At 76.3% G+C, this 56540-nt stretch carries 51 protein-coding genes and 1 pseudogene (2 of these 52 running past the window's edge); 18 read left to right on the forward strand and 34 right to left on the reverse strand.

The genetic code is table 11. The features are described 5' to 3' along the window. Nucleotides 1-104, forward strand: partial view of an NUDIX hydrolase gene (locus tag AC2TDM_RS07860; RefSeq protein ID WP_090030770.1) — the 3' portion only. The gene continues 361 nt to the left of window position 1, outside the view; only the last 104 of its 465 coding nucleotides appear in the window; the start codon falls outside the window, past its left edge; the stop codon is at nt 102-104. A 51-nt stretch (nt 105-155) separates the two neighbouring features. Here AC2TDM_RS07860 and AC2TDM_RS07865 read toward each other — a convergent pair whose 3' ends face one another. Genes AC2TDM_RS07865 through AC2TDM_RS07880 form a run of 4 tightly spaced genes read right to left on the reverse strand, consistent with a single transcriptional unit; the run spans nt 156 to nt 3962 of the window. Beyond that, nucleotides 156-1082 carry an aminoglycoside phosphotransferase family protein gene (locus AC2TDM_RS07865; protein WP_484636289.1) on the reverse strand — a complete coding sequence of 309 codons (927 nt, stop codon included), beginning with the start codon at nt 1080-1082 and terminating at the stop codon, nt 156-158. Then, nucleotides 1079-1789, reverse strand: coding sequence for an NUDIX hydrolase (locus AC2TDM_RS07870; protein ID WP_373308456.1), 711 nt, complete (start codon nt 1787-1789; stop codon nt 1079-1081). The genes AC2TDM_RS07865 and AC2TDM_RS07870 overlap by 4 nt, the downstream gene beginning before the upstream one ends. Before the next feature lie 2 nt (nt 1790-1791). Beyond that, nucleotides 1792-2502, reverse strand: a complete 711-nt coding sequence (locus AC2TDM_RS07875; RefSeq protein WP_484636290.1) for a type 1 glutamine amidotransferase — start codon at nt 2500-2502, stop codon at nt 1792-1794. Nucleotides 2503-2507: 5 nt separating this feature from the next. Then, nucleotides 2508-3962 carry a GuaB1 family IMP dehydrogenase-related protein gene (locus tag AC2TDM_RS07880; RefSeq protein WP_484636291.1) on the reverse strand — a complete coding sequence of 485 codons (1455 nt, stop codon included), beginning with the start codon at nt 3960-3962 and terminating at the stop codon, nt 2508-2510. Nucleotides 3963-4058: 96 nt separating this feature from the next. Here AC2TDM_RS07880 and AC2TDM_RS07885 point away from each other — a divergent pair, with 96 nt between their 5' ends. Continuing rightward, a complete protein-coding gene (locus AC2TDM_RS07885) occupies nt 4059-4673 on the forward strand; it encodes a DUF4126 domain-containing protein (RefSeq protein ID WP_484636292.1) in 615 nt (204 codons plus the stop codon). Here the strand turns inward: AC2TDM_RS07885 and AC2TDM_RS07890 are convergent. From AC2TDM_RS07890 to AC2TDM_RS07905, 4 genes are all read right to left on the reverse strand, one after another. Continuing rightward, the gene (locus tag AC2TDM_RS07890; RefSeq protein WP_090030778.1) at nt 4639-5547 is read right to left on the reverse strand and encodes a carbohydrate ABC transporter permease; all 909 of its coding nucleotides are present in this window, start codon (nt 5545-5547) and stop codon (nt 4639-4641) included. The genes AC2TDM_RS07885 and AC2TDM_RS07890 overlap by 35 nt on opposite strands. After that, nucleotides 5544-6791: a carbohydrate ABC transporter permease gene (locus tag AC2TDM_RS07895; protein ID WP_484636293.1), complete on the reverse strand. Its 1248-nt coding sequence runs from the start codon at nt 6789-6791 to the stop codon at nt 5544-5546. The genes AC2TDM_RS07890 and AC2TDM_RS07895 overlap by 4 nt, the downstream gene beginning before the upstream one ends. Nucleotides 6792-6893: 102 nt before the next feature. Next, nucleotides 6894-8195: an extracellular solute-binding protein gene (locus AC2TDM_RS07900; protein ID WP_484636294.1), complete on the reverse strand. Its 1302-nt coding sequence runs from the start codon at nt 8193-8195 to the stop codon at nt 6894-6896. 72 nt (nt 8196-8267) lie between these two features. Then, nucleotides 8268-9308: a LacI family DNA-binding transcriptional regulator gene (locus tag AC2TDM_RS07905; RefSeq protein WP_484636295.1), complete on the reverse strand. Its 1041-nt coding sequence runs from the start codon at nt 9306-9308 to the stop codon at nt 8268-8270. Between the two features lie 121 nt (nt 9309-9429). Between AC2TDM_RS07905 and AC2TDM_RS07910 the strand changes: the two genes are divergently transcribed. Both AC2TDM_RS07910 and dxs read left to right on the forward strand, forming a co-directional pair. Next, complete coding sequence (locus AC2TDM_RS07910) at nt 9430-11565, forward strand: glycogen debranching N-terminal domain-containing protein (protein WP_484636296.1); 2136 nt, start codon at nt 9430-9432, stop codon at nt 11563-11565. 108 nt (nt 11566-11673) lie between these two features. Next, complete coding sequence (gene dxs / locus AC2TDM_RS07915; protein WP_090030962.1) at nt 11674-13557, forward strand: 1-deoxy-D-xylulose-5-phosphate synthase; 1884 nt, start codon at nt 11674-11676, stop codon at nt 13555-13557. Between the two features lie 14 nt (nt 13558-13571). Here dxs and AC2TDM_RS07920 read toward each other — a convergent pair whose 3' ends face one another. After that, nucleotides 13572-14036: a hypothetical protein gene (locus AC2TDM_RS07920; RefSeq protein WP_090030785.1), complete on the reverse strand. Its 465-nt coding sequence runs from the start codon at nt 14034-14036 to the stop codon at nt 13572-13574. A 163-nt stretch (nt 14037-14199) separates the two neighbouring features. Between AC2TDM_RS07920 and pflB the strand changes: the two genes are divergently transcribed. Together pflB and pflA are read left to right on the forward strand one after the other, a co-directional pair. After that, entirely contained in the window at nt 14200-16482 is a 2283-nt protein-coding gene (gene pflB / locus AC2TDM_RS07925) for a formate C-acetyltransferase (protein WP_484636297.1), read from the forward strand. A 1-nt stretch (nt 16483) separates the two neighbouring features. Beyond that, nucleotides 16484-17386 carry a pyruvate formate-lyase-activating protein gene (gene pflA / locus AC2TDM_RS07930; RefSeq protein ID WP_090030788.1) on the forward strand — a complete coding sequence of 301 codons (903 nt, stop codon included), beginning with the start codon at nt 16484-16486 and terminating at the stop codon, nt 17384-17386. A 78-nt stretch (nt 17387-17464) separates the two neighbouring features. Here the strand turns inward: pflA and AC2TDM_RS07935 are convergent, their stop codons facing one another. Next, nucleotides 17465-19591, reverse strand: coding sequence for a 3-hydroxyacyl-CoA dehydrogenase NAD-binding domain-containing protein (locus AC2TDM_RS07935; RefSeq protein WP_484636298.1), 2127 nt, complete (start codon nt 19589-19591; stop codon nt 17465-17467). Between the two features lie 249 nt (nt 19592-19840). Between AC2TDM_RS07935 and AC2TDM_RS07940 the strand changes: the two genes are divergently transcribed. Beyond that, nucleotides 19841-22186: a bifunctional metallophosphatase/5'-nucleotidase gene (locus AC2TDM_RS07940; RefSeq protein WP_484636299.1), complete on the forward strand. Its 2346-nt coding sequence runs from the start codon at nt 19841-19843 to the stop codon at nt 22184-22186. Between the two features lie 119 nt (nt 22187-22305). On the opposite strand, the gene AC2TDM_RS07945 is transcribed toward AC2TDM_RS07940, so the two are convergent. The 3 genes from AC2TDM_RS07945 to AC2TDM_RS07955 form a co-directional block, all read right to left on the reverse strand. Then, nucleotides 22306-23577: an HRDC domain-containing protein gene (locus AC2TDM_RS07945; protein ID WP_484636413.1), complete on the reverse strand. Its 1272-nt coding sequence runs from the start codon at nt 23575-23577 to the stop codon at nt 22306-22308. Nucleotides 23578-23705: 128 nt separating this feature from the next. Further along, complete coding sequence (locus AC2TDM_RS07950; RefSeq protein ID WP_484636300.1) at nt 23706-24191, reverse strand: helix-turn-helix transcriptional regulator; 486 nt, start codon at nt 24189-24191, stop codon at nt 23706-23708. A 185-nt stretch (nt 24192-24376) separates the two neighbouring features. After that, nucleotides 24377-24958 carry a DUF3000 domain-containing protein gene (locus AC2TDM_RS07955; protein ID WP_484636301.1) on the reverse strand — a complete coding sequence of 194 codons (582 nt, stop codon included), beginning with the start codon at nt 24956-24958 and terminating at the stop codon, nt 24377-24379. A 186-nt stretch (nt 24959-25144) separates the two neighbouring features. On the opposite strand from AC2TDM_RS07955, the gene AC2TDM_RS07960 reads away from it, so the two are divergent. The 3 genes from AC2TDM_RS07960 to AC2TDM_RS07970 are packed head-to-tail and all read left to right on the forward strand — an operon-like array spanning nt 25145 to nt 28164. After that, nucleotides 25145-26446 (forward strand): carboxylate--amine ligase, encoded by a 1302-nt coding sequence (locus AC2TDM_RS07960; protein WP_484636302.1) that lies wholly within the window; start codon nt 25145-25147, stop codon nt 26444-26446. Between the two features lie 53 nt (nt 26447-26499). Next, the gene (locus AC2TDM_RS07965; protein ID WP_484636303.1) at nt 26500-27117 is read left to right on the forward strand and encodes a hypothetical protein; all 618 of its coding nucleotides are present in this window, start codon (nt 26500-26502) and stop codon (nt 27115-27117) included. Between the two features lie 9 nt (nt 27118-27126). Then, nucleotides 27127-28164 carry an AAA family ATPase gene (locus AC2TDM_RS07970; protein WP_484636304.1) on the forward strand — a complete coding sequence of 346 codons (1038 nt, stop codon included), beginning with the start codon at nt 27127-27129 and terminating at the stop codon, nt 28162-28164. Nucleotides 28165-28305: 141 nt separating this feature from the next. On the opposite strand, the gene AC2TDM_RS07975 is transcribed toward AC2TDM_RS07970, so the two are convergent. Beyond that, entirely contained in the window at nt 28306-28872 is a 567-nt protein-coding gene (locus AC2TDM_RS07975; RefSeq protein ID WP_484636305.1) for a dihydrofolate reductase family protein, read from the reverse strand. A gap of 137 nt (nt 28873-29009) precedes the next feature. Here AC2TDM_RS07975 and AC2TDM_RS07980 point away from each other — a divergent pair, with 137 nt between their 5' ends. Further along, entirely contained in the window at nt 29010-29510 is a 501-nt protein-coding gene (locus AC2TDM_RS07980) for a GNAT family N-acetyltransferase (protein ID WP_484636306.1), read from the forward strand. 28 nt (nt 29511-29538) lie between these two features. On the opposite strand, the gene AC2TDM_RS07985 is transcribed toward AC2TDM_RS07980, so the two are convergent. Together AC2TDM_RS07985 and AC2TDM_RS07990 are read right to left on the reverse strand one after the other, a co-directional pair. Next, nucleotides 29539-30081: a hypothetical protein gene (locus tag AC2TDM_RS07985; protein WP_308439535.1), complete on the reverse strand. Its 543-nt coding sequence runs from the start codon at nt 30079-30081 to the stop codon at nt 29539-29541. Next, the gene (locus tag AC2TDM_RS07990) at nt 30078-30887 is read right to left on the reverse strand and encodes a dihydrofolate reductase family protein (RefSeq protein ID WP_484636307.1); all 810 of its coding nucleotides are present in this window, start codon (nt 30885-30887) and stop codon (nt 30078-30080) included. Before AC2TDM_RS07990 ends, AC2TDM_RS07985 begins: the two co-directional genes overlap by 4 nt. Nucleotides 30888-30930: 43 nt before the next feature. Here AC2TDM_RS07990 and zapE point away from each other — a divergent pair, with 43 nt between their 5' ends. Further along, on the forward strand, nt 30931-31968 hold the full coding sequence (gene zapE, locus AC2TDM_RS07995) for a cell division protein ZapE (RefSeq protein ID WP_484636308.1): 1038 nt from the start codon (nt 30931-30933) through the stop codon (nt 31966-31968). A gap of 4 nt (nt 31969-31972) precedes the next feature. On the opposite strand, the gene AC2TDM_RS08000 is transcribed toward zapE, so the two are convergent. The 9 genes and pseudogenes from AC2TDM_RS08000 to AC2TDM_RS08040 all read right to left on the reverse strand — a co-directional run bounded on the left by AC2TDM_RS08000 (nt 31973) and on the right by AC2TDM_RS08040 (nt 43807). Beyond that, nucleotides 31973-32146: a hypothetical protein gene (locus AC2TDM_RS08000; RefSeq protein ID WP_484636309.1), complete on the reverse strand. Its 174-nt coding sequence runs from the start codon at nt 32144-32146 to the stop codon at nt 31973-31975. Between the two features lie 136 nt (nt 32147-32282). After that, on the reverse strand, nt 32283-34103 hold the full coding sequence (treZ, locus tag AC2TDM_RS08005) for a malto-oligosyltrehalose trehalohydrolase (protein WP_484636310.1): 1821 nt from the start codon (nt 34101-34103) through the stop codon (nt 32283-32285). Beyond that, complete coding sequence (treY, locus tag AC2TDM_RS08010) at nt 34100-36610, reverse strand: malto-oligosyltrehalose synthase (protein WP_484636311.1); 2511 nt, start codon at nt 36608-36610, stop codon at nt 34100-34102. The genes treZ and treY overlap by 4 nt, the downstream gene beginning before the upstream one ends. Further along, nucleotides 36607-38826 (reverse strand): glycogen debranching protein GlgX, encoded by a 2220-nt coding sequence (glgX, locus tag AC2TDM_RS08015; protein WP_484636312.1) that lies wholly within the window; start codon nt 38824-38826, stop codon nt 36607-36609. The genes treY and glgX overlap by 4 nt, the downstream gene beginning before the upstream one ends. A gap of 153 nt (nt 38827-38979) precedes the next feature. After that, nucleotides 38980-40083 (reverse strand): carboxylate-amine ligase, encoded by a 1104-nt coding sequence (locus AC2TDM_RS08020; protein ID WP_484636414.1) that lies wholly within the window; start codon nt 40081-40083, stop codon nt 38980-38982. A gap of 80 nt (nt 40084-40163) precedes the next feature. Continuing rightward, the gene (locus AC2TDM_RS08025; protein ID WP_090030805.1) at nt 40164-40961 is read right to left on the reverse strand and encodes a transglutaminase-like domain-containing protein; all 798 of its coding nucleotides are present in this window, start codon (nt 40959-40961) and stop codon (nt 40164-40166) included. A gap of 56 nt (nt 40962-41017) precedes the next feature. Further along, nucleotides 41018-41782 carry an amino acid ABC transporter ATP-binding protein gene (locus tag AC2TDM_RS08030; protein WP_484636415.1) on the reverse strand — a complete coding sequence of 255 codons (765 nt, stop codon included), beginning with the start codon at nt 41780-41782 and terminating at the stop codon, nt 41018-41020. Nucleotides 41783-42029: 247 nt separating this feature from the next. After that, nucleotides 42030-42863: pseudogene (locus AC2TDM_RS08035) on the reverse strand (amino acid ABC transporter permease); the annotation flags it as partial. Between the two features lie 2 nt (nt 42864-42865). Beyond that, a complete protein-coding gene (locus tag AC2TDM_RS08040) occupies nt 42866-43807 on the reverse strand; it encodes an ABC transporter substrate-binding protein (protein WP_484636313.1) in 942 nt (313 codons plus the stop codon). A gap of 231 nt (nt 43808-44038) precedes the next feature. Here AC2TDM_RS08040 and AC2TDM_RS08045 point away from each other — a divergent pair, with 231 nt between their 5' ends. The 4 genes from AC2TDM_RS08045 to AC2TDM_RS08060 all read left to right on the forward strand — a co-directional run bounded on the left by AC2TDM_RS08045 (nt 44039) and on the right by AC2TDM_RS08060 (nt 48693). Then, entirely contained in the window at nt 44039-45190 is a 1152-nt protein-coding gene (locus AC2TDM_RS08045; RefSeq protein WP_484636314.1) for an SDR family oxidoreductase, read from the forward strand. A gap of 178 nt (nt 45191-45368) precedes the next feature. After that, nucleotides 45369-46619: a uroporphyrinogen-III C-methyltransferase gene (cobA, locus tag AC2TDM_RS08050; RefSeq protein ID WP_484636315.1), complete on the forward strand. Its 1251-nt coding sequence runs from the start codon at nt 45369-45371 to the stop codon at nt 46617-46619. 119 nt (nt 46620-46738) lie between these two features. Further along, nucleotides 46739-47833, forward strand: coding sequence for a uroporphyrinogen-III synthase (locus AC2TDM_RS08055; protein ID WP_484636416.1), 1095 nt, complete (start codon nt 46739-46741; stop codon nt 47831-47833). Then, entirely contained in the window at nt 47830-48693 is an 864-nt protein-coding gene (locus AC2TDM_RS08060; protein WP_484636316.1) for a sirohydrochlorin chelatase, read from the forward strand. The genes AC2TDM_RS08055 and AC2TDM_RS08060 overlap by 4 nt, the downstream gene beginning before the upstream one ends. 250 nt (nt 48694-48943) lie before the next feature. Here AC2TDM_RS08060 and yidD read toward each other — a convergent pair whose 3' ends face one another. Next, nucleotides 48944-49222, reverse strand: coding sequence for a membrane protein insertion efficiency factor YidD (yidD, locus tag AC2TDM_RS08065; protein ID WP_090030816.1), 279 nt, complete (start codon nt 49220-49222; stop codon nt 48944-48946). 139 nt (nt 49223-49361) lie between these two features. Here yidD and AC2TDM_RS08070 point away from each other — a divergent pair, with 139 nt between their 5' ends. Beyond that, nucleotides 49362-50357 (forward strand): glycosyltransferase family 9 protein, encoded by a 996-nt coding sequence (locus AC2TDM_RS08070; protein WP_373308458.1) that lies wholly within the window; start codon nt 49362-49364, stop codon nt 50355-50357. Then, nucleotides 50354-50887: a metallophosphoesterase family protein gene (locus AC2TDM_RS08075; RefSeq protein ID WP_239078953.1), complete on the forward strand. Its 534-nt coding sequence runs from the start codon at nt 50354-50356 to the stop codon at nt 50885-50887. The genes AC2TDM_RS08070 and AC2TDM_RS08075 overlap by 4 nt, the downstream gene beginning before the upstream one ends. Nucleotides 50888-50914: 27 nt before the next feature. On the opposite strand, the gene AC2TDM_RS08080 is transcribed toward AC2TDM_RS08075, so the two are convergent. The 8 genes in view from AC2TDM_RS08080 to AC2TDM_RS08115 are tightly spaced (at most 20 nt apart) and all read right to left on the reverse strand, a layout consistent with a single transcriptional unit that may run on beyond the window. Beyond that, nucleotides 50915-51469: a hypothetical protein gene (locus tag AC2TDM_RS08080; protein ID WP_484636317.1), complete on the reverse strand. Its 555-nt coding sequence runs from the start codon at nt 51467-51469 to the stop codon at nt 50915-50917. Continuing rightward, nucleotides 51466-52863 (reverse strand): DUF58 domain-containing protein, encoded by a 1398-nt coding sequence (locus AC2TDM_RS08085; RefSeq protein ID WP_484636318.1) that lies wholly within the window; start codon nt 52861-52863, stop codon nt 51466-51468. Before AC2TDM_RS08085 ends, AC2TDM_RS08080 begins: the two co-directional genes overlap by 4 nt. A 10-nt stretch (nt 52864-52873) precedes the next feature. Continuing rightward, a complete protein-coding gene (locus AC2TDM_RS08090; RefSeq protein WP_239078954.1) occupies nt 52874-53875 on the reverse strand; it encodes an AAA family ATPase in 1002 nt (333 codons plus the stop codon). Then, nucleotides 53872-54414, reverse strand: a complete 543-nt coding sequence (locus AC2TDM_RS08095; protein ID WP_484636319.1) for a hypothetical protein — start codon at nt 54412-54414, stop codon at nt 53872-53874. The genes AC2TDM_RS08090 and AC2TDM_RS08095 overlap by 4 nt, the downstream gene beginning before the upstream one ends. Next, nucleotides 54411-55148, reverse strand: coding sequence for a DUF4129 domain-containing protein (locus AC2TDM_RS08100; protein WP_484636320.1), 738 nt, complete (start codon nt 55146-55148; stop codon nt 54411-54413). Before AC2TDM_RS08100 ends, AC2TDM_RS08095 begins: the two co-directional genes overlap by 4 nt. Before the next feature lie 20 nt (nt 55149-55168). Beyond that, nucleotides 55169-55897 (reverse strand): FAD-binding oxidoreductase, encoded by a 729-nt coding sequence (locus AC2TDM_RS08105; protein ID WP_484636321.1) that lies wholly within the window; start codon nt 55895-55897, stop codon nt 55169-55171. Continuing rightward, nucleotides 55890-56492: a sulfite oxidase-like oxidoreductase gene (locus tag AC2TDM_RS08110; RefSeq protein WP_175499238.1), complete on the reverse strand. Its 603-nt coding sequence runs from the start codon at nt 56490-56492 to the stop codon at nt 55890-55892. The genes AC2TDM_RS08105 and AC2TDM_RS08110 overlap by 8 nt, the downstream gene beginning before the upstream one ends. Nucleotides 56493-56502: 10 nt before the next feature. Beyond that, on the reverse strand, nt 56503-56540 hold the 3' portion of the coding sequence (locus AC2TDM_RS08115; RefSeq protein WP_484636322.1) for a hypothetical protein. 202 nt of this gene lie beyond the right edge of the window; the window shows 38 of its 240 coding nt (coding positions 203-240); its start codon lies off the right edge, out of view; it ends in the stop codon at nt 56503-56505.

Here is a 56540-nt window from a genome sequence, read left to right on the forward strand (position 1 = left end):
AGGTCGACGAGGCGCGGTGGGTGGACGCGGGCACCGCGCGGCGGCTGCTCGTCGCCGGGCAGGCGCCCGCCGTCGACGCGCTGGAGGCGGCCGTCGGGGCCTGACTCCGCCCCGTGCCGGGCCCTGTGCGGGCTCGGCGTCGCCCGGCCCCCGCGTCAGTCCTCGCGCGCCAGCTCCCCGACGGCCGCGTCGCCGTCCCGCGCGAGGTCGGGGTGCTGGTCCGGATGGGCGGCGAGCACGGGGGCCAGCGCCGCCGCCCACGCCCGCGCGCGTCGCCACGTGGCGGCCGCGTCGGCCGGCGGGACCCCCGCCGTCGCGCCCACCGCGTCCGTGCGGGCGCGGAACGCCACCCGGCCGGGGGCGTCGAAGGTCAACCAGGCGGTGGCGAGGTCGGAGGCCGGGTCCCCGGCGGTGACGTCGCCGAAGTCGAGCAGCCCCGCCAGCCGCCCGCCGTCGACCAGCAGGTTCGCCGGGTGCAGGTCGCCGTGGAGCCACACCGGAGGACCGGTCCACGGGTCGGCGGCCAGGCCGTCGTCCCAGGCGGCGACGAGGACGCGGCGCCGGCGGGCCGGCAGCGCGTCGAGGCGCGCGCGCACGGCCTCGTCCCGGTCGGCCAGAGGGACCCCGCGGTAGGGGTTGGGCGGCGCGTCGGCCGGGGCGGGGACGTGCAGCGCCGCCAGCGCGTCCGCCAGCGCGTCCGCCCAGGACGCGCGCCCGGCCCGCGGGGTCGCCGCCGCGGCGGTGCCGGGCAGCCACGGCACGACGCTCCAGGGCCAGGGGAAGCCGGCGCCCGGCGCGCCGACGCGGACGGGCACGGGAGCGGGGACGGGCAGCCGCGTCGCGAGCCGCGGCAGCCACCGCTGCTCGTGCACGACGAGGGGGGCGGACGCGGCCCGGACGGGCAGCCGGACGACGAGGTCGTCGCCCAGACGCCACAGCGCGTTGTCCCAGCCCGTGCCGAGGGGGCGCAGCGGGAGACCGGCGAGGTCGGGGTGCTGCTGCTCGAGCAGCCGCCGCACGAGCGGCGCGTCGACGACGACCTCGTGCAGCGGGTGCGGTGGAGGCGGGTAGGGCGCGGTCACGGGTGCACGACCCGGTCGGGCGACCAGGGCAGGGTCCAGCCCAGGGCGTCGAACATGCCGTCGAGGACCAGGGCGGTGAAGCCCCAGACGAGCACGTCGCCGACCGTGAAGGCGGGACCGGTCCACACGCCGCCCGGCGTCCGGTGGCGCGTCACCGCGCGGTGCGCCGGGTCGAGGAGGTCCGCCACGGGCACGCGGAAGACGTCGACGGTCTCCGCGTGGTCGACCGCGGCGACGTCCGAGGGCCGGGTCCACCAGGCGGGCACCGGCGTCACCACGTGCCGGCTGATCGGCACCGGCAGCGGCGCGAGCTCGCCGAGGACGTCCACCCCCGAAGGGTCCAGGCCCACCTCCTCGGCGGCCTCGCGCAGGGCGGCGGCGCCGGCGGAGGCGTCCCCGGGCTCGAGGCGGCCGCCGGGGAAGGCGACCTGGCCGGCGTGGTGGCCGAGGGTCGCGGCGCGGCGCTGCAGGAGCACGTCGAGGTCGCCTGCGACGGGCGCCGGGGCGTCGCGGTCCGCGGGCACGCCGTCCAGCACGCCGAACAGGACGAGGACGGCGGCCGGCCGCGCGTCGGGCCCGGCCCCGCCCCGGGCGGCGGCGGGCCGCCACTCCAGACCGTCGCGGCACAGCGCCTCGAGGTCGGCCCGTGCCCCGGCGGGGGTGCCGCCGCCGGACCCGGGGGACAGGCCCGCCGCACCCCCCGGCACGTTCAGCCCTGCGCCCGTGCGCGCGTCCGGACCTCGTCAGCCCAGGCGCCCAGCCCGGCGACGGCGGCCGGGACGAGGTCCGGCAGGTGCCGAGCGCCGTCACCCCGCACGCCGTCGCGGACCTCGTCGTCGAGCAGGCCACCCATGTCGGGGACGCCCAGCCAGAGGTCGAGCATCGACGGCTCGACCTCGAGGTGGAACTGCAGCCCCACGGCGCTGCCGGCGCGGAACGCCTGGACCGGGGTGGCCGGGGTGGACGCCAGCAGGGTCGCGCCCGGCGGCAGGTCGACCGCGTCGTCGTGCCAGTGCAGGACGGTCGGGCGCGGGCCGAGCGGCGCGAGCACCGGGTCGTCGGCGACCACGTCCACGGGGGCGAAGCCGATCTCCGTCCCGTGCCGGCGGTGCAGGCGCGCGCCGAGGGCCAGCGCGAGGACCTGCATGCCGAGGCACACGCCGAGCACGGGCACGTCCGCCTCGACCGCCGCCGCGACGAGGCGCCGCTCGGCGGCCAGCCCCGGGTGGTTGCGCTCGTCGTCGGCGTCCACCGCCCCGCCCATCACGACGAGACCGCCGAGGTCCGCCACGGACGGCAGGCGCGGCTCGGCGACGTCGAGCACGGTCCGCACGCCGTAGGGGATGCCGTCCAGGGCCCGGCTGATCATGCCCGGGCCCTCGTGCGGGGCGTGGGTGAGGACGAGGACGGGTCGCACCACGGCCGTCACCACCCGTCGGGGAGGGGCCGGCCCTCGTCGTACCCGGCGGCGGACTGCACGCCCACGACCGCCCGCGCGTGGAGCTCCTCGAGCGAGCTCGCGCCGACGTAGGTGGCCGCCGAGCGCACCCCGGACGTGATGTGGTCGACGAGGTCCTCGACCCCGGGGCGCCGCGGGTCCAGGTACATGCGCGAGGAGGAGATGCCCTCCTCGTACAGCGCCTTGCGCGCCCGCTCGAACGCCGAGCCGCCGCGCGTGCGCGCCGCGACGGCCCGCGCGGAGGCCATCCCGAACGACTCCTTGTAGAGGCGGCCGGTGCCGTCCTCGTGCAGGTCGCCGGGGGACTCGTAGGTCCCCGCGAACCAGGAGCCCACCATGACCTGCGAGGCGCCGGCGGCCAGCGCGAGCGCGACGTCGCGCGGGTGGCGGACGCCGCCGTCGGCCCACACGTGGGCGCCCAGCTCGCGGGCGCGGGCGGCGCACTCCAGCACGGCGGAGAACTGCGGCCGGCCGACCGCGGTCATCATGCGCGTGGTGCACATGGCGCCGGGCCCGACGCCGACCTTGACGATGTCCGCCCCCGCGGCGACGAGGTCCTCCACGCCGGCGGCCGTGACGACGTTGCCGGCCACGACGGGCACGTGCGGGGACAGCGAGCGCACGGCCGCCAGCGCCTCGAGCGTCTTGCGCTGGTGCCCGTGGGCGGTGTCGACGACGAGCGTGTCGACGCCCGCCTCGAGCAGCCCGGCGGCCTTGGCGCGCACGTCGCCGTTGATGCCGACCGCCGCGGCCACGCGCAGGCGTCCGCGGTCGTCGACGGCCGGGGCGTAGATGGACGAGCGCAGGGCGCCCGTGCGCGTCAGGACCCCCACCAGCAGGCCGTCGCGCACGACGGGGGAGAACCGCCGGCGGGACGCGTGCAGGTGCTCGAACGCCGCCTCGAGGCCGCGCACGCCGCCCGTCTCGACGACGTCGAGGTCGACCGTGGTCGGGTCCGCGGTCATGACCTCCGCGACCTGGGTGAACCGGTCCACGTCGCCGCAGTCGGCCTCGGTGACGACGCCGACGGGCCGTCCGTCCGCCACCACGACCGCGGCGCCGTGCGCGCGCTTGCCGATGAGCGTCAGCGCGGTGTGCACGGTGTCGGTCGGGTGCACGACGACCGCGGTCTCGACGACGGTGTGCCGGCTCTTCACGGACGCGACCACCTCGGCGACGACGTCCGTCGGGACGTCCTGCGGCAGGACGGCCATGCCGCCGCGCCGCGCGACGGTCTCCGCCATGCGGCGGCCGGCGACGGCGGTCATGTTCGCGACGACCAGCGGGATCGTCGTCCCCGTGCCGTCGCCCGTGGCGAGGTCGACGTCGAAGCGGGAGGTGATGTCCGACCGCGACGGGACGAGGAAGACGTCGCCGTAGGTCAGGTCGGAGGTGGGCTCGTGCCCGAACAGGAAGCGCATGAGGGGATCCCCTTTCCGAGGCATGGTACGCGAGCGTGCGCGGGGGCGGACGGGCGTCCCAGGGCGGTCCGGCGGGGCGGGCGCTACGGTCCGAGCGTGCTCGCCGCGCTCACCGGGGTGGGGCTGTCCGCCGCCGCCGGTCTCAACGCCTGGATCCCCGTGCTCGTCGTCGCGCTGCTCGCGCGCTTCACGGACCTGCTCGTGCTGCCCGCCGGGTGGGCGTGGCTCGAGAGCGGGTGGGCCATCGGGGCGACGGCGGTCCTGCTGCTCGTCGACGTCGTCCTCGACAAGGTGCCGGCCGTCGACTCGGTCAACGACGTGCTGCAGACGTTCGTGCGTCCCGCGACCGCCGGCCTGACGGTGGCGGCGACGACCGCCGCGGCGGACCTCGAGCGCTCGACGTGGGTGACGCAGCGGCCGTGGGTGCCGGTGCTGGCCGGCGTGGTCCTGGCGGGGGTCGTGCACCTGGGCAAGGCGACCCTGCGCCCGGTGGCGAACGCGGGCACCGGCGGCCTCGCGGCGCCCGTGCTCTCCACGGCGGAGGACGGGCTGGCCTTCACGCTGAGCGTCGCGGCCGTCCTGCTGCCGGTGCTGGTCCTGCTGCTGCTCGTGCTGGGCGTGTGGGGCTTCGTCGTGCTGCGCCGCCGCCGGGGTCGACGCCCGGCGGCGGCGGGGCTCACTCCTTCACGGCCCCCGCGCTGGCGTTCATGATCCGGCGCTGGAAGACGAAGAAGAGCACGGCGACGGGGATCGTCATGATGGCGGCCGCCCCGAGCTTCAGCGGGTAGAGGTTCCCCTGCCCGAGGCCGCCGGACGCGAGCTGCGCGACGCCCTTGGTGAGGTTGACGAGCTGCGGGTCCTGCGAGGCCACGATGAAGTGCGACAGCTCGTTCCACGACCCCTGGAACGAGAGGATGACGATGGTGACCAGCGCCGGCGTCGCCATCGGCAGGACGACCGACCACCACAGCCGGAGGGTGGACGCGCCGTCGATGCGCGCGGCCTCCTCGACGCTCGGCGGGATCGACTCGAAGAAGTTCTTCATGATGAAGATCCCCGCCGCGTCCGCGACGAGCGGGACGATGAGGCCGGCGAACGAGTTGTAGATCCCGAGCTGGTTGATGACCAGGAACTTGGGGATGAGCAGCACGACGTTCGGCACGGCCATGACGGCGACGAGACCCGCGAAGACCAGCCCGCGCCCGCGGAACCGCAGCCGGGCCAGCGCGTACCCCGCCAGGGAGTCGACGAGCACCCGCCCGGCGGTGACGGCCACGGCGACGACGACGGAGTTGCGGAACCACAGCGGGAAGTCCGACCGGGTGAACAGCTGCTGGTAGGCGGCGGTCGTCCAGGTCTGCGGCACGAGGGACAGGCCGCTGCCCGAGGCGTCGGCGTCCGTCTTGAACGACGTCGCCACCTGGATGAGGAACGGGTACACGTACACCACGGCCAGCACGACGACCGCGACGTAGACGAGGACCGCGCCGGGCCGCACCGGTCGCCGGCGGCGGCTGCCGGTGTGCGCGGCGGTGGGGGCGGGGCCGGCGCCGGTCGCGCGGGGGGTGACGGCAGCCGTGCTCATCGTCCGACCTCCGGGTCCAGGGTGACGGCGGCCTCGCCGGCACGCGGCGGCACGACGCCGCGGGCGGTGGGACCGGTGCCGCGCCCGACGGCCCCACCCGGCGGCACGGGGCGGTCCGGGGGCCCGTCGGGGTAGAAGCGCCGGCGGCGCGGGACGTCCCGCTCCCGCAGGACGACGCGCTGCACGAGCGTGAGCAGGACGATGATGGCGAAGAGGATGAACGCGATCGCCGCGCCGCGGGGGAAGTCGTTGTTGGCGAAGGCGGCGTTGTAGGACAGGTACGCGGGGGTGAGCGTCGTCTTGGCGGGGCCGCCCTGCGTGCCGGTGTAGATCTGGTCGAACACCTGCCAGGTCCCGATGAGGCCGAGCGTCACGACGGTGAACACCGTCGGACGCAGCATCGGCAGGGTCACCAGCCGGAACCGCTGCCACGCCGTGGTGCCGTCCATCATCGCGGCCTCCTCCACGTCGCCGGAGATCTGCTGCAGCGCCGCGAGGAAGAGCAGCATGAACGTCCCCGACGTGGTGAAGATGGCCATGAGGATGAAGGCGCTCATCGCGATGCTCGGCCCGGACAGCCAGTCCCACCACGTCACGCCCAGCAGCGACGACCCGGTGAGCGCGGCCGGCCCGGAGTCCACGCCGAGCGCGCCGAGCACCACGTGCAGCACCCCGCGCGGGTCCTGGAACCAGTTCGGCCCGTTGGCGCCGAACCAGGACAGCAGGCCGTTGACGGCCCCGGACGCGGAGAAGAGGAACAGCCAGAGCACCGTGATGGCCACCGAGCTCGTCACGCTGGGGAAGTAGAAGGCGGTGCGGAACAGGCCGCGCCCGCGCAGGTACCTGCGGTTGACCAGCACCGCGAGCCCCAGCGACAGCGCCGTCTGCAGCGGCACGACGAGCAGCACGTAGTAGAGGTTGTTGCGCAGGGAGGTGCCGAAGTCCTTCGTCGCCAGGCCCGAGCCCGCCAGGAGCTCGGAGTAGTTCTGCCCGCCGACGAAGCCGACGCCCGACGCGAACGGGCTGCCGCGCCCGGTCCAGTCGGAGACGCTCACCCACGCCGCCATGAGCACGGGCACGACGAGGAACAGGCCGAGCAGGACGAGCATGGGGGAGATGAACAGCCAGCCGGCGGCGGCCTCCGCCCCGCGGGCGCCCGAGCCGCGGCGGCGGCGGGGTATGCGCTCTGCGGATCCGGGGCGGGGTGCGCTGCCGGCGGCCCGTGCCTGCGACGTCGTCGTCACGACGGCCCTCCTGGTCTGGGGGTCGGTGCGGGTGGGGGGTGGGACGGCGGGGGCGGGTGGCCCGGCGGTGGTGACCGCCGGGCCACCCGGGACGGCCCTGGGTCAGGACGCGTTCTCGTCGAGCACGGCCTGCAGGTTCTGCTGCACCGAGCCGAGGATCCCGGCCGGGTCGCCGTCCTCCAGGCCCTCGAGCTGGGCGTTGAAGTCCGTGATGACGTCCGAGGCGCCCTGGGCGTTGACGACGTTCTGCGCGAAGTCGGCGGAGTCGATGAACGCGGTGTAGTCCGGGTACAGCTCGCGCCAGCCGTCGGCGGCGGACTGCACGGACGGCATGACGCCGAAGGCCTCGGAGAACGCGAGCTGCTGGTCGGCGGCCGTGAGGTGGTCGACGAGGTCGATCGCCGCCTCCTGGTTCGCCGAGTCCGCGGCGATGCCCCAGCAGTTGGTGAACTGCAGGGTGCCCTGGCCCCCGGGGCCGGCCGGGAGCGGCACGGCCGTCCACGCCACGTCGGGGTAGTCGTTGGCCATCGCGCCGCTGATCCAGTTGCCCTCGATCGTCATCGCGGCCTTGTCGGTGCCGAACGCCTCGCCACCCCAGCCCGTGCCGAGGTCGGCGGCGTAGGCGGCGCTCCCCGACTGCAGCAGCCCCTGCACGTAGGTCAGGCCCTCGACGTTCTCGGGGCTGTCGACCTCCGCCGTGGTGCCGTCGTCGGAGACCATCTGCCCGCCGGCCTGCGCGAGGAACGCGCCGACCCGGGCGTACTCGCCGGAGAAGCCGAGGCCGACCCGGCCGTCCGTCGTCAGCCTCTGGGCGACCGAGGTCAGGCCGTCCCAGTCCGTCGGGATGTCCGCGTCGGTGAGGCCGGCGGCCGCCCAGTCGTCGGTGTCGATGATGAGCGCGAGCGTCGAGAAGTCCTTCGGCGCGCAGTAGAGCTGGTCCTCGTACGTGAACTGCTCCACGAGCGAGGGGTAGAAGTCGTCCACCGCCGAGAGCTGGTCGCCGTAGGGGAGCAGGGAGCCGTTGGCGGCGTAGCCCTGGAAGGCGTCGGCGCTGACGTAGAAGACGTCGGCGGGGCTGCCGGAGGCGAAGCCCTGGCTGAGCTCCTGCGCGAGGTCGGAGGCGACGGTGACCTCGGCCTCGACACCGGACTCCTCCGACCAGGCGGCCACGGCGGCGTCGACCGCGTCGGTCTCGGCGTCGCCGGAGGAGCCGATGAGGACCTGCAGCGACCCGTCGCCGGAGGACGTGCCGCCCCCGGCGCCGGCGCTCGAGCCGCCGTCGGCGGTGTCCTCGAATCCGGAGCCGCCGGAGCACGCGGCGAGCAGCAGGGCCGCCCCGGCGCCGGCGGCGAGCAGGGGGAGGGCGCGACGGGCACGGGTACGGGTACGGGGGGTGGGGGACATGGTGCGTCAGCTCCTTCGGTGAGCGCGGCGGGACGGGGGTCCCGGTGCTGTGCGGTCGGGGTGGGTGGTCGGTCAGGTGGTCGGGCCGCTCGTCGCGCGCACGACGAGGCGCGGGGTGAGCAGGACGTGCGGGTCCGGGACCGGCGGGTGGCCGCCGTCCAGCCGGTGCAGGAGCAGGTCGAGCGTCCGGCCGGCGGCCTCCTGCAGGGGCTGCGCGACGCTGGACAGGCCCAGCGCGGCGGCGACCGGCGTGTCGTCGAACCCGACGACCGCGCCGCGGCTCTCGTCGCCCAGGGCGGCGGCGACGCCGATGGCGAGGGAGTCGCTGGCGCAGACGAACGCGGTCGGAGCGCCGTCGGGGCGGGCGAGGAGCTCGGTCGCGGCGGCGCGGCCGGTCGCGATGCCGTCGTCCACGCCCGCCGTGAGCTCGGCGAGCGCGGCCTGCGGCACGCCGGCCGCCGCCAGCGCCTCCGCCCAGCCCCGCCGCCGGTCGGCGCCCGTGTCCGAGCCCTCGGGCCAGCCGACCCAGCCGATGCGCCGGTGCCCGAGCGCCAGCAGGTGCTCGACGGCCGCCCGCGTCCCCGCGGCGCCGTCGACGTCGACCCAGGGGTGGTCGGCCGGCGCGGACCCGTCCGGCGGGTCCCACGGCCGCCCGAACGTCACGAACGGCACGCCCCGGCGCGCGAGCCAGCCCGTGCGCGGGTCCCCGTGGTGCGTCGCGGTGAGGACGAAGGCGTCGATGTCGGCCGTGTCGAGCAGGTCGTCGTACTGGCCGATCTCCGTGGCGTCGTCGGGCGCGGTGAAGAGCATGACGCGGTACCCGCGCTCCTGCGCACCCTCGGTCAGCCCGTGCAGGAACCGGTCGGACACGGCGCCGTTGATGCCGTCGTGCTGCGGCTCCATGCGCAGGCCCAGCACGCGCGAGCGCCGGGTGCGCAGCGCGCGGCCGGCGGCCGACGGGCGGTAGCCGAGCTCGGCGATCGCCGCCTGCACCCGGGCGGCCGTCTCCGACCGGACGACGTGCGGCGCGTTGAGCACGTTGGACACCGTCTGCCGGGAGACGGCGGCACGGCGTGCCACGTCCTCCAGCGTCGGGCGCCCCTGGGTGTGCATCGCTGCTCCTGCCGATCTGCCTTTGATCGATCAAACCGATGCCCCTACCGTGTGTCGGGAGTCACGCTCTGTCAAGCCGGACGCCGCCCTCGCCCGCCGCACCCTCCTGAGAGGCCTCTCGATGACGACCCTGCAGCCCCTCCTGCACGACCTGCTCGCCGCCGTGGCCGCCCCGACCCAGGCGTGGTCCGCGCCCGACGGGCAGCTGCGCGCAGCCGGCGCCCAGGGCATCTACCAGGCCGACACCCGCCTCGTACGGTCGGCGCTCCTCACGGTGGGCGGCGCCGAGCCCGAGACGGTCGCCGCCGGTCCGGACGGCCCGGGGGCGGTGCGGGTCACGGCGCTGGTCCGGGCAGTCGACGGGCCGGGCGCCGACCCCACGACCCGGCTGGACCGCCGCCGCGTCGCCGCACCCGGTCGCGTGCAGGAGACCCTCGTGCTGACCTGCGCCACCGCGGAGCCCGTGACCGCGCGCGTCGCGCTCACGGTCCGCCCCGACGCCTCGCCGATGGAGGTGGTCAAGACCGGTCGGCCGCCGGTCGCCGCCCGCCTGCTGGCCGACGACGCGACCGACGGCACGCCTGACGCCGGGGACGGGCCCGCAGACGGTCCCGGCACCCGGTGGGAGGCGGACGGCGGCCGGACGGCGGCGCTGCTCGCCCCGGGTGCCGAGGTCACGACGACGCAGGACGCGGACGGCCCGCGGGTGGAGGTCGTCTGGGACACCGTCGTCACGCCGGGCACCCCGACGACCCTCACCTGGTCCGTCGACGTCGACGACCCCGGCGCCGTCGTCGGGCCGCCCGTCCGGCCCGCGCCGGAGTGGTCCGTCCCGAGGGTCCAGGCCGACGACCGCCGCCTGCCCGCGCTGCTCGCGCAGTCCCTCGACGACCTCGCCACGCTGCGCATGACCGCCGCCCACGCGCCGGACGACGTGTTCCTCGCCGCCGGGGCGCCCTGGTTCTTCACGCTGTTCGGCCGCGACTCGCTGTGGGCCGCGCGCATGCTCCTCCCGCTGGGCACCGAGCTCGCCGCGGGCACCCTCCGGACGCTGGCCGCTCTGCAGGGCACCCGCACCGACCCGGCGACGGCCGAGCAGCCGGGCAAGATCCTCCACGAGGTCCGGGCCGGGGAGCTCGCGCTGCCCGACGAGGGCATGGTCCTGCCGCCCGTCTACTACGGGACCGTCGACGCGACACCGCTGTGGGTGTGCGTGCTGCACGACGCCTGGCGGTGGGGGATGCCCGCCGAGCAGGTCGAGGCGCTCCTGCCCGCCGCCGAGCGCGCGCTCGCGTGGATGTCCGACCACGGCGACGCCGACGGCGACGGCTTCCTCGAGTACGTCGACGAGACCGGCCACGGGCTGGCCAACCAGGGCTGGAAGGACTCCGGCGACTCCGTGCAGTGGCGCGACGGCACGCTGGCGACCGGTCCCATCGCGCTCGTCGAGGTGCAGGGGTACGCGCACGAGGCGGCGCTCGCGGGCGCCGCGCTGCTCGACGCCTTCGGCCGCCCCGGCGGCGACCGGTGGCGCGCCTGGGCGGCACGTCTGGCGGAGCGGTTCCGTGCGTCCTTCTGGACCTCCGACGACGAGGGCCCCTACCCGGGGATCGCGCTCGACGCCGACAAGCGCGTGGTCGACTCCGTCACCAGCAACCTCGGTCACCTCCTCGGCACGGGTCTGCTGTCCGCGGAGGAGGAGGCCGTCGTCGCCGCGCGCCTCGCGGGTGCGGACCTCGGCTCCGGCCGCGGCCTGCGGACCCTGTCCGCGCGGTCCGGCGGCTTCTGGCCGCTGCGGTACCACGGCGGGGCCGTGTGGCCGCACGACACGGCGATCGCGGTGGCGGGGCTCGCCCGGGCCGGGCACGGCGACGTGGCCGCCTCGCTGGCCGCCGGCCTGCTGGCCGTCGGGGAGGACGTGGGGTGGCGGCTGCCCGAGCTGTGGTCCGGCGACGCGCCCGACGAGTCGCCGCGGACCGTGCCCTACCCGGCGGCGTGCCGCCCGCAGGCCTGGTCGGCGGCGTCGGCGGTCGTCGTGCTGTCGAGCGCGCTCGGGCTGCGGCCCGACGTGCCGGGCGGGACCCTCACGGTGGCGCCCGTCCGGCCGTCGCCGTTCGGCGCCCTGGGGGTCGAGGGGCTGCGGCTGGCCGGGCACCCGCTCGACGTCCGGGTGACGGCGTCGGGTGAAGCCCGGGTCACCACGTCCGCGGCGGTGCAGGTCAGGGGCGCGGACAGCATCGAGGCGCCGCGTCGCTGAGAGCGTCGGGGGGCCCCGGCCACGGCCCGGGCGCTACCGTTGTCGCTTTCACGGGTGCCGACGCCCGACGAGGACGACGGGCGCCGGCCGGTCGAGGAGAGGGCCGACATGCGACTGCTGGACCGGATCACGTCCCCCGCGGACGTGCGACGCCTCTCGGGGCGGCAGGCCACCGCGCTGGCCGCCGAGATCCGCGACTTCCTCGTCGCCCAGGTGTCCCGGACCGGTGGCCACCTCGGCCCCAACCTCGGCGTCGTCGAGCTGACGATCGCCATCCACCGCGTCTTCCGGTCGCCGGAGGACACGGTCGTCTTCGACACGGGCCACCAGGCCTACGTGCACAAGCTGCTGACGGGCCGCACCGACTTCTCGGCGCTGCGCCGTCGCGGCGGGCTGTCGGGCTACCCCAGCCGTGCGGAGTCCGAGCACGACGTGGTGGAGAACTCGCACGCGTCGACCTCGCTGTCGTGGGCCGACGGGATCGCGAAGGCCAACGTGCTGCAGGGCCGCGCCGACCGCAGCGTCGTGGCGGTCATCGGCGACGGGGCGCTCACCGGCGGCATGGCCTGGGAGGCGCTCAACAACATCGCCGCCGGCCACGACCGCCGGCTCGTCATCGTCGTCAACGACAACGGGCGCTCCTACGCGCCGACGATCGGCGGCCTCGCCGAGCACCTGTCCCTCCTGCGCGCGACGCAGGGGTACGAGCACGTCCTCGACTGGGGCAAGCGGACGCTGCGCCGCTCGGGCCCGCCCGGCCGGTTCGCCTACGACGCGCTGCACGGGCTCAAGAAGGGCATCAAGGACGTCGTCGCGCCGCAGGGCCTGTTCGAGGACCTCGGGCTGAAGTACGTCGGGCCGGTCGACGGGCACGACGTGACCGCCGTGGAGCGCGCGCTGCGCCGCGCCCGCGACTTCGGCGGGCCGGTCATCGTGCACGTGCTGACGGAGAAGGGCCGCGGGTACAGCCCGGCCGAGCAGGACGTCGCCGACCGCTTCCACGCCGTCGGGCAGATCCACCCGGAGACCGGGCTGCCCGTCGCGCCGAGCCGGTTCGGCTGGACGAGCGTCTTCGCCGACGAGATCGTCCGGATCGGGCGCCGCCGGTCCGACGTCGTGGCCATCACCGCGGCGATGCTGCAGCCCGTGGGGCTGGCGCCGTTCGCGGAGGAGTTCCCGGACCGGGTGTTCGACGTCGGCATCGCCGAGCAGCACGCCGCCACCTCCGCGGCCGGCATGGCCTTCGCCGGGCTGCACCCCGTCGTGGCCGTCTACGCGACCTTCCTCAACCGCGCCTACGACCAGGTGCTCCTCGACGTGGCGCTGCACCGCGCGGGCGTCACCTTCGTGCTGGACCGCGCCGGCCTCACGGGCGACGACGGCGCCTCCCACAACGGCATGTGGGACATGGCGCTGCTCGCCTCGGTGCCGGGCCTGCGCCTGGCGGCGCCGCGCGACGAGGAGACGCTGCGCTCGGCGCTGCGCGAGGCCGTCGACGTCGACGACGCGCCGACCGTCGTGCGCTACCCGAAGGGTGCGCTGGGCGACCCGCTGCCGGCGCTCGAGTCCCTCGACGGCGTCGACGTGCTGGCCCGGCACGAGGGCCCGGACGACGCGCCGGCGGTGCTCGTCGTCGGCCTGGGGTCCATGGCCCGCACGGCGCTCGCCGCCGCCGAGGCGCTGGCCGCCCACGGCCTGCGCGTGACGGTCGCGGACCCCCGCTGGGTCCTGCCGGTGCCCGCCGCGCTGACGAAGCTCGTCGGGGAGCACGACCACGTCGTGACGATCGAGGACGGGCTCGTCGACGGGGGAGCGGGGTCGGTGGTCGCCCAGCGCGCCCGCGAGGCCGGCCTGCCGACGCCCGTGCAGAACCTCGGCGTGCCGCGCGCGTTCCTCGACCACGCCACGCGCGACCAGCTGCTCGACGAGCTGCGCCTGCGCCCCGAGGACGTCACCCGCGACGTCCTGGCCGCCCTCGGCCGCACCCGCTGACACGGAGGCGTGCCCTAGGCGTTCCCGTCGTCGAGCCCTTCGAACAGGTCGGCGAGCAGCGGCTCGCCCTCGTGTCGCGGGGGCCACACCACGGTGTGCCACTCGGGGCGCAAACCTCGGGTGAAGGTCGCCTGGTCGACCTCGGTCGGCACGAGGACCAGCCGCTGACTGCGGTGCTCGAGCAGGACGGCGACGACGACGTGTGCCACGGGGTCGATGCGCACGTGCACCCCGATGCACCGGTCGGGGACCGCCCGCAGGTGGTAGACGTTCTCCGGCTGCCAGGGCGGGAACCCGTGCGCGACCCGCCAGGCCTGCATCCGGTCGAACCAGCTCTGCGGGATCGCACCGTGCAGCAGGCGTCGCAGCCCACGGCCGCCATCACACCGCACCTGGAGAAAAGCGGCGTCCGCCGCGGCGCCGATGCGGACGTGGTCGGGGTGCCCCGTCGCGCCGTCAGGGCCGAACGTGACGACCACGTCCGGCCGCTCACCATGCCGTGATGCTGGCAGCCCTCCAGGTGCCGGCACGAGGTGATTCCCGCCGGTCGGCGTCGTTCGGCGGGACGGGGGGACCGAGGTCCCAGGACATCCCATGACCCGGTCCGTAGCGTCGGTCGTACCGACTCCCACGGAGGAACCGATGTCCACCACCGCAGCACCCGCCGGCGCACCCCTCGCCGCCGAGGCCGACCGGCTGCCCGACGCCTGGGCCGGGTTCGTCCCGGGCCCGTGGGCCGACCACGTCGACGTCCGCGACTTCATCCAGCGCAACTACACGCCCTACACGGGCGACGCCTCCTTCCTCGCCGGCCCGACGGAGCGCACGACGGGCATCTGGGCCCGCCTGTCCGTGATGTTCCCCGCTGAGCGCGAGAAGGGCGTGCACGACGTCGACGCGACGAAGCCCTCGACGATCACCTCGCACGCCCCCGGCTACATCGACCGCGAGAACGAGCTCGTCGTCGGCCTGCAGACCGACGCGCCGCTCAAGCGCGCCATCATGCCCAACGGCGGGTACCGGATGGTGCAGACGTCGCTGGAGACCTACGGCTACGAGGTTGACCCGGTCGTCACGGAGATCTTCACGAAGTACCGCAAGACCCACAACGACGGCGTCTTCGACGTCTACCCGCCCGCCGTCCGCGCGGCCCGCTCGTCGCACATCATCACGGGCCTGCCCGACGCCTACGGCCGCGGCCGCATCATCGGCGACTACCGCCGGGTCGCGCTCTACGGGGTCGACGCGCTGATCGCCGCGAAGAAGGCCGAGAAGGCCGAGCTCGACATGGAGCGCTCGGTCGCCGACGTCATCCGCGACCGGGAGGAGCTGGCCGAGCAGGTCCGCGCCCTCGGCGAGCTCAAGGCCATGGCAGCCTCCTACGGCTACGACATCTCGAAGCCGGCGACGACGGCCCGCGAGGCCGTGCAGTGGCTGTACTTCGCCTACCTCGCGGCGACGAAGGAGCAGAACGGCGCGGCGATGTCGCTGGGCCGCACCTCGACCTTCCTCGACGTCTACCTCGAACGGGACCTCGTCGCCGGCCGCCTCACGGAGTCGCAGGCGCAAGAGCTCGTCGACGACTTCGTCATCAAGCTGCGGATCATCCGCTTCCTGCGCACGCCCGAGTACGACAACCTGTTCTCCGGGGACCCGACGTGGGTCACCGAGACGCTCGCCGGCGTCGGCGAGGACGGGCGGCCCCTGGTCACCCGGACGTCCTTCCGGTACCTGCAGACGCTCTACAACCTGGGGCCGGCCCCCGAGCCGAACCTCACGGTGTTCTGGAGCGAGCGGCTGCCGCGGGGCTTCAAGGACTTCTGCGCGCAGGTCTCGATCGACACCTCGGCCATCCAGTACGAGAACGACGAGATCATCCGCCCGGCCTGGGGCGACGACGCCGCCATCGCGTGCTGCGTGTCCCCGATGCGGGTGGGCAAGCAGATGCAGTTCTTCGGGGCGCGCGTGAACCTCGCCAAGTGCCTGCTGTACGCGATCAACGGCGGGCGCGACGAGGTGTCGGGCAAGCAGATCGCGCCCGTCACCGCCCCGGTCGAGGGCGACGTCCTCGACTTCGACGACGTCATGGCGAAGTTCGACGCCGAGATGGACTGGCTCGCGCAGACCTACGTCGACGCGCTCAACTGCGTGCACTACATGCACGACAAGTACGCCTACGAGCGCATCGAGATGGCGCTGCACGACCGGCAGGTGCTGCGGACGCTGGCCTGCGGGATCGCGGGGCTCTCGGTGGTGACCGACGCGCTCTCGGCGATCAAGCACGCGACGGTCCGGCCCGTGCGCGACGAGACGGGCCTGGTCGTGGACTACACGATCGAGGGCGACTTCCCGACGTACGGCAACGACGACGACCGCGCGGACGACATCGCCGTGGCGCTGGTCAAGACGTTCATGGAGAAGATCCGCCGGTTCCCGACCTACCGGGACGCGCTGCACACGCAGTCCGTGCTGACCATCACGTCGAACGTCGTCTACGGCAAGGCCACGGGGAACACCCCCGACGGCCGCCGCGCCGGCCAGCCGTTCGCCCCGGGCGCCAACCCCATGAACGGCCGCGACACGCACGGGATGCTCGCCTCGGGCCTGTCGGTGGCCAAGCTGCCGTACTCCGAGGCGATGGACGGCATCTCGCTGACGTCCTCGGTCCTGCCCTCGGGCCTCGGCCGGACGAAGGACGAGCAGGTCGCCAACCTCGTCGGCCTCCTCGACGCCTACACCGTGTCCTCCGGCTACCACATGAACGTCAACGTGCTGAACCGGGAGACGCTGCAGGACGCCATGGAGCACCCGGAGAACTACCCGCAGCTGACCGTGCGGGTGTCCGGGTACGCGGTCAATTTCGTCCGCCTGACCCGCGAGCAGCAGCTCGACGTCCTGTCCCGCACCTTCCACGGCGGGGTGTGACATGACGACCCTCGACGAGCGGCAGGACGCGTCCCACGACGGGGGCGCCCCCGTCGTGCGGCTCGACCTGCCGCTCGTCGGCGGGTCGCACGAGCGGACCCACGGGCACGGCACCCAGGGGCTGACGTCCGCCGACGAGGTGGACCACGCAGCCCGCATGACCGCCGTGCGCTCCGGGGCGCTGGGGTCCGTGCACTCCTGGGAGCTCGTGACGGCCGTCGACGGGCCCGGCACGCGGATGACGATCTTCCTGGCCGGCTGCCCGTTGCGGTGCCTGTACTGCCACAACCCGGACACGATGGAGATGCGGCGCGGCACCGACGTGGAGGTCGACGACCTCCTGCGGCGGTTGTCCCGCTACCGCGGCATCTTCCGGGCCACCGGCGGCGGTCTGACGATCTCGGGGGGCGAGCCCCTCATGCAGCCGGCGTTCGTGGCGCGGCTGCTGCGCGGCGCGAAGGCGATGGGCATCCACACGACGATGGACACGTCGGGCTACCTCGGGGCGCACGCCACCGATGCGGTGCTCGACGACCTCGACCTCGTGCTCCTGGACATCAAGTCCGGTGACGAGGAGACCTACCAGCGGGTGACGGGCCGGCAGCTCGCGCCGACGCTGGCCTTCGGGCAGCGGCTCGCCGAGCGGGGCGTGGCCGTGTGGGTCCGGTTCGTGCTGGTCCCGGGGCTGACCGACGACGAGGCGAACGTCGAGCGCGTGGCCGCGCACGCCGCGGACATCGGCACGGTGGAGCGCGTCGAGGTGCTGCCCTTCCACCAGATGGGCCGCGACAAGTGGGACGCGCTCGGCATGCGTTACGAGCTGGAGGGCACCCCGCCCCCGTCCCCCGAGCTGGTCGAGCGCGTGCGCGGGCAGTTCCGCGCGCACGGGCTGACGACCTTCTAGACCGGTCACCGGGACCGGACGCCGTCGTGGGGGCGACGTCCGGCCCGGTGACCATCCCCGTCCCGTCCTCAGCCGCCCTCAGGCCGGAGCGGGCCGCGGCACGTCCGCACGTCCCGGCGGCTGCAGGCGCCGGCCGAGCACCTCGGTCGACCAGCCCGCCCGGTCCAGCCAGGGCGTGATGCCGCCGAGGTGCACGGGCCAGCCCGCGCCGAGCAGCATCGCGACGTCGACCTGCGTGGGGTCCGCGACGACGCCCTCGTCGAGCAGGCGGCCCACCTCCCCGGCCAGCGCCCGGCCCACCGCCGCCCGCACGCCCGCCGCGTCGAGGGGCGCGAGCGGCACCGAGCCGTCCCGTGCCGCGTCGAACGTCGCCTGGACGTCCGGCGACAGCGGTGCGGGCCAGCCGGGCGCGGGCGGCCGCCCGACGAGCCGCACGCCACCCGCCACGACCGCCTCGAGGCCGGGGGAGCGCGGGAACGCGTCGCCGAGGTCGGCGCGCAGCGAGGTCAGCACGTGCAGCCCCACCGCGGGCCCCACGAGGTCGAGCAGCGCGAACGGCCGCATGGGCAGCCCCAGCGGGTCGAGCGCCGTGTCCGCCACCTCCACGGGCGTGCCGCGCTCGACCGCGTCGAGGACGACGCCGAGCAGGAGGATGAGCAGCCGGTTCACGACGAACCCGGGCCGGTCGCCGACGAGCACCGCGCTCTTGCCGGCGCCCGTCGCCACGGCCACCGCGGTCGCGAGCGCCGCGGGCGAGGTGGCCCCGCCGCGGACGACCTCGACGAGGGGCATCGCGGCGACGGGGTTGAAGAAGTGCAGCCCCACGACGCGCTCCGGGTGTGCGAGGTCCGCGGCCATCGCGGTGACCGACAGCGCGGAGGTGTTCGTCGCCAGGACGCAGTCCGGACCGACGACCGGCTCGAGCTCGGCCAGCACCCGGCGCTTGAGGTCGAGCACCTCCGTGACCGCCTCGACGACGAGGTCGCAGCCGGCGAGGTCGCCCACGTCCGTCGTGCCCGTGACCCGTTGCGCCACCGTGGCGGCGTCCGCGGGACGCAGTCGTCCCCCGCGCACGGCTCGGTCGAGGGTCGCGCGCACGGCGGCCAGGCCGGCGGCGACGCGCTCGTCGTCGAGGTCCCGCAGGACGACGGGCACGCCGAGCCGCGTGGCCAGCAGGGCGGCGATCTGCGCGGCCATCAGCCCGGCGCCGACGAGCCCGACGCGGGTCACCGGGCGGGCGAGGGCCGGGTCGGGGGCACCGGCGGTCCGGCGGACGCCGCGCACCAGCGCGGTGGCGTAGACGCTCGCGCGCATCTCGTCGGTCATGACGAGGTCCGCCAGCGCCTCGTCCTCCGCCGCCCACGCCTCCGCGGGGGTGGCGGTGCGCGCGGCGGCCAGCAGCTCCAGCGCGCGGCCCGGCGCCGGGCGCGAGCCGTGCACGGTCGCGTCCAGGCGTTCGCGCGCCGCCGCGACGGCCGCGTCCCAGATCTCGGCGTCGTCGAGGGCACGGCGCTCGACCTGCACCTCGCCGCGCACCAGCCGTCCGACCCAGGCGAGGGCCTCGTCGGGGAAGCCCTCGGCAGGCAGCACGGCGTCGACGAGCCCGAGCGCCAGGGCCTCGTCGGCCCGCAGGACCCGGTTGGCCGCCGGCCGGTCGAGCACGACGTCGAGCGCTCCCGCGATGCCCACGAGGCGGGGGAGGCGGTACGCGCCGCCCCATCCCGGGACGAGCCCGAGGGCGGTCTCCGGCAGGCCGAGGGCGCCCGCCCCGGACGAGACGACCCGGGCGTCGCAGGCCAGCGCCAGCTCGAGGCCGCCGCCCAGCGCGGCGCCGTTGACGAGCGCCACGGTCGGCACCGGCAGCGCCGCCAGCGCGTCGTACGCCGCGTGGCCGGCACGGGCCAGGGCCAGCGCGTCCACCCGGTCGCGCACCGTCGTGACCTGCGACAGGTCCGCCCCCGCGAGGAAGGTCCGGCCCGAGCCCGTCACGGCGACCGCATCGACACCGCCCCGCGCCACCGCGGCCGCGGCCGCCTCCACCGCCTCCTGCAGCGCGGCGAGCCCCTGCAGCCCGAGCGTCGCCGGCCGCTCCGGTCCCCCGCCCGACGGGTCGGCCCACGGCACCAGCGTCAGCAGCAGCGCGGTCCCGCCGTAGGGCAGGGCGATCCGCTGCGTGCGCACGGTCGTGGCGCGCTCGGTGCTCATGGGTCCGGGCCTCCCGGGACGTCGTCGTCCGACCGCGTGTGCCGCCGGTCCGCGGACCGGTGCTCCGGCCGCCCGGCGCACGTTACCGGGGCCGACCGACACCGCGGTGCGGGCACCGCCGACCCCCGTCCTGCGGGCAGGGCCGACCCTGTACGCGGACCGGGCATTCCGTTAGTTTTCGCCCGTACCCGAACCCGGTCCGTGCGTCCTGGCGCGCCCGGAGGACCGGCCGACGAAAGGCGTCGCTCCGTGACCCCTCGTGCCCCGCGCACCACGCGCACCGCAGCGGCCGCCCTGGCCGCCGGTCTCGCCCTCGGAGGTGCGGCGCTCGCGACGGCGGCACCGGCCGCCGCGGCGGACGTGCGCAGCATCACGCTCCTGACGTTCAACGACTTCCACGGCCGCATCCAGGCCGACCCGGAGGACCCCCAGGCGGACACGGTGGCCTTCGCGCGGACCGTCGAGGCCCTCCGGGCGGCGGCCGACCTCGACAGCGGCGTGGCCGACAGCTCGCTGCTGCTGTCCACCGGCGACTCCGTCGGGGCGTCGCTCTTCGCCTCGGCGGTCGAGCGGGACCAGCCGACGATCGACGTGCTCGACGCGCTCGGGCTGCAGGCGTCCGCGGTCGGCAACCACGAGTTCGACGGCGGCTTCGCGGACCTGCGCGACCGGATCGCCACGAGCGCGTCCTGGGAGTACCTCGGCGCGAACGTCTACACGGAGGGCACCACGGAGCCCGTCCTGCCCGAGTACGCGACGTTCGAGGTGAACGGCGTGACGGTCGGCGTCATCGGCGCCGTGACGCAGGAGACGCCGAGCCTCGTCTCGCCCGCGGGGGTCGAGGGCCTCGTCTTCGGCGACCCGGTCGAGGCGGTCAACCGGGTGGCGGCGCAGCTGCGCAACGGCGACGAGGCGGACGGCGAGGCCGACGTGCTCGTCGCCGCGTACCACGAGGGTGCCCCCGCCGGGCAGGACGACGCACAGCCCGACAAGGGGCTCGCGGCCGCGATGGCGGCCAGCGAGGTCTTCACGAGCATCGTCGAGGAGACGAGCGCCGAGGTGGCCGTCATCCTCAACGGTCACACCCACCAGGAGTACGCCTTCGAGGCCCCGGTGCCCGGCGCACCCGCCGGCATCACCCGACCGGTCGTCCAGACCGGCCAGTACGGGCAGAACATCGGCGCCGTGCAGCTGCAGGTCGACGCGGAGACGGGGGCCGTCGGCCTCTTCGTCGCCGGTCTGGTGCCGGTGGGCAGCCTGCCCCTGGCGACGGACACGCCGGCCGTCACCGAGGTGCAGGCGATCGTCGACGCGGCGCTCGCGAACGCCGAGGAGGTGGGCTCGCAGCCCGTCGGCAGCATCACCGCGGACATCACCACGGCGTTCAAGGAGGGCTCCTACGGTCCCGGCGGCTACACCGGCGGCACGCGCGACGACCGCGCGAAGGAGTCCGCGCTCGGGCACCTCGTCGCCGACAGCCTGCTCGACGTGCTGTCCGACCCGGCCCGCGGCGGCGCGGACCTCGCGCTCGTCAACCCGGGTGGCCTGCGCTCGGAGCTGCTCGTCGCCCCGTCGGGCGACGAGGGCGCCGGCGTGGTGACCTACGCCGAGGCCAACGCCGTCCTGCCGTTCGTCAACAACCTGGGCACGGTGGACCTGACCGGCGACCAGCTGCGCCAGGTGCTCGAGCAGCAGTGGCAGACGAACGAGGACGGGACGATCCCCTCGCGTCCCTACCTGCAGCTCAGCGTCTCGGCGAACATGTCGTACACCTTCGACGCCGCCCTGCCGCAGGGGCAGCGGATCACGTCCATCACGGTCGACGGCGTGCCCGTGGACCCGGGCGCGACGTACCGCGTCGGCTCCTTCTCCTTCCTCCTGCAGGGCGGCGACAACTTCCGCGCCTTCGGGGAGGGCACGAACCCGACCGACTCCGGCCTCATCGACCGGGACGCGTGGATCGGGTACCTCCAGGCCAACCCCGACCTCGCGCCGGACTTCGCCGCGCGGGCCGTGTCCGTGACGCCGTCGACGACGACCCCGGTCGTCGGGGACACCGTGCAGGTCGCGCTCGCCGGCCTGGACCTCACGAGCCTCGGCGCGCCGGCCAGCACGACGGTGACGGCGACGCTCACGCCGGCCGCCGGCGGGACGCCCGTCGACCTGGGCTCCTTCCCGGTCAGCGGTGGGGCCGCCACGGTCACCGTGCCGGTGCCCGCCTCGGCTGCCCCGGGCGCCTGGGCGCTGACGGTCACCGCACCCGACTCCGGCACGACGACGCAGCTCACCCTCACGGTGGCCGCCGCGCCGGCGCCGGACCCGACGCCCACCCCGACGCCCACCCCGGTGCCGGACCCGTCGCCGACCGCGACCGCCACGCCCACCCCGACCGCCGTGCCGAGCCCCGGCACCGGCGGCGGCAGCGGCACGGGCGGTGGCACGAGCCGCAGCGGCGGGCGGACGGGCGCGCTCGCGTCCACCGGCGCGAGCGACGGGCTCGTCGACGCCGGCTGGGCCGCGGCCGGTGCGCTGCTCGTCGGCACCGCGCTCGTCGTGGTCGTCCGGCGGCGCCGCGCGACCCTGACGCAGGACTGACCTGACCACGACGCCCCGGTCCCCCTGGAGGGGGCCGGGGCGTCGTCGTCCCCGCGGTCGGCGTGGCGCAGGTCGGCGGGGGCGCCGCCGTGGGCGGGTGTCCGTCGAGGCAGCGGGCGTCAGGCCGCGGCGGAGAACGCCGTGGCGAGGCGCTCGGCGAGCAGCTCGCGCTGCCAGGGGCGGGCGCCGCCGTCGGCGAGGAACGCGTCGACGGCCGCGGTGGTGGCCGGCAGGGGCGGCGTCCAGCAGAGGCGGCGCAGGAGGTCGGGCTGCAGCAGGTTCTCGACCGGCACGGACCAGTGCGCCGACAGCTCGGCGACGACGTCGCGGGCGGCCACGAGCCGGGCCGCGGCGGCGGGGTCGCGGTCCGCCCAGGCGCGCGGGGGCGGCGGCGCGTCGCTGCGCGGCCCCCGCACCGACGGCAGGGCGGAGTCCGGCAGCGCCAGCGCCTCGTCGACCGCGGCCTGCCACGTCTCCGCCCGGCGGCGGGTGCCCTTGCCGGCGAAGGCGGGCAGCGCGACGAGCTGGGTGACGTCCCGCGGCAGGGCCTGCGCCGCGGCGACGATCGCGGCGTCGGGCAGCACGCGCCCGGGGGAGATGTCCCGGCGGCGCGCCTCGAGGTCGCGCCGCTGCCACAGGGACCGCACGACGGCCAGCCGCCGGGCATCCCGCAGCGCGTGCATGCCGGACGTCCGGCGCCAGGGGTCGACGCGCGGGGGCGGCGGCGGGGCCGTCCGCACCGCCTCGAACTCCTGCGCCGCCCACTCCGCCTTGCCCTGCTCGGCGAGCCGCTCGGCCAGCACCTCGCGCACCTCGACGAGGACCTCGACGTCGAGGGCCGCGTAGCGCAGCCACTCCGGCGGCAGGGGCCGCGTCGACCAGTCCGCGGCCGAGTGCTCCTTGGCCAGCCCGAGGCCGAGCGTGTCCGCCACGACGGCGGCCAGGCCCACCCGGTCCATGCCGAGCAGGCGCGCGGCCAGCTCCGTGTCGAAGATCCGCGAGGGGCGCATGCCGTTGTCGGCGAGGCTCGGCAGGTCCTGCGAGGCGGCGTGGAACACCCACTCGACGCCGACGAGGGCGTCGGACACGGTGGACAGGTCCGGCAGCGCCATGGCGTCGAGCAGGACCGTGCCCACGCCCTCCCGGCGCAGCTGCACGAGGTACGTCCGCTGCCCGTACCGGTAGCCGGACGCGCGCTCGGCGTCGACCGCCACGGGACCGGTGCCGGCCTCGAGCGCGGCGACGACCTCGGCGAGGCCCTCGGGCGTGCCGACGACGTCCGGGACGCCTCCGGCGGGTTCCGTCAGGGGCACGACCGCCGGCTCGGGAACCGCGTCCTCGCCGGTCGGCGCGTCGGCCGGGGCGGTGGCGGGCGGGTCCTCGTCGGGCAGGGCGGGCACAGCCCAACCCTAGGGGACGGGCGGCGGACGCCCCGGCAGGCGGGCGGAGGAGCCCGACGGGTTCCGGCCGGCTGCCCCGCGGCTGCCCGACGGCTGCCAGGGCGGTGCCCGCCGTGGACTCAGCGCAGGACGCCGGCCCGTAAGGCGATGGCGACCAGCTCGGCGCGGTCGCCCGTGCCCAGCTTGCGCGAGATGCGGGCGAGATGGCTCTTGACCGTGAGGGCCGACAGGCCCAGGTCCTCGCCGATGCGCTTGTTCGAGCGGCCCTCGGCGACGAGCTCGAGGACGCCGACCTCGCGCGAGGTCAGCTCGGCGGCGGCGCGCAGGGAGGTCGGCGCGGTCGTCGCCCGGGTCAGGGTCGAGGAGGTCGTGCCGACCACCGCGCCGCGGATGCCCGCGGACAGCAGCACGGACAGCTCGCGGCGGGCGGCCTGACGGGCCAGGACCAGCACGCGGTGCGCGCCGCGGCGCTGCAGGGTCTGCACGAGCGGGACGGCGTCCCCGTCCGCCACCTCCGGGACCACCAGGCACAGCTGGTGGCCCGGCTGGGCGGCGCGGGGGACGGCCGTGACAGGGGCCCGCAGGGGCGGGCGCCTGGGCGTCACCAGGTCGCGTCGGAGGGGTTCGATGCTCACAGCACTCTCATCGGCAGGGTGCTAGCACCCATGAGGGCGCGGGGACCTGCGTTGTCGCGATGAGCGGGTGAAGCGTTGGTGCCGTGGGGCGGGACGTGCTAGGGCGTGCGTCCCGACGGGGTCACGGCCTCGGCGGCGTCAGGGTCTCGGTCTCGTCAGGACCGCGGGTGCAGGGCGACGACGCCCTCGGGCAGGGGCTCGAGGCCCGCCACCGTGCGCAGCAGCGTCGTCCAGGCGCGCAGGTGCGGGCCCAGGTCCTCGTCGGAGGCGGTCCAGGACGCGCGGAGCTCGAGCTCCGTCTGCTCCTCGCGCACCTGCAGGGCGCCGAAGCTCTGGGACAGCACGCGCGTCACGGTGCCGCCGGCCGCCCGGGCGTCGAGACCGGCCGAGCCGAGCGCGTCGGCGAACCAGCTCCACGCGACCTCCCCGAACAGAGGGTCGGTGCCCGCCTCGGGCTCGACCTGCGCGCGCACGAGGGTGACGAGCCGGAAGCAGCCGTCCCACGCGTCCTGCCCGGCCGGGTCGTAGAGGACGACGAAGCGCCCGGACGCCAGCTCGTCGGCCGCCACGGACCGCCGGGCGCTGCGCACCTCGGCCGTGAGCGCGGCCGTGAAGGGGGCCAGCCGGGCCGGGCCCGGCGCCTCCTCGAGGACGACCTCCGGCGGCACGGCCACCGCGCGCAGCGACCGCAGGGCCCGCACGAACGCGGCGGGGACCTCGTCGGGCGGGGTGGTCACAGCGCGAGCGTACGGGCGCCGGGCCTCGCCGGTCGGCGGCGCGCCGGGCGCGACCCCGGGGGCGGAAGGACGCGACGGCTAGGCTCCTGGGCCGGTGCGGCACCGCCGGGGGCGGTGCCGCCGGGCGCGGCGGGACCACCGCCGACGGCCCTCGTCGTCGCCCGCCCCGGGCGCAAGGAGGCACGCATGGGCGCCACGGGCGCGAGCGCGGACGGCCGGCCGACGGCCACGTCCCGCACGGGACGGACGGGCCGGCTGCAGCCGGTGATCCTGGGCGCCGACATCGGCGTGTACGCCCTGGCGCGCTCGCTGCACGAGGCGTACGGCGTGCGGTCGGTCGTCGTGGCGGGGGCCGCGCTGGGGCCCGTGGCGCACTCGCGGATCATCGACCACGAGATCGTCGGGGACGGTCACGACCCTCGGCAGCTCGTCGACCGGCTGCTGCAGGTGGCGCGGCAGCACCCCGACGAGCGGCTGCTGCTGCTGGCGAACTCCGACTGGCTGGTGCGCGTCGTCGTGCAGCACCGCGGCGAGCTCGAGCCGCACTACGTCGTGCCGTTCCTGTCCGCCGAGCTGCTGGCGCGGATCAGCGACAAGGCGACCTTCGCGGAGATCTGCACCGGGCTCGGCATCGACGTGCCCCGGACGCTCGTGCAGGACTTCGCCGGCGCGGGGGAGCCGGGGTGGGCGCCGGTGCCCGTGCCGCCCGAGATCACCTACCCGCTCATCGCGAAGGCGGCCTCGAGCGCGGACTACCAGGACGTGGAGTTCGCCGGCAAGAAGAAGGTCTTCGAGGTCTCCGACCCGGCCGAGCTGACGTGGCTGTGGGGTGCGCTGCGGGATGCCGGGTTCCGGGGGCGGTTCGTCGTGCAGGAGCTCATCGGCGGCGACGACACGCAGATGCGCTCGGTGACCGCCTACGTGGACACGGCCGGCGCGATCACGCTGCTGTGCTCGGCGCACGTGCTGCTCGAGGAGCACACGCCCTCCGGGCTCGGCAACCCGGCGGCCATGGTGGTGACCCGCCAGGACGAGCTGCTCGCCGGGGCGCGGCGGTTCCTCGAAGCGACGGGGTACCGCGGGTTCGCCAACTTCGACGTCAAGGTCGACCCGCGCGACGGGCGCCTGTGCTTCTTCGAGGTCAACCCGCGCATCGGGCGCAACAACTACTACGTGACCGCGGCGGGGGCGAACCCCACCCGGTTCGTCGTGGAGGACGCCGTCGAGGGGCGGGCCGTCGAGCCCGTCGTCGTCGACCGCGAGGTCCTGTACTCCGTCGTGCCGCACCGGCTGCTGCTGCGCTACGTCCGCGACGCGGTGCTCGCCGCGCGCGTCCGGGGGCTGGTGCGCGCGCGGGCCACCGCGCACCCGCTGTGGTACCCGGCGGACCTGTCGCCGCGGCGCCGCGCCTACGTGCTGCTCGCCCTGGTCAACCAGGTGCGCAAGTTCCGCCGCTGGTACCCGGCGCCCACCGACACGGGGTTCTGACCCGACCCTGCTCCTGCCGCGCGCCCGGCCGTCGGTCGGGCAGGGTGGACGGCATGACGCGACCTCAGCCCCCGGCCGACTTCGCCCCGCCCCGCCTGGCCGACCCGCGCCGGTGGGGCGCGCTCGTCGGGCTGGTCGGGGCGGTGGTGTTCGTGTGGTCGTACGGACCGGGGCTGGCCGGTCCGCTGCCGGTGCTGGCGCGGGTGCTCGTGGTGGTGCTGGTGGTCGCAGCGGTGGTGCTCCTGCTGGTGGTGCCGCGCTGGCTGGGCCGGTTCCACGTGCCCACGCCGCTGGCGATGAGCGTGTACGTGGGGTGCGTGGTGGCCGAGCTCGTGCTCATCCGGCTCGGCTCGGCGTGGCTCGACGGGCGCGGCGACGCCTCTGCGCGGCCGGCGCTCATCGCCGCCGTCGTCGGGCTGCACTTCCTGCCGTTCGCCTGGGCCTTCCGGGAACGGATGTTCACGGTGCTCGGAGCCGCCCTGGTGCTGCTCGGCGGGGGTGGCCTCGTCGCGGAGCTGGCCGGCGTCACGGGTGCGGCGGCCGCCGCCGCCGTCGCGTCCGGGCTCGTGATGGCGGCCCTCGTCGCCGCCTACGCCGCCGGCGCCTTCGCGTCCCCGCGCCCGGTCTCCTCCGACGCCACCTCCGGCGCCACCTCGAGCGGCACGCCGTAGGCTCCCGGCATGGCTCCCCGCCGCACGCCCCTCGACGAGCTGCGCGAGACGGTCGGCCGCCTCGGCGAGAGGCTGCCGCGGTCCGGGGTGCCGCGGGTCGACGGCCTCGTGTTCGGCCGGCCCGGGCCGGCCCGGCCGCTGGAGGTCGTCCAGGCCGAGCTCGACGCGCTCGTCGGGCTGGCGTCGGTGAAGGAGCAGGTGCGCGCCCTCGTCGCCCTGCTGCAGGTGCAGGCGCGCCGCAAGGAGCACGGCCTGCCCGAGGTGGCGACCTCCCAGCACCTGGTGTTCCTCGGCAACCCCGGCACGGGCAAGACCACCGTCGCCCGGCTGCTGGCCGAGATGTACCGGGCGGTCGGCCTGCTGCAGCGCGGCCACCTGGTCGAGGTGGACCGGGCCGCGCTCGTCGGGCAGTTCGTCGGGGCGACGGCCATCAAGACCGACGCCGTCATCCGGCGCGCGCTGGACGGCGTGCTCTTCATCGACGAGGCGTACGCGCTGTCGCCCGAGGGCGACGGCCGGGCCGACTTCGGGCCCGAGGCCATCGAGGTGCTCCTCAAGCGCATGGAGGACCACCGCCACCGGCTGGTCGTCATCGTGGCCGGCTATCCGCGGCTCATGGAGGCCTTCCTGCTGTCCAACCCGGGGCTGCGGTCCCGTTTCGCACGCGAGATCGTCTTCCCCGACTACTCGACGGACGAGCTCCTGGCGATCTTCGCCACCGTGCTCGACCGCAACGCGTACGTCCTCGAGCCCGGCGCCCTCGACACGCTGCGCGGCATCCTCGCCGGGCTGCGGTACGGCGAGGAGTCCGGCAACGCGCGCTTCGTCCGGACGCTCTTCGAGCAGGCGCTCAACCGCCAGGCGCTGCGGCTGACGGCTGCCGCCGGTGCGGGTGTCGTCGAGGCGCTCGATTGGTCGGAGGTCACGACGCTCACCACCGACGACCTCGTCGGCGCCGCCCGTGCACTCGGGGAGGAGCCCGGCAGCGCCGACGGCCGCACCGACGTCGTGCTGGAGCCCTTCCGCTGGTGGCGCCGGCAGGGCTGACGACGAGCGCCGCCGCCGCGGCGCCGGCCGCCGCGGCGCCGGCCGGCGCGGCGCGGCTGCGCGCGCGGAGGCGGCCGTGGTCGACGGCGTGCGGCCGTCGGGTGCTGGACGTGGGGGCGACGCGCTGACCCGCGCCCGGTCTCAGGACGAGGTGCGGACGGCGTAGCGCAGCGCGACGACACCGCTCGCGAAGCGGCGCTCGTCGAGGAGGGCGAGGTCCACGCGGACTCCGCGGGGCAGGGCCGGCTTGCCGCCGCCGACCACCACCGGACTCACGAGCAGCACGACCTCGTCGACGAGGCCGTGCCGGAAGGCCTCGACCGCGACCGTCGCCCCGCCGATGCTGAGGTCCTCCACGGACGACTGCTTCAGCCGGCGCACCTCGTCGGGGTCGAAGGCCCGGACCAGCCGGGTGCGGGCGGTGGTGACCGTCTCCACCGTCGTGGAGTAGACGACCTTGTCGCCCGCGCGCCAGATGTCGGCGTAGTCCCGGACGACCGCGGGCTCGTCGGCGAGCCAGTCGTCGTCCTCCCAGACGCGCATCGTCTCGTACATGCGCCGCCCGTACAGCGACGTGCCGATGCCCCGCTCGTGCTCGTTCCAGAACGCGTGCACGTCCTCGTCGGGCTCCGACCAGTCGAAGGCACCGGTCTCGTCCTCGAGGAACCCGTCCAGCGAGACGTTCGCTGCGTAGACCAGCCTGCCCATGCGCACCTCCGGGACGTCGGCCCCTCAGCGTGCCGCCGGCGACGACGTCCGGGCAAGGTCTTCCCACCGCGCCCCGGGGCCCCCGGTGCGGCGGCACCCCCGTCCCGCGGTCGCCGCCGACGGAGCACACTGCCTCCATGACGTCCCCGTCGTCGTCGGAGCAGGACCTCCTGCGGCCCATGGTCGCGGAGGACGTGGACGACGTGCTCGACGTCCAGGAGCCGGGCGCCGTCCGAGGGCTCGCGGACGTGTTCCCGCAGGACCTGTACCCCTTCCCGCGGGACCACATCGGGCGGCGCTGGCGGCAGGAGCTGCTCGCGCCCGACGTCGACTGCCTCGTGGTCGTCCTCGAGGAGCGGGTCGTCGGCTTCGCGGCCCTGCGCCACGACGAGCTCCTGCACCTCGGCATCGCCGTCGAGCACTGGGGGACGGGCCTCGCGCAGCGCGCGCACGACGCCGTGCTCGCCCGGCTGCGCGACCGTGGCGTGACGCGCGCGTGGCTCACCGTGTACACCGGCAACCGCCGGGCCCGGCGGTTCTACGAGCGGCTCGGCTGGTCCCCGACCGGTGCGACCACCCGCGGGCCCACACCGCCGTTCGCGGAGCTCCTGCGGTACGAGCGCGCCCTCGACGCGTGACCGCCGCGACCGGCGGTGCGGACCGGCGTCAGCCCAGCTCGCTCGTGCCGGCGTAGAGGTGCAGGACGGGGACCTCGAGGACGTCCCGCGCCCGGGAGGCCCAGTCGCGGTGGAACGTGTCCTCGAGCGCGTGCGGGTAGGTCACCACCGCCACCTCGCGCACGCCGCCGTCGGCCACCGCGGCGCGCAGCGCGGGCAGCGGGTCGTCCTCGACGACCGCGCCGCTGACGGGGACGCCCGCGACCTCGAAGCGGGCGACGGTCTCGTCGAGCTTCTCCTGGGCGGAACGACGGGCCGCGGCCTCCGACGGGGTGCGGCCGCGCACGGCGTCGAGCGCCTCGCGCAGCTCGCCGAGGCTCAGCGCGTCGACGAGCGAGACGAGGACGTTGCGCTCGGTGTCCGCCGGCACCAGCACCCGGTACGCGAGCGGCTCGGTGTGCAGGGCGACGAGGTGCGCGACGTCGGCGGCGGTGAGCGCGTCCTCGGCGAGGACGACGACCGTCTCGGTCGGAGCGGTGGCGCCCGCGGCGGGCAGGACGTCGGGGCTGGTGGTGGCGGCGGGCTCGGTCACCCCTCGACCCTACCGAGGGCGTAGCGGGCCAGCAGCACGCCGTCGGCGTGCAGCAGGTGCACCAGCCGCCCCGGCACGACGGGGTCCAGGAACGGCACACCCGCGAGCATCCGCGGCGCGTCCCCCCCGACGAGCTGCGGGCTCAGCGTCAGCGACAGCTCGTCGACGAGCCCGAGCGCGACCATCCGTGCCAGCAGGCTCGGACCGCCCTCGAGGGCGATCCGCGGCAGGCCCGCCGCCGCCAGCGCGGCCACCGCGCCGCGCAGGTCGACGTCGTCGTCGCCGTGCACGAGCAGGCGTTCCGCGCCGACCTCCGTCCGCAGCGTGTCGAGGCGTGGGCAGCCGGCGTGGGTGACGACGTAGGGCCGCGCGTCCCCGGCCAGCAGGGCGTCGGACAGCTGCCCGGACCGGGTGACCACCGCCAGCGGGAGCCCCGGCGCGAACCCGTCCGCCCCCCGCGCGGCGACGAGAGCCTCCGGCAGGTCGAGCGCGCCCGGGTACCCCTCGTCGCGTGCCGTGCCGACCCCGACGAGCACGACGTCGCTCAGCGCCCGGAGCGTCGTGAACACCCGGTGGTCCGCGGCGTCGTTGATGGAGCCGGTGCGCCCGTCCGGGCCGGCGGCCGCCCCGTCGAGGGTGCCGATCATGACCGCCCGCACCCATTGGCCCTCCGGATGCGCCCCGGTGCCGGGGCCGGGCGGCCGGGTCCACAGCGCGCGCAGCGCCGCCTCGGTGGGGTCGGGTCCCAGGCGCGTGCCGGCCAGGTCGGCGGGGAGCAGCACGTCGAGGGCGGGGGGGTCGCTCACGCCCGCGAGCGTAGGGCCGGTGCACGCCGTTAGGCTCCCCGCCGTGACCGCCCGCCTCGTCGACCGCCGTCCCGCCGTGCCGCCGGACCGGCTGCTGGCGGAGATGGTCCCGCCGCGGCACTTCGTCGGGGAGTCGTTCGACACCTACCGGCCCGACCCGGCGTACGCGTCGCAGTCCGCGGCGCTCGACCGGTTGCGTGCCCTGGCCGACCAGGTCCGCGCCGGCGGCTCCGGCGGCGGGCGGTCCTGGTTCCGGCGGTCCAAGCCGGAACCCGTCGCGGTGTACCTCGACGGCGGCTTCGGCGTCGGCAAGACGCACCTGCTGACGTCGCTCGCGCACGCGGTCGGGGTCGACGTGACCGCCTACGGCACCTTCGTCGAGTACACGAACCTCGTCGGGGCCCTGGGGTTCGCGGCGACCGTGGAGACCCTGGCCCAGCGGCGGCTCGTCTGCATCGACGAGTTCGAGCTCGACGACCCCGGCGACACCGTGCTCATGTCGCGGCTCCTGCGGGAGCTCGCCGACCGCGGCGTCGCGCTGGCGGCGACGTCCAACACGCTGCCGGAGTCGCTGGGGGAGGGGCGTTTCGCCGCCGAGGACTTCCTGCGGGAGATCCAGGCGCTGGCCGCCCGCTTCGAGGTCCTGCGCATCGACGGGCAGGACTACCGGCAGCGGCGCACGGTGACGCAGGCACCGGAGGTGGCCCCCGAGGTCGTCGCGCGGGTCACCGCCGCCCGCGCGGACGCGACGTGCGACGACTTCGCCGGGCTGCTCGCGCACCTCGCGCAGGTGCACCCGTCCCGGTACGGCGCCCTGCTGGACGGCGTCGGGCTCGTCGGGCTGACCGGGGTCGCGCCGGTGGAGCGGCAGGACGTGGCGCTGCGCCTCGTCGTGCTCGTCGACCGGCTCTACGACCGCGACGTCCCCGTGGTCCTGGCCGGCCGGGGGACGTCGGAGCTGTTCAGCGCGGAGATGCTGCGCGGCGGCTACCGCAAGAAGTACTACCGCGCGCTCTCCCGCCTCGGCGCCCTCGCCGGCGACGGCGCAGCGCTCGTCGCCGGCCCGGGCCCGACGCCCTGACGCCTCAGGGGTTGAGGTAGCTCACGTGCCCGTCCTTCACGGACCCGGGCCCGGGCTCGGGCTCCACCTCGACGGGCGTGTCCTGGTGCAGGTTCGGCTCCTGCTCCGGCGGGTCGACGAGGCCGTCCGTCGCGGACGCGTGCTGCGGCGGGCGGGAGTCGCTGGTGTCCTCGCTCACGGGGACCTCCTCGGGTCTCGGGTCGGACCGGACCACGCCGTGCGGCCCGCCCTCACGCTAGGACGCCCCCGTTGAGGCCGCACCGCGGCGGGTGCAGGCCCGACGAGGGCGTCCTCAGGAGTACGCGCCTCCGCGCTCAGGCGAGCACGGCCACGGACGACGGCCCCAGGCGCACGGTGCCGTCCTCGGCCACCGACGCCTGGCCGAACGACGCCTGCACCGACAGCGAGCCGGTGCCGGCGAGCGGCACGTCGACCGCCGCGTCCCCCAGGTTCACGGCCACCCGGGCGGTGCCGCGGTGCAGCACCAGCCAGCCCCGGAAGGGCCCGCCGGCCGCGTCCTGGGCGCCCTCGTCGTCGCCGCCCCAGCGCAGGTCGGTCGCCGACCGGTCGCCGGAGCCGAGGTCGTCGACCTCGCGGCGCAGCTGCGTGAGCCGTCGGTACCAGGCGAGCAGCGCCGCGTGCGCGGGCTCCGTCGTCTCGTCCCAGGTCAGCTTGCTCGCCTCGAGCGTCGACGGGTCCTGCGGGTCCGGCACCTCGACGTCACCGCCGTAGATCTCCGCCCAGCCGTGCTCGCCGAACTCCGAGCGCCGGCCCTTGCGGATGGCCTCCGCCAGCTCAGGCTCCGGGTGGTCCGTGAAGAACTGGAACCGGCCGCGGGTGCCCCACTCCTCGCCCTGGAAGAGCATCGGCGTGAAGGGGGAGAGCAGCACGAGGGCCGCCTCGGCGGCCAGCTGCCCGTCCGTGAGCCGCTCGGCGGGGCGGTCGCCGATCGCGCGGTTGCCGACCTGGTCGTGGTCGGAGGCGAACACGACGAACCGGTGGCCGTCCACCTCGGGCGGGACCGGCGCACCCCAGACCTCGCCGCGGAACGTCGACATCTCGCCGTCGTGCACGAAGACGCCGGTCATGGCCTTGCGCAGCGTCGCCGGCGCCCCGAAGTCAACGTAGTACCCGTGCCGCTCGCCCGTGAACAGGGCGTGCAGCGCGTGGTGCACGTCGTCGGCCCACTGCGCCGTCATGCCCCAGCCGCCCTCCGCGGTCGGGGTGACGCTCACCGGGTCGTTGAGGTCGACCTCGGCGATGAGCGACAGCGGTCGCCGCAGCTCCGCCCCCAGCGCAGCGGTCTCGTCGGACAGCTCCGCCAGCACGTGCCGCTCGGAGGTGTCGACGAGCGCGTGCACCGCGTCGAGGCGCAGCGCGTCGACGTGGAAGTCCCGGAACCAGCGGCCCGCGCTGTCCAGGATCCAGCGGCGCACCTCCTCGGAGCCCTCGGTGTCGAGGTTGATCGCCGCGCCCCACGGGGTGTGGTGCGCGTCGGTGAAGTACGGCCCGAACTCGCCCAGGTAGTTGCCCGACGGGCCCAGGTGGTTGTGCACCACGTCCAGGCAGACGGCCAGACCGGCGCCGTGCGCGGCGTCGACGAAGGCCTGCAGCCCGGCCGGGCCGCCGTACGCCTCGTGCACCGCGTACAGGGAGACCCCGTCGTAGCCCCACCCGTGCGCGCCGTTGAAGGCCGCGACGGGCATGAGCTCGACGACGTCGACGCCCAGGTCGACGAGGTGCTCCAGCCGCTCGGCCGCCGCGGCGAAGGTGCCCTGCGGCGTGAACGTGCCCACGTGCAGCTCGTAGACGACGCGTCCGCGCACGTCCCGGCCGAGCCACGCCCCGTCGTCCCACACGTGGCGCGAGGGGTCGAAGACGCGGCTGGGGCCGTGCACGCCCTCCGGCTGCCACGCCGAGCGCGGGTCCGGGCGGGGGTCGCCGCCGTCGAGCGAGAACGCGTAGTCCGTGCCGTGCGGCAGCGGGCCGTCGGCCTCCCACCAGCCGCCGTCGCGAGCGTGCATGGGCCCCGCGGGGTGACCGGGGCCGGCCGGCAGCACGAGGTCCACCCGCTGCGCCGCCGGCGCCCAGACGCGGGGCACGAACCCCGCCGTGTGCGGCGTCACCGTGGTCACGAGGCCTCCCGGACGAGCAGGGCCACCGGCAGCCGGTCCAGCAGCGGGGCGACGGGGACGACACCGCCGGTGACGGGCCGACCGGTGAGCACGTCCACCCAGTCCCCCTCCGGCAGCGCCACGGTGTGCTCGCCCCAGCCGCCGAGGCGGTCGACGGCGTGGGCGAGCCGCGTGGCCACGACGGCGACGCGCGGCTGCCCGTCGACCGTCCGGGCGTAGGTCAGCGTGTTGCCCGACGAGTGGGCCAGCGGCACGAAGCCCGCCCCGGGGCCGGTGAAGGCCTCGGACAGGTCGCGTCGCAGGCGCAGCGCCCGGGACGTGACGAGCAGCTTCTCGTCGGCGAGGTCCTTCGGACCGGCGCCCTCGTCGAGCCGCTCGAGGCGTGCGGCCAGCGCGTCGACGTCCACGGCGCGACGGTTGTCCGGGTCGACGAGCGCGATCGTCGGGACCTCCGTGCCCTGGTAGACGTCGGCGACGCCCGGCAGCGTGAGCTGCACGAGCTTGACTCCGAGCGTCGCGGCGCGCACGGCCGTGGCCGTCCGGGCGACCCACGCGTCCATGAGCTCGACGACGGCCGGGTCGACGACCGCGCGCTCGGCGAGCGAGAGCACCGCACCCTCGTAGGCCTCGTCCGGCGCGGTCCACGTCGTGCGGCTCTTGGCCTCGCGGATCGCCTTCGTCAGGTAGTCCGTCAGCCGGTCGGTGGCCAGCGGCCCCTCGGGCGTCCACGTGCCCGCCAGCGTCTGCCACAGCAGGTACTCCGTGCGGCCGTCGACGAGCGCCGACCGGTAGGAGGCCGTGGCGGTGCGCAGGTGCTCGACGAGCACCCACCACTCGGCGGGCAGCTCGGACAGGACGCCCATGCGCGAGCGCGTGTCCTCGCTGCGCTTCGTGTCGTGCGTCGACAGGGTCGTCATCGCCAGCGGGTGCAGCGCCTGCGCGGTCGACGCCCAGGACAGCAGCTCCGTCGGCGTGAACGCGAACCGCTCGGGCTCGCCCCCCACCTCGCAGAGCGCGACGAGGTGCGCCCAGCGGTAGAAGGCCGTGTCCTCTACGCCCTTGGCCGTGACGGCGCCGCAGGTCTGCTGGAACCGCACGATGAGCTCGTCGCGGCGGGCGTCGCGCGTGCGGCCCGCGGACCCGACCTCGCGGCCCAGCAGCAGGTCGACGACGACGTCCATCGTCGCCTCGCGGTCGGCGGACAGCCGCCGCCGCGCGATGGCCGCCGCGGTCTCCATGACCTCGACCGACTCGCGGTGCGGCGTCTCGCCCGGGACCACGTAGGCGCGGTACCGGTCGAAGGCCACGAGCAGCTCGACGAGGCAGTCCTCCAGCGCGCGCCACGTGTGGTCGCGCAACCGGAGGTCGTCGGCGCAGATCGCGGCGGCGAGGGAGGTCAGGCGGTGCACCTCGGCGAACAGCGAGCCGTCGATGATCTCCCGCTTGGCCTCCTCCACCAGCGCGGGCAGCGCGTCGGAAGTGTCGCCGGTGATCCGGTGCAGCTGCGAGCCCAGGGGGGCTGCGCCGCCCGGGTCCACGAAGGTCTGCTGGATGCGCCACAGCGCGTCGTAGCCCGTGGTGCCGACGGTCTCCCAGTCGGCGGGCAGCTCCTCCTCGCCCGCCAGGATCTTCTCCACCGACACCCAGGCGCCGCCGCTGGCCTCCCGCAGCCGCGCGAGGTACCCCGTGGGGTCCGCGAGGCCGTCCGGGTGGTCGATGCGCAGGCCGTCGAGCGTCCCGTCCTCGAGGAGGTCCAGGACGAGGCGGTGGGTGGCGTCGAAGACGTCGGGGTCCTCGACCCGGATGGCGACGAGCGTGCCGACGTCGAAGAACCGCCGGTAGTTGAGCTCCTCGTCCGCGACCTTCCAGTACGCGAGCCGGTAGTGCTGGGACTCGAGCAGCTGCGCGAGGGGCAGCGCCTCCGTCCCGGCCCGGACCGGGAAGACGTGGTCGTGGTAGCGCAGCACGGGCTGCTCGCCCTCGCCGGGGACGTCCTCCGTGCCGAGCACGAGCTCACCGCGGGCCAGCACGGCGCCGATCCGGTCGCCCAGCACCGGCATGAGGACCGCCCCGTCGCCGGCGGACCAGTCCACGTCGAACCAGTGCGAGAACGGCGACTCCGAGCCGTGCCGCAGCACGGACCAGAGCTGGCGGTTGTGCCACGCGGGGGTGGGCACGGCCATGTGGTTCGGGACGATGTCGAGGATCATCGACAGCCCGGCGCCGTGGGCGGCCTCGGACAGCCGGCGCAGCCCGTCGGCGCCGCCGAGCACGGGCGAGACCTCGTCGTGGTCGACGACGTCGTACCCGTGCGTCGAGCCCGGGGCCGCGGTGAGGATCGGCGAGAGGTACAGGTGCGTCACGCCGAGCGTGGCGTAGTACCCGACGCGGGCCGCGACGTCGTCGAACGTCAGGTCGGCGCCGAGCTGCAGGCGGTACGTGGAGACCGGCACCGGGCGGCCCGGCGCCACGAGGCGCCGGGCCGGGGTGGAGCGCTCGTCGCTCACGCCTGGGCGGCCTTCTTGCGGCGGCTGCGCGCGGGCTTGGTCGCCTGTGCCGCCTCCGTGGCCTGCTCGGCCACGGCCCCGATGCCCGACGCGGACGGCAGCTGGACCGTCGGCGGACGGGTCATGAGCACGAGCGAGCGACCCGTGAGCGACACGGTGTTGCCGGCGTCGACGCCCTGGCCCTGCTCGAGGTTGCTGTCCGTGTCCTCCAGGACGGTCCACCGCTCGCCGTACTCCGCGGGGGGGAGCGTGAACTCGACCTCGTCGGGGTTGGCGTTGAACAGCAGCAGGAAGCTGTCGTCCGTGATCTCCTGGCCGCGTCCGTCGGGCTCGGCGATCGCCTCCCCGTTGAGGAACACGGTCACCGACCGCGCGAGACCCTCGCTCCAGTCCTCGTCGGACATGTGCTCGCCGCTCGGCTTGAGCCAGGCGATGTCCTTCAGCTCGGACTCGCCCCCGTGCTCGGGCGCACCCGCGAAGAACCGGCGGCGGCGCAGCACGGGGTGCTTGCGCCGCAGCGCGACGATCCGCTGCGTGAACTCCAGCAGGTCGGTGTTGCCCGCGTCGAGGTCCCAGTCGACCCAGGAGATCTTGTCGTCCTGGCAGTAGACGTTGTTGTTCCCGTTCTGCGTGCGGCCGAGCTCGTCGCCGTGGGCGATCATCGGCACGCCCTGGGAGAGCAGCAGCGTGGCCAGGAAGTTCTTCCGCTGGCGGCCGCGCAGCGCGAGGATCCCGGGGTCGTCCGTCGGGCCCTCGGCGCCGCAGTTCCAGGAGCGGTTGTGGCTCTCGCCGTCGTTGTTGTCCTCGCCGTTGGCCTCGTTGTGCTTCTCGTTGTAGGAGACGAGGTCGTTCAGCGTGAAGCCGTCGTGCGCGATGACGAAGTTGACGCTCGCGATCGGCCGGCGGCCCGTGTGCTCGTACAGGTCGGACGAGCCCGACAGGCGCGAGGCGAACTCCCCGAGCGTCGAGGGCTCGCCGCGCCAGAAGTCGCGCATGGAGTCGCGGTACTTGCCGTTCCACTCCGACCACAGGGGCGGGAACCCGCCGACCTGGTAGCCGCCGTCGCCGAGGTCCCACGGCTCGGCGATGAGCTTCACCTGCGAGATCGCGGGGTCCTGCTGGACGATGTCGAAGAACGCCGACAGGCGGTCGACCTCGTGGAACTGGCGGGCCAGCGTCGCGGCCAGGTCGAAGCGGAACCCGTCCACGTGCATGTCGTTCACCCAGTACCGCAGCGAGTCCATGATGAGCTGCAGGACGTGCGGGGACCGCATGAGCAGCGAGTTGCCCGTGCCGGTCGTGTCGAAGTAGTGCGAGCGGTCCTCGTCGACGAGGCGGTAGTAGCTCGCGTTGTCGATGCCGCGCATGCTCAGCGTCGGGCCCATGTGGTTGCCCTCGGCGGTGTGGTTGTAGACGACGTCGAGGATGACCTCGATGTCCGCCTCGTGCAGGGCCTTGACCATGCTCTTGAACTCCTGCACCTGCTGGCCCTCGTGCCCGTAGGCGGCGTAGGCGTTGTGCGGCGCGAAGAACCCGATGGTGTTGTAGCCCCAGTAGTTCGACAGACCCTTCTCCTGCAGGTGGGGGTCGTTGACGAACTGGTGCACGGGCATGAGCTCGATCGCGGTGACGCCGAGGTTGCTCAGGTGCTCGATGATCGCGGGGTGCGCGAGGCCGGCGTACGTGCCGCGCAGCTCCTCCGGCACGGCGGGGTGCAGCTTCGTCAGGCCCTTGACGTGGGCCTCGTAGATGACCGACTCGTGGTACTCGTGCTGCGGCGGGCGGTCGTGGCCCCAGTCGAAGTAGGGGTTCACGACGACGGACGTCATCGTGTGGCCGGCCGAGTCGTCGGTGTTGCGCTCGTCGGGGTTGCCGAACTGGTACGAGTACAGCGACGGGTCCCCGTCGATCTGGCCGCTGACCGCCTTGGCGTAGGGGTCGAGCAGGAGCTTCGTCGGGTCGCAGCGGTGCCCCTGCGCCGGGTCGTACGGGCCGTGGACGCGGAAGCCGTAGCGCTGACCGGGCTGCACGGAGGGCAGGAACCCGTGCCAGACGAAGCCGTCGACCTCCCGCAGGTCGACGCGCTCCTCGGTGCCGTCCGCGTGCAGGAGGCACAGCTCCACGCGCTCGGCGACGCTGGAGAAGAGGGCGAAGTTGGTGCCGCTGCCGTCGAAGGTGGCACCCAGCGGGTAGGGACGTCCGGGCCAGATCTGCATGCGGACACCTTGCCAGCGCGGGACCCAACCGGCGCGGGGAGCAGGGCACCACCGGCGGTGATGCACGACTCACCGGCGGACGACGTCCGTGCAAGCGCTTACCGAGGTCAGACGGATGAGGACGGGGCCGCGCCCGGGCGACGGCTCCGCCCGTCAGTCGAGCGTGCGGGAGCAGGCGCGGCGGACGACCTCGTCGTCGCCCGCGCCCTCGGCGCGCCACCGGTGCTGCTCGGCGCTGCCCGTGCCGCGCGCCAGCAGGTCGGCCAGCCCGTCCTCGACGACCGCGAGGTCACCCGTCGCGCGCAGCGCAGGCAGCACGTGGTCCAGCAGACCCTCGAGGACCTCGGCCGCGGGTCGGGGGACCCCGCGCACGGGGCAGACGAGGTCGCCGGTCAGGCCGGCGTGGGCGGACTGCCAGGCGGCGGCCCGCAGGACCTCGGTCTGAACGGGCGGCGCGGCGGCCCGCCCGTCGTCGGCCACGGCGGTGTCCGCGAGGCCGCGGACCAGCGCCCCGAGCAGCGCGGCGTCCCGCGCGTCGAGGCAGACGTCGGCGACGCGCACCTCGACGGTGGGGTAGCGCGCCGAGAGCCGCGCGTCGAAGTAGAGCATCCCGGGGTCGAGGATCGTCCGGGTGGCGAGCAGCGCCTCGGTCACCTCGCGGTAGCCGGCGGCGTCGCCGAAGGCGCCCGTCGGGCCGGCGGTCGGCCAGCGGCCCCACACCTGCGAGCGGAACGAGGCGTACCCGGTGTCGCGGCCGCCGAACCACGGGCTGTTCGCGGACAACGCCAGCAGCACCGCGTTCCAGGGTCGCAGGTGGTCCAGGACGCGCACGCCCTCCTCGTCGTCGGCCACCCGCACGTGCACGTGGCAGCCGCACGTGAGCTGGTCCGCGGCGGTCTGCCCGAAGCGCGCCTCGATCTCCAGCGAGCGCGGCTCGGGCACGACGGTGGCGTGCACCTCCTGCGGCGCCGTGCCGAGGGCGACGACGTGGGCGCCCGCGCGCTGCGCGGCCGTCTCCGCCCGCAGCCGCCCCGCCCGGAGCTGCTCCAGCAGCTCACCGACCTCGGCGCACGGCGGCGTGGAGGTCTCGATCTGCTCCTGGGTGAACTCCTTCTCCAGGTCCCCGCCCGGGCCGGGGGAGTGCTCGGCACGCCCCTGCTCGGCCTCCCGGGCGTGCTCGAGGGCCAGGACCGCGCCGGCGACCGCCGTCGGTCGCCCGCCCGGCGTCACCAGCAGGTACTCCTCCTCGACGCCCATGGTCCGCACGCGGGGCAGTCTGCCGCCGGGGACGCCCTGGGCGCGAGCGGTGCGCGGTGCCCGCGCCCCGGCCGACCGGGTCAGCCGAGCGCGACGAGCTGCGTGACGTCGTCGTCGGGCAGGACGTCGACGACGGTGGTGACCGCGAGCTCCCCGAGGAGGGCCACCCCGTGGTGGACGGAGAGGAAGGCCGTGTCGGAGGCGTCGCGGCCGGTCGCGATCCGCACGAGGGTGCTCCGCGGCGCCAGCGTGGTGGCGTCGACGACGTGCCAGGCGCCGTCCACGAAGGCCTCGGCGACGGCGTGGAAGTCCATGGGGTCGAGCCCCGGCGCGTAGACGGCGACCAGCCGCGCCGGCACGTCGAGGGCGCGCAGCAGCGCGACGACGAGGTGCGCGTAGTCGCGGCACACGCCCTGGCGGGCCAGCAGCGTGCGCACCGCGCCGTCCGTCGGCAGGCTCGCGCCGGGGACGTACGCGAGCTGCGTCCCGACCCAGGAGCTCACCGCCGCCAGGAGGTCGGCGCCCGACAGCCCGCCGAAGTGCGCGCGGGCGGTCGGGCCCAGCGTGTCCGACTCGCAGTAGCGGCTGGGGCGCAGGTAGCGCAGGAGGTCCGCCCGCTCGACCGGGGCCGGCTCGGCGCGCCCCGTCACGCGGGCGGTGTAGTCGAGGCGCAGCTGCCCGACGGGCGCGTCCAGGACGTGCCACCGCGTGCCGTGCTCGACGACGAGCTCCTGCGGCTCGACGGGGTGCCCGTCCACGGTCAGGTCCCACGTCTCGTCGACCGTCAGCCCGGCACCGCGCGCGACGGCCAGCTCGAGGACGAGCGTGGCGGGCCGCTGCACGTCGAGGGTCAGGTGGGCGGTCACGTCGCGCTGCATGCCGCCAGTCTCGTCGTCGCGGGCGGGGGCGGCCGGGCGGCGGGGTGTGACGTGCGTCAGAGCACGCGGGCCAGGAAGTCGCGCGTGCGCTGCTCCGTCGGGTCGACGAGCACCCGTTCCGGCGACCCGTGCTCGACGACGACGCCGTCGGCCATGAAGACCGCCTGGTCGGCGACCTCCCGGGCGAACCCCGTCTCGTGGGTGACGACGACCATCGTCATGCCGCTGGCCGCGAGGTCGCGCATGACGCCCAGCACCTCGCCGACGAGCTCGGGGTCCAGGGCGGACGTCGGCTCGTCGAACAGCATGAGCTCGGGGTCCATCGCCAGGGCACGCGCGATCGCGACGCGCTGCTGCTGGCCCCCGGAGAGCTGGGCGGGGTAGTGGTCGGTGCGGTCGGACAGGCCGACGCGGCCCAGCAGCTCCAGCGCCCGCTCGCGCGCCTGCGCCTTCGGCCTGCCGAGCACCTGCACCTGCGCCTCGACGACGTTGCCCACCGCGGTCATGTGCGGGAACAGGTTGAAGCGCTGGAAGACCATGCCGATGCGCGAGCGCTGCCGGGCGACGACCTTCGGGTGCAGCCGGAACAGGGTCGGCGTCCCGCGCCGCACGCCCTCGCGGTAGCCCATGAGCTCGCCGTCGACGCGGATGGCGCCGGCCTGGATCTCCTCGAGCTGGTTGATGCAGCGCAGCGCGGTGGACTTGCCCGAGCCCGACGGGCCGAGCACGACCGTGACCGTGCCGCGCGGGACCTCGAGGTCGATGCCGCGCAGCACGTGGGCATGCCCATACCACTTGTGCACGCCGGTCATGCGCACCATGGGCACGTCCGTGCCGGTGCCCGTACCCGTGGCCGTGCCCACGCCGGTACCCGTGCTCACACGCCACCTCCGGCCGGGCGGCCCATGTCGTCGTTCGGCCCGGGCTCCGGCGTGGTGCCCGCGGCGTTGATGGCGCCCTGCCGCCCCCCCGTGCCGGGCGGTGGCTGTCGAACCCGCGGCCGTAGTACCGCTCGATCCGGGACTGCCCGACCATGAGCACGCTCGTGATCGCGAGGTACCAGATCGCGGCCACCAGCAGCAGCGGCACGGGCTGGAACGTGCGGTTGGCGATGGCGTTGGTCGCGAAGTTCAGGTCGAGGGTGAACGGCACGGCCAGGACCAGCGAGGTCGTCTTCAGCATGGAGATCGTCTCGTTGCCCGTGGGCGGCACGATGACGCGCATGGCCTGCGGCAGGACGATCCGGCGCAGGATCCGGCCCTCCTTCATGCCCAGGGCGCGCGCGGCCTCCGACTGCCCGGGGTCGACGCTCTGGAGGCCCGCGCGCACGATCTCCGCGAGGTACGCGGCCTCGTTGAGGGCCAGGCCGAGCAGCGCCGCGCGGGAGGCCGTCACCAGGTCCTGCGTGTCGAAGGAGACGAAGGACGGGCCGAACGGCACCCCGAGCGAGATCTGCCGGTACAGCACCGACAGCAGCCCCCAGAACACGAGCTGGGTGTAGATGGGGGTGCCGCGGAAGACCCAGATGTACGTCCAGGACACCCCGCGCATCACGGGGTTCTCCGAGCGGCGCATGATGGCGAGCAGCACCGCCAGCACAACGGCGATCGCCATCGACCCGACCGTCAGCCACAGGGTCCACCCGACGCCGCGCAGGACGTTGGGGTGGAACAGGTACTCGGCGACCGTCGGCCAGGCGAAGGCCGGGTTGGTCACCAGGCCGTGGACCACCATGGCGGCGAGCACCGCCACGACGGCCGCGGACACCCACCGGCCCGGGCGCCGGACCGGGACCGCACGGATGCGCTCCGGCTCGGCCGACGCCCCGGCCGACGCCCCGGCCGACGCCCTGCCGGGCGCCCCGGGGGCGCCGGCGGGTGCCCGCGCGCCGTCGACCGCCATCGTCAGTCGACCGCGGGGTTCAGCTCGGCCGTCTCGACCGCGCCCGCGTCGTTGCCCCACGCGGCGAGGATCTCGCCGTAGGTGCCGTCGTCGATGAGCGACTGCAGCGCCGCCTGCACGGCCTCGGTCAGCTCCGCGTCGTCCTTGGCGACGACGACGCCCTGCGGGGCGGAGGCGAACACGTCGCCGAGATGCTCGAGCTGGCCGCCGGTCTGCTCCACGGCGTAGGCGATGATCGGGGAGTCGGCCCACATGACGTCCGCACGGCCGCCGACCAGGGCCGTCGTCACGTCGCTCTGCGCCTCGAACCGCAGCGGCTCGACGGGGTTCCCGGCCGCCTCGCACTCGGGGATGAGGGTCGCCTCCATCTCCTCGTCCTCGACCGTGCCCGTCTGCACGCCGACGACGAGCCCGCACAGGTTATCCGGGTTCACCCCGTCGGGGTTGCCCGCCGGCACGGCGTACGCCTCGCCCGCCTCGAAGTAGCTGATCATGTTGACCTGCTCGAGGCGCTCGGCGGTGATGGTGAACGACGACATGCCCACGTCGTAGCGCGAGCCGATCGCCGGGATGATGCCGGTGAAGTCGGCGGGCTGGACGTCCGCCTCGAGGCCGAGCCGGGCGGCGACGGCGGTGATGAGGTCCACGTCGTAGCCGACGACCGTCGTGCCGTCCTCGTCGATGTACTCGGCCGGCGCGTAGGAGGCGTCCGTGCCGACGACGAGCGTGCCGGCCTCGGCGACGTCCGCGGGCAGCAGGGCCGCCAGCTCCTCGTCGGCCTCCACGCCCGAGACGTCGAAGCCCGTCGACGAGCCCGCGCCGGCGCCCGTGCCGGAGCCGGCGCTCCCGGACGCGGCCGGCTCGGCGGCCTCCTCACCGCTGCACCCGGCCAGGAGCAGCGAGGCCGCGAGGGCGGAGGCGAGGACGAGGGGAGCGGAGCGCACAGGTTCCTCCAGGGTCCGGCGGGGCACCGGGCGGTGGGGTCGGACCCGCGGCGGACCGGGGCCCGACGCGGTCGGGTCGGGGGCGTCGCCGGGCCCGGCCGACGCCGGAGGGGCACGCTAACGACCGGATGTTACGCGTGGGTGTCCCGGCCCGGGTGCGCGTCCCGTGGGCGCGGACGAGAGTGGTGTCACGCCGCCCGGTGCGGGCGCGCGCCCCACTCCGGAGGACCCATGCCGCCCGTGAACCCCCTCGACCCGCGCGACGACGGGCAGCACCACGCCGACGGCTCGGCTGACGACCGCCCGGCGGAGGGCACGGCGGAGGGCACGCCCGCCGGCGCCGAGGACGCGCGCGACGACGAGCGCCCCCTCGTCCGGCTCGCGGCCGCCCCCGGTCCCCGCGGCGTCGCGGTGGTCACGGGCGGCTCCGCCGGTCTCGGCCGTGCCATCGTGCGCCGCCTGGCCGACGAGGGGTGGGACGTGGCGGTCCTCGCCCGCGGCCGGGCAGGCCTGGCGGGTGCGGTGGAGGACGTGGCGGCCCGTGGCCGGCGCGCGCTGGCCGTGCCCACCGACGTGGCGGACCACGCCGCCGTGGACCGCGCCGCCGACGAGGTCGAGACCGTGCTCGGGCCCATCGGGCTGTGGGTCAACAACGCGATGACGGGCGTCTTCGGCACGTTCCTCGAGGTGGAGCCCGAGGACTACGAGCGCGCCACCGCGGTGACCTACCTCGGCTTCGTCAACGGCACGCGGGCCGCGCTGCGGCGGATGGTGCCGCGCGACGAGGGCGTCGTCGTGCAGGTCGGCAGCTCCTTGGCGTACCGGGGCATCCCCGCCCAGTCGGCCTACTGCGGCGCCAAGCACGCGATGGTCGGCATGACGGAGTCCGTCGTCGCGGAGCTGCTGGGCCAGGGCAGCCGGGTGCGCGTGTGCATGGTGCACATGCCGGCGCTCAACACCCCGCAGTTCTCGTGGCTGAAGAACCTGCTGCCGCAGCACGCCCAGCCCGTGCCGCCGATCTACCAGCCCGAGGTCGGGGCGGCCGCCGTGGCGCACGTCGCCCGGCACCCGCGCCGCTCCACCTGGGTCGGGGTGAGCACGGTCGGCACGATCCTCGGCAACCGCGTGGCCGCGCCGCTGCTCGACCGGTACCTCGCGCGGACCGGCATCTCGGGCCAGCAGGTCGACCTCCCGCCCACGGACCTCGGCCCGAACCTGTACGAGCCCGTGGGCGGTGACCTCGGCGCGCACGGGGAGTTCGACGACCGTGCCGCCACCAGCAGCCCCCAGCTGTGGGCCACGCAGCACCGGGGCGTGCTCGCAGGAGCCGGTGCCGCTGTCGCCGGGGCGGGTGCGCTCGCGCTCGCGCTCGCACGGCGGTGACGTCGCGCGGACGTCCGCCGGGGGGAGGCCTCACAGGGTCGCCCCCCGTCCTGTGCGGACCACGTGACCCGCCCGTCACCTGCGGCGTCGTCCGCCCGAAACACGGACTCCCTACTCTGGCGCCGCCCCGGGCCGCGATAGTGGTCCCGTCGGACCGGGCCGAGGAGGGGGAGGTCGCATGACGACGTTGCTCGGGCTGGAGCTCGCCGGCCGTCGCGTGCTCGTGGTGGGCGGCGGCCCCGTCGCCGCGCGCCGGGCCGAGGCGCTGCTCGCCGACGGCGCCGAGGTCCTCGTCGTCGCCCCGGAGCTGTGCGAGGCGCTGGCGCAGGTCGTGCGTGCCGGCCGCGTGACGTGGCGCGCCGAACGGGTGCGGCCGGAGCACCTCGACGACGCGTGGCTGGTGCACACCGCGACGGGCGTGCCCGCGGTCGACGAGGCGGTCGTCGCCTGGGCCGCCGAGCGCCGCACGTTCTGCGTCGACGCCGGGGGCGGCGACCGGCCGGCCGCCGGCACGGCCCGCACGCCCGCCACGGCACGCCGCGACGGCCTGCTCGTCGGCGTCGTCTCCACGGGCGGCGCGGACCCGCGGCGCTCCGTGGCCGTCCGCGACGCGCTGCTCGGGCACCTCGACACGGGCGCGGTGGACCTGCGCCGCCGCCGCGGCCCGCGCCCCGGGCAGGGGCGCGTCGTGCTCGTCGGCGGCGGGCCGGGGGACCCCGGCCTGCTGACCCGGGCCGGCCGTCGCGCGCTGGCGGAGGCGGACGTCGTCGTCACCGACCGGCTGGGCCCGGTCGCCGTGCTCGACGAGCTGCCGCCGGGCGTGGAGGTCGTCGACGTCGGCAAGCGGCCGGGGCACCACCCGGTGCCGCAGGCGGAGATCGGCCGGCTGCTCGTCGACCGCGCGCTCGCGGGACACGTCGTCGTGCGGCTCAAGGGCGGCGACCCGTTCGTGTTCGGCCGCGGTGGCGAGGAGGTCGTGGCCTGCCGCGAGGCGGGCGTCCCGGTCGAGGTCGTCGCCGGTGTCAGCAGCGCGCTGGCCGCGCCGACCGCGGCGGGCATCCCGCTGACCCACCGGGGCACGGTCGGCGCGTTCCTGGTGATGAACGGCCACGACGGGTGGTCGGAGGCCGCGCTGACCGGGCTGCGCGAGGAGACGTGCACCGTCGTCGTGCTCATGGGCGTCGCGGTGCTGCCCGAGCTCGTGGCGGGGGCCCTGGCCGTGGGCGTGGCGCCGGACCTGCCCGTCGCCGTCGTCGAGAACGCCACCCTGCCGGGGCAGCGGGTGACGCGCTCGCGGCTCGACGCGGTCGTGGCGGCAGCGCAGGACGGGCGCGTGCACGCGCCGGCCGTCCTCGTCCTCGGGCGGGTCGCCGCGGAGGGGCTCCTCGACGGGGCCGTCGCCGCCGCCGGCGTCACGATCGCCTCGTGAGCGCCGTGACCACCGGGACCGCGAGCCCGGAGTCCGTGGCCCCGGCCCAGGGTGGCCCGGACCGCCTCGCCGACGACCCCGCGACGACGGCGGCCGATCGTGCGGCCATCGACCAGACCCTGGCGGGCTGCGTCGTGCTCGTCACGGCCGACCGCCGGGCGGGGGAGCTCGCGGCGGCGCTCGCCCGGCGTGGCGCGACGATCCGGCACGCGCCGGCGCTCGGGATGGTGCCCCACATCGACGACGCGGCCCTCGTCGCCGCGACGCGGGACCTCGTCGCCGACCCGCCGGACACCGTGGTCGTCACCACGGGCATCGGGTTCCGCGGGTGGGTCGAGGCCGCGGACGCCGTCGGCCTGGCCGAGGGGCTCGTCGCCACCCTGCGCGGGGCGCGGATCATCGCGCGCGGCCCGAAGGCGCGGGGCGCCATCCAGGCCGCCGGGCTCACCGCCGACTGGGTGGCCGAGTCCGAGACGAGCGCCGAGATCGCGGAGGTGCTGCTCGACGAGGGCGTGGCCGGCCGCGACATCGCCGTCCAGCACCACGGCGCCGGCGACGACGGGCTCGACGCCGCCTTCAGCGCGGCCGGCGCCCGGGTGCGGTCGCTCGTCGTGTACCGCTGGGGTCCGCCGCCGGACCCCGCGGTGGTCGCCGCCTCGGTCCGCGCCACCGCGGCGGGGGAGATCGACGCGGTCGTCTTCACCTCCGCCCCGGCCACCGCGGCCTGGCTCGCGGCCGCCGACGCCGCGGGCGTCACGGACGGGATCCTGCGGCGCTCGGCCGAGGGGGGCCTCGTGCTGGCGGCGGTCGGGCCCGTGACGGCCAGGCCGCTGCTCGAGCGCGGGGCGCAGCCCCTCGTGCCGGACCGCGGCCGGCTCGGCTCGCTCGTGCGCGCCGTCGTCACCCACTACGGCGGGCTGGAGGCGCTGCGGACCGTCGCCGGACCGCTGCACGTGCACCGCAACGCCGCCGTCCTCGACGGGCACGTGCTGCCCCTGACCCCCTCGGGCCTGGAGGTGCTGCGGCTGCTGGCCCGCGCCCGCGGACGCGTCGTCGCCCGGGAGGAGCTGCTGGCGGTGCTGCCCGGCGCCTCGACGGACGGCCACGCCCTCGACGTGGCCGTCGCCCGGCTGCGCGAGGCGACCGGGAGCCGCACCCTGATCCGCACGGTGGTCAAGCGCGGCTACCGGCTCGAGCTCGAGGAGACCCCGTGACGTCCCGCACCACCCCCGCCCCGCCCGTGCTCGTCGGGTGCTCGCACGGTACCGACGACGCGGAGGGGCGGCGCGCCATCGCCTCCGTCCTCGACGCGGTCCGCGTGGCGCGGCCGTACCTCGACGTGCGGGAGGCGTTCGTCGACGTGCAGACGCCCGAGGTCGCCGACGTGGTGACGGGTGCCCTGGCGGACGCCGACCGCGCGGTGGTGGTCCCGCTGCTGCTGTCCGTCGGGTTCCACACGGGCGTCGACATCGCGGGGGCCGTCGACCGGCCCGGCGCCGCGGCGGCGGCCCCGCTGGGGCCCGACGAGCGCCTCGTCGACGTGCTCGTCGACCGGCTGACCGGCGCCGGGCTGGGGCCCGACGACGCGGTCGTGCTCGCGGCGGCCGGCTCGAGCGTGCCGGCTGCGGCCGCGGCGGTGCAGGAGGTGCGGGCCGCGCTGGCCCGGCGGCTGGGGCGCGAGGTCGCCGTCGGCTACGGGGCGGGGGCCGAGCCGCGCGTCCCGGACGCCGTCGCGGCGGCGCGGGCCGACCTGGCGCCCGGCGGGCGGGTCGTCATCGCGTCCTACCTGCTGGCGCCCGGCTTCTTCCACGACCGGCTGCTGGCGGCCGGTGCCGACGTCGTCAGCGACCCGCTGGCACCGGACCCCCGGCTGACGGCGGTCGTGCTCGACCGATTCGACGCGGCGGCGACGGGTCTCGTCGGGCAGGTCGAGAGCACGGCGGCGGCGGCAACGGCGGCCGACCGGCGCCGGACCGGCCGGCGGCGACGGGCGCGCCGCGCGCTGGTCCCGCTCGTCGCCGGAGTGGCGGCCACGGCGGCGCTCGTCGGGATGGGGCGTCGCACGGAGGGCTGATCCGAGCAGGGGCCGTCCGGGGGCAGATCCTGGGCCGATCGGGGGACCTCCGTCCCTCAAGAGAGGGCCTCCGGTGGCCGACGGTGAGGGCATGAGCACCACAGCCACCCCCGCCCTCGGCCGGACACTCGCTCGCGCGCTGGAGCAGACCCGCACCCGCGGTGACGCCGACGAGGAGCTCCCGCCCTTCTGGGACTGACCGCCCCACCGGCGCCGGCACCGGCACCAACACGGGCTGCCGGCGCCGCCGTCAGAAGCGGAACGGGATGGGGATGCCGCCGCAGCAGCACACCCCGCGCACGTCACCCGCCTGCAGCAGGCGGAAGGCCTGGGCGCACGCGGCGAACCGCACGACCGTCGGGACGACCGACCGGACGACGCCGCGACGGCGCACGTAGCCCTCGACGGCGCCCGAGCAGGAGTCCCCGCCGTGCGCGAGCCGGTGGGCGCAGGCCCCGTGCTTGCGCGGGGACAGGTGCCGGCGGTAGGCCTCGATGCCCCGGACGGTCAGGCGGGCGGCAGGTGTCATCCTCCGACGGTACGGGTCCCACCGCCCGGCGCCAGCGGGGGCGACGCCCGGCGCGGGGCGGGTGACCGCCCTAGCATCGCCGCGTGCTCGCAGCCCTCCTCCTCGCCGCCGCCTGCCCGACCGTCCCGGGACCCGGCGCGTGAGGCGGCTCGGTCCCGCGGACGGCACCCCGGAGGTCGTGGCCGTCCGGACGCTGAAGATGGGCGACCTGCTCGTCGCGGTGCCCGCCGTGCACGCCCTGCGACGGGCCTTCCCGGGGCACCGCCTCGTCCTGGCGGTGCCGGGGTGGCTGGAGGAGCTCGTCGACCTCGTCGGCGGCGTTGACGCGCTGCTGCCGGCGCGCGGGCTGGACGGGCCGCTCGACCTGCCGCCAGGGCGCGCGGACGTCGCCGTGAACCTGCACGGCGACGGCCCCGACAGCCGCGGCGTCGTGGCGGCCCTGGGCGCGCGCCGCACGCTCGGCCACCGGGGTCCGGGCACGGAGGACGGACCACCGTGGCGGCACGGCATCCACGAGCGGGAGCGCTGGGCGCGGCTGCTGCGGGGGCACGGCATCGACGCCGACGCCGCCGACCTGGGGCTGCTGCCCCCGACGGTCCCGTCGCCGCGGCCCGGGGCGACGGTCGTCCACGTGGGGGCGTTCCACGGTGCGCGGCAGTGGCCGGTCGAACGCTTCGCGGCGGTCGTGCGGGCGCTGCGCGCGCGGGGCGACGAGGTCGTGCTCACCGGCAGCGCCGCCGAGGCGCCCCGGGCCGGTGCGGTGGCCTCGGCCGCGGGGCTCGACGAGCGGCACGTCCTCGCGGGGGCTCTCGGGCTCGGCGCGCTCGCCGCCCTCGTGCACGACGCCGCCCTCGTCGTGACCGCCGACACCGGCGTGGCCCACCTGGCGTCGGCGTACGGCGTGCCGTCGGTCGTGCTGTTCGGTCCCGCCCCGCCGGAGGAGTGGGGGCCGCCCGCGGACGGGCCGCACGTCGTGCTGACGGACGCCCGGGTGCGCCGGGGGGAGACGTTCGCCGACGACCCGGATCCCGCGCTGCTGGCCGTCGGGGTCGAGGACGTCCTCGCCGCGGCCGACGCGCTGCGGGGCGTCCCGGCCCGTCGGCGCTACCCGGTCCTGCCCGCGGGGGTCGCGTGAGCGCCGGTCCGCTGCGGCTGCTGCTCCTCGCCGACACCCACGTCCCGCGCCGCGCCCGTGACCTGCCGGCGCAGGTCTGGGCTGCGGTCGACGCCGCCGACGTGGTCGTGCACGCGGGCGACTGGGTGGACGTCGCGCTGCTCGACGCGCTCGAGGAGCGGACGGCCGCCGGCGGCGCGCGCCTCGTCGGGGTGTGGGGCAACAACGACGGCCCGGCGCTGCGCGCGCGGCTGCCGGAGGTGGCCCGGGTCGACCTGGACGGGCTGGCGCTGGCCGTCGTGCACGAGACGGGTCCCGCCGCGGGCCGCGAGGCGCGCTGCGCGGCGGCGTACGAGGGCGCGGACGTGCTCGTCTTCGGCCACTCCCACATCCCGTGGGACTCGACGGCCGCGACGGGCCTGCGCCTGCTCAACCCCGGCTCGCCGACCGACCGCCGCCGGCAGCCCACCTGCACCTACGTGACGGCGTCGGTGACGGGCGGGCGCCTGGCCGACGTCGCGCTGCACCACCTCCCGCCGCGGGCGCACTGACGGGCGGTCGTCGCCCGGCGCGGGGGGTCAGCGCCGGGCCGTCACGAGCGCCAGTCCCCCGAGGGCGAGGACCGCGCCGAGCGCGGCCGCCGTGCTCGGCGGGCGGTCGCCGAGCAGCGCCGCGAGCACCGCGAGGGCCTGCGCCCCGACCTGCACGACGAGCAGCCGGCGCACGAGGCGCGCCAGGAGGAGCCGGTCCACCACCGCGCGCGCCGGGACCGCGGCGGCCGTGCGCAGCGCGACGAGCGCGACCGGCACGAGCAGGACCAGCGCGTGCAGGCGCGGCCCCTGCACGGGTCCGGCGAGCAGCACGCCGACCAGGACGCCGCCGAGCGCCACGCCGACGAGCAGCGCCGAGGGCCGCACCGCCACCGCGGCGCCGAGCAGCAGCCCGACCGCGAGGAGGCGCCCGCCGCCCGCGGGCACGAGCGCGACCGCCAGCGCGAGGGCGAGGCCGCCGGCGGCACGCAGGAGCCAGGCCGGCACGAGCCCCGGCACCTCGACCCGGACGGCGTCGTCCCGGCCCGCGCGTGCGTCCCGTCCCACGGCGGCGTGGCGGCCCGCCGCGCCGTCCCCGCTCACCACTTCATCCCCGAGCCGCCCGGCGCGGTCGCGGGGCTCACGCCCGCGCCCGGCCGCCCCGTCGCGCCGGGGCGGGGCCGCAGCCGCGTGAGCGCCGCCAGCCGCGCCGCGCGCGCACCCGCCGCGTCGGCAGCAGGACCGTCGACGGACCAGGCCACGAGCTCGACGCCCGTGCGGACGAGGGCGGCCAGGCGGTCCTCGCGCTCGAGCAGCACGAGGCGCAGCGCGGTGCGCACCGCGGTGCTCCGGGGGCGCGGGACGGGCAGCACGTCGACGGCCACGACGCGGTGCCCCGCGCGCCGCCAGCCGTGCGCGAGCCGGGCGGCCTCGTCGTCGAGGAACGTGGACAGGACGACGACGAGCGCGCCGGCGGGCACGTGCGGTGCGCGGCGCCGCGGGGCCGGACGGTCCTGGGGGGCCGCCGCGGCGAGCCGGCGGACGAGCCGCTGCAGGTGCCGGCGCCCGCCCCCGGCGGGCACGGGCCGGCCGTGCCGGCCCAGGTCCTCGAGCGCGACGCGGTCGCCCTGCTCGAGGTACCGGCGGGCGAGGGCCGCCCCGGCTGCGCGGGCGACGTCCAGGGAGGTGCGCACGTCGTCGGGCACCGGGAGGACGCCGGACCACGTCGCCGGGTCGGGGCCCACCTCGTCGCGCGAGTCCAGGACGAGGACGACCGAGGCCTCGGCCGTGGCCAGGCTGCGCCGCACGTGCAGCTCGTGCACGACGCCGCCCGTGGCCGCGCTGCGGCGGACGGTCGTGCGCCAGTCCACGCGCCGCAGCCGCTCGCCGGGCTGCCAGCGCGCGACGTCGAGGGGGTCGGTGCCGTGACCGGGGCGACGGTCGTCGTGCGGGCCCGTCGCGCCGCGCAGGCGCCACGGGAGGGGGGCGGCGGGCAGCAGCGCGACGGCGGGCAGGACGAGGACCGGCAGCGGCTGGCCCGCCACGGGCCCGGAGGCCACCGCACCCTCCGTCCCGAGGGCGAGGGCGTCGGCGGCGAGCAGGGGGTGCAGGCCCGTCCGGGCGGTACGGGCCCGGACGGGCACCTCCGTCCGCGCCGCGTCGAGGAGCAGGTGCCGTTCGCCCGGCCCCCGCAGCCGGACGTGCACCGCGTCGGTGCCCGCCGGGACGGCGAGCGCGAGGCGGGCGGGCACCTCCGCGCCCGCCGTCCCCTCGTGCCCCGCGGTGACCTGCGCACCGGGCGGGAGCGACGGTCGTCGGACGAGCAGCCCCCACGCGCCGTGCGCGAGCGGCGGGACGGCGAGCACGGCGAGGTCCGGGCGGCCGGCGAGCACGGCGACGAGCGCGGCGCCGACGCCGAGCGCGCTCGAGGTGCGGGCCCAGGTGGTCGAGCCCCAGGCCCCGGGCGACCCCCCGCGCGCCCCGGTCGCCGTGCTCACGTGGCGGCGCTCACGAGGCGGCGCGTGCGGACGGCGGCGTGGGGGTGGCGGCCAGGGCCGCGCGCACCACGACCTCGGGTGCCAGGCCCGAGGCCCAGGCCCCGGGAGCGAGCGTGAGGCGGTGCGCCAGCACGGGCACGGCCACGGCCTTGACGTCCTCCGGCAGCGTCACCGCGCGCCCGTCGAGGACGGCCCGCGCCCGGGCGACGAGGAGCAGCGCCTGGCACCCGCGCGGGGAGGCACCCACCTCCACGGCCTCGTGCCGCCGGGTCGCCGCCGCGAGGTCGACGCAGTAGCCCAGCACGTCGTCGTCGACGTCGACCGCCTCCACCCCCGCCTGCATCGCCAGGACCTGCGCCGGCGTCGTCACCGCCGCGACGTCCGCGCGCTCCTGCCGCCGGGCGGTCCGGCGGCGGAGCACCTCGACCTCGCCGTCGCGCTCCGGGTACCCCACCGCGAGCCGGACGAGGAAACGGTCGAGCTGCGCCTCCGGCAGCGGGTAGGTGCCCTCGTACTCGACGGGGTTGGCGGTCGCGACGACGTGGAAGGGCGCCGGCAGCGGGTACGACGTGCCCTCGACGGACACCTGCCGCTCCGCCATCGCCTCGAGGAGCGCCGACTGCGTGCGGGGCGCGGTGCGGTTGATCTCGTCGGCGAGCAGCAGACCGGTGAAGACCGGCCCGGGCCGGAACTCGAACCGCGTCTGCGCCGGGTCGTAGACCGAGGAGCCGGTGATGTCGGCCGGGAGGAGGTCCGGCGTGCACTGCAGGCGGGTGAAGCGCAGGCCCAGGGCGCCGGCGAGCGACCGGGCCGCCAGCGTCTTGCCGAGTCCGGGGACGTCCTCGAAGAGCACGTGCCCGCCGGCCAGCACGGCGGCGAGCGCCAGCCCGAGCGCGTCGTCCATGCCCACCGCGACCGTGCGCACGGCGTCGAGCACCCGCGCCCCGAGGCGGGCGACCTCGGCCACGGGCAGCGGCTCGGCCGGCGGGCTGGGGGTGGACGGCTCGGTCACGCGGTGCCTCCTCGGGCGACGGGCGGTGCGGTGGACGAGGCGGTGGACTTGGCGGTCGTCGGCCCACCGGGAGGGGCGCCCGCCGGGCGCAGCCGCTCGAGCGCGTCCAGCGCGGCGACGGCGGCGCCTGTGCGGGGAGGCGCAGCCGTGCCCAGGGTCGCGGCGACGGCCGGCCCGAGGGCGGCGACGACCGAAGCCGCGTCGTCCGGGTCCACGCCGACGGCCCGCGGCCGCACGTGTGCGGCGGCCTGCAGCCGGCGGTGGAACCCGAGGCCGACGTCGCCCCCGCGCGTGGTGAGGACCCACACGAGGTCGCCGACGTCCGTGCGCGCGCCGGGGACCGGCGGCGGCTCGGGCCGGGGCAGGACGGGGTCCGGGGGCGGGTCGGCCCGCACGACGAGGGCCGTCGCGACGAGGACCGCCAGGGCGAGCAGGCCGACGGTCGCCGTCCTGAGGCCGGCGGCCCACGTCAGGCCGGCCACCACGGCGGCGAGCAGCACGCCGCCCGCCGCGCGGTCCCGGCGCCACGGACGCCTCACGCCCGCACGCGCCAGTCGCGGGCGAGGGTTACCAGGCACGCACGGGCGAGGGCGACCTCGTCGGCGTCGAGGCGCGCCGCCGGACCGACGCCGTAGCGGGCCCGCTGGTAGAGCCGGAGCAGCGTGCGGACGGCGTCGGGCTCGGCGTCGGTGGCGGCGAGCACGGCGGCCGTGAGCTCGCTCGACGTCCAGGTCGCCGCACGCGGGACGCCGCTCTCGGCGGCGGCCCTCTCGACCGCCAACCAGGCGGCGACGACGTCGTCGCCACCCGCGCCGGGCGCGTCCAGGCGAGCCAGCGCCGCGGTCGCGGCTCGGTGCAGGGCCGGCAGGTCGGGCACGAGCGTGTCGCCGCCGGCCCCGGCGTCCCCCGGCGCGAGGTCGCCGTCGGCGGCCGTACCGGTCTGCCCGCGCTCGCGGGCCTGCCGGCGGACGACGCGCACCACCCAGCGGACCACGAGGACCGCGAGCACCGCGAGCGCGAGGACGGCCGCGACACGCAGGGCACCCGACGGGGCGTCGCCGGCGGTGGGTGCGCCGCTCTCGGCGCCGGGGACGGCGACCGGGGTGGGCAGCGGTACGGGTGGGGGAGCGATCGGCGCGAACGCGTCGAGGCGCGCCGGGCCGGTGGTCCAGTCCGCGCCGGCCGCGGCCCCGACCACGACGAGGACCCCGGCGGCCACCAGCGTCAGCGCGACCACGGCGGCGCGGCGGGCCTCGCGGCGGTCGGGCGGCACGTCCCGACCGTACCCGCCGGTTAGCCCGTCTTCCCGAACCGCTCCACGCGCACGGCGCCCTCGTCGACGCCGAGCTCCACCAGCAGCCGGCTCGCGGCGCCCGCGAACCCCGCCGACCCGCACACGAAGGCCGGCCCCGGCCCGACGAGGGTCCGCAGGTCGTCGGCGCCGAGCCGCCCGGCGGCCCGGCCTGCGGCGTCCTCCCGCGACAGGGCGACGAGCGCCCCGGCGGCGAGCAGCTCGTCGGCGTAGGGCAGGAGCGTCCGGGTGCGCGCGGCGACCGCCAGCCGGAGTCGCTCGCGCACCCCGAGGTCCTGCGCGTGCCGCAGCATCGCGACGAGCGGGACGACGCCGCTGCCGCCCCCGACAGCCAGGGCCGGGCCCGACCCGTCCCAGACGAACCAGCCGCCGACGGGCCCGCGCACCTCGAGGGTGTCGCCCGCCCGCACCTCGTCGGCCAGGAACCCGGACACCTCCCCGTCGGGGAGCCGGTCCACCCACAGCTCCACCGCCGGGTCGGACGGCGCGGAGGCCACGGAGTAGGACCGCTGGGCGCGGTAGCCGTCGTCGGCGGTGAGGCGCACGACGTAGTGCTGGCCGGGCACGTGGTCCACGCGGTCCGGCACGTCCAGGCGCAGGCGCACCGCCGCGGGGTGCGGGTGGTCGGCGCTCAGCACGCGCGCGTGCCGCCACCCGCCGACGGGACCCGTGGACGGGCCCGCGGCGGGCGCGAACAGCGCGTCAGTCACCCTGGTACCGCTGCTCGGTCCAGGGGTCGCCCCGGTCGTGGTAGCCGTTGCGCTCCCAGAAGCCCTGCACGTCGTGGTCGAGGAGCGTCAGGCGGGTCACCCACTTCGCGCTCTTCCAGAAGTACAGGTGGGGCACGAGCAGCCGCACGGGGCCGCCGTGGTCCGGCGTGAGGGGCCGGCCCTCGTGGCTCCACGCGACCCAGGCCTTGCCGCCGGTGACGTCGGCCAGGGGCAGGTTCGTCGTGTACCCCGTCGTCGAGGTGGCCAGGACGAAGGCCGCCTCCGGCCGGACGCCCGCGGCCTCGAGGAGCAGGTCCACCGAGACGCCCTCGAACGAGGTGCCCAGCATCGACCACGTCGTCACGCAGTGGATGTCGCCCTCGTAGCGGGACTGGGGGAGGGCGTGCATCTCGTCCCAGGTCCAGGTGCTCGGCCGCTCGACGAGGCCGTCGACCGACATCGTCCACGTCTCGGGCCGGAGGTTCGGGGTGACCTCGGCGGTGAGCACCGGCCAGTCCCGCCCGGTGTCGTACTGGCCCGGGGGCAGCCGCGGGTCCGTCTCGCGCCGCCGCCCGGTGAAGCCCCGTGTCGCCATGCCGGGCACCCTAGCGCCGGGCGCGCCCCGCGGTCCCGTCCTGCGCGC

The sequence above is a fragment of the Cellulomonas sp. plas2 genome (assembly GCF_057221735.1).

What these genes read in the sequence shown, in the direction of transcription:
- AC2TDM_RS07880 (WP_484636291.1), bottom strand. Translation starts at nt 3,962, where the DNA reads ATGCGCTTCCTGTTCGGGCACGAGCCCACCTCCGACCTGACCTACGGC.
- AC2TDM_RS07890 (WP_090030778.1), bottom strand. Translation starts at nt 5,547, where the DNA reads ATGAGCACGGCTGCCGTCACCCCCCGCGCGACCGGCGCCGGCCCCGCC.
- AC2TDM_RS07900 (WP_484636294.1), bottom strand. Translation starts at nt 8,195, where the DNA reads ATGTCCCCCACCCCCCGTACCCGTACCCGTGCCCGTCGCGCCCTCCCC.
- AC2TDM_RS07905 (WP_484636295.1), bottom strand. Translation starts at nt 9,308, where the DNA reads ATGCACACCCAGGGGCGCCCGACGCTGGAGGACGTGGCACGCCGTGCC.
- AC2TDM_RS07910 (WP_484636296.1), top strand. Translation starts at nt 9,430, where the DNA reads ATGACGACCCTGCAGCCCCTCCTGCACGACCTGCTCGCCGCCGTGGCC.
- dxs (WP_090030962.1), top strand. Translation starts at nt 11,674, where the DNA reads ATGCGACTGCTGGACCGGATCACGTCCCCCGCGGACGTGCGACGCCTC.
- pflB (WP_484636297.1), top strand. Translation starts at nt 14,200, where the DNA reads ATGTCCACCACCGCAGCACCCGCCGGCGCACCCCTCGCCGCCGAGGCC.
- pflA (WP_090030788.1), top strand. Translation starts at nt 16,484, where the DNA reads ATGACGACCCTCGACGAGCGGCAGGACGCGTCCCACGACGGGGGCGCC.
- AC2TDM_RS07935 (WP_484636298.1), bottom strand. Translation starts at nt 19,591, where the DNA reads ATGAGCACCGAGCGCGCCACGACCGTGCGCACGCAGCGGATCGCCCTG.
- AC2TDM_RS07960 (WP_484636302.1), top strand. Translation starts at nt 25,145, where the DNA reads ATGGGCGCCACGGGCGCGAGCGCGGACGGCCGGCCGACGGCCACGTCC.
- AC2TDM_RS07965 (WP_484636303.1), top strand. Translation starts at nt 26,500, where the DNA reads ATGACGCGACCTCAGCCCCCGGCCGACTTCGCCCCGCCCCGCCTGGCC.
- AC2TDM_RS07970 (WP_484636304.1), top strand. Translation starts at nt 27,127, where the DNA reads ATGGCTCCCCGCCGCACGCCCCTCGACGAGCTGCGCGAGACGGTCGGC.
- AC2TDM_RS07975 (WP_484636305.1), bottom strand. Translation starts at nt 28,872, where the DNA reads ATGGGCAGGCTGGTCTACGCAGCGAACGTCTCGCTGGACGGGTTCCTC.
- AC2TDM_RS07980 (WP_484636306.1), top strand. Translation starts at nt 29,010, where the DNA reads ATGACGTCCCCGTCGTCGTCGGAGCAGGACCTCCTGCGGCCCATGGTC.
- glgX (WP_484636312.1), bottom strand. Translation starts at nt 38,826, where the DNA reads ATGCAGATCTGGCCCGGACGTCCCTACCCGCTGGGTGCCACCTTCGAC.
- AC2TDM_RS08020 (WP_484636414.1), bottom strand. Translation starts at nt 40,083, where the DNA reads ATGGGCGTCGAGGAGGAGTACCTGCTGGTGACGCCGGGCGGGCGACCG.
- AC2TDM_RS08025 (WP_090030805.1), bottom strand. Translation starts at nt 40,961, where the DNA reads ATGCAGCGCGACGTGACCGCCCACCTGACCCTCGACGTGCAGCGGCCC.
- AC2TDM_RS08030 (WP_484636415.1), bottom strand. Translation starts at nt 41,782, where the DNA reads ATGGTGCGCATGACCGGCGTGCACAAGTGGTATGGGCATGCCCACGTG.
- AC2TDM_RS08045 (WP_484636314.1), top strand. Translation starts at nt 44,039, where the DNA reads ATGCCGCCCGTGAACCCCCTCGACCCGCGCGACGACGGGCAGCACCAC.
- cobA (WP_484636315.1), top strand. Translation starts at nt 45,369, where the DNA reads ATGACGACGTTGCTCGGGCTGGAGCTCGCCGGCCGTCGCGTGCTCGTG.
- yidD (WP_090030816.1), bottom strand. Translation starts at nt 49,222, where the DNA reads ATGACACCTGCCGCCCGCCTGACCGTCCGGGGCATCGAGGCCTACCGC.
- AC2TDM_RS08110 (WP_175499238.1), bottom strand. Translation starts at nt 56,492, where the DNA reads ATGGCGACACGGGGCTTCACCGGGCGGCGGCGCGAGACGGACCCGCGG.